The 57,009-nt window shown below is 72.7% G+C and carries 51 protein-coding genes and 1 tRNA gene (2 of these 52 running past the window's edge); 24 read left to right on the top strand and 28 right to left on the bottom strand.

Annotated features, from left to right (window positions below; all coding sequences use genetic code 11):
• Positions 1-56 carry the 5' end (the start) of a BTAD domain-containing putative transcriptional regulator gene (locus NMK34_RS07020; RefSeq protein WP_318332720.1) on the bottom strand. It extends 1,912 nt beyond the left edge of the window, so only the first 56 of its 1,968 coding nucleotides appear in the window; it begins with the start codon at positions 54-56; its stop codon lies beyond the left edge, outside the window.
• A 97-nt stretch (positions 57-153) separates the two neighbouring features.
• On the opposite strand from NMK34_RS07020, the gene NMK34_RS07025 reads away from it, so the two are divergent.
• The gene (locus tag NMK34_RS07025; RefSeq protein ID WP_318332721.1) at positions 154-1,035 is read left to right on the top strand and encodes an alpha/beta hydrolase; all 882 of its coding nucleotides are present in this window, start codon (positions 154-156) and stop codon (positions 1,033-1,035) included.
• A 51-nt stretch (positions 1,036-1,086) separates the two neighbouring features.
• Here the strand turns inward: NMK34_RS07025 and NMK34_RS07030 are convergent, their stop codons facing one another.
• Together NMK34_RS07030 and NMK34_RS07035 are read right to left on the bottom strand one after the other, a co-directional pair.
• Positions 1,087-2,058, bottom strand: a complete 972-nt coding sequence (locus tag NMK34_RS07030; RefSeq protein ID WP_318332722.1) for an ABC transporter permease subunit — start codon at positions 2,056-2,058, stop codon at positions 1,087-1,089.
• Entirely contained in the window at positions 2,055-2,888 is an 834-nt protein-coding gene (locus NMK34_RS07035; protein WP_318332723.1) for an ABC transporter ATP-binding protein, read from the bottom strand. The genes NMK34_RS07030 and NMK34_RS07035 overlap by 4 nt, the downstream gene beginning before the upstream one ends.
• A gap of 119 nt (positions 2,889-3,007) precedes the next feature.
• Here NMK34_RS07035 and NMK34_RS07040 point away from each other — a divergent pair, with 119 nt between their 5' ends.
• From NMK34_RS07040 to NMK34_RS07055, 4 genes are all read left to right on the top strand, one after another.
• Positions 3,008-4,126 (top strand): sensor histidine kinase, encoded by a 1,119-nt coding sequence (locus NMK34_RS07040; RefSeq protein WP_318332724.1) that lies wholly within the window; start codon positions 3,008-3,010, stop codon positions 4,124-4,126.
• Complete coding sequence (locus tag NMK34_RS07045; RefSeq protein WP_318332725.1) at positions 4,126-4,773, top strand: response regulator transcription factor; 648 nt, start codon at positions 4,126-4,128, stop codon at positions 4,771-4,773. Before NMK34_RS07040 ends, NMK34_RS07045 begins: the two co-directional genes overlap by 1 nt.
• Positions 4,774-4,838: 65 nt before the next feature.
• A complete protein-coding gene (locus NMK34_RS07050) occupies positions 4,839-5,807 on the top strand; it encodes an ATP-binding cassette domain-containing protein (protein WP_318332726.1) in 969 nt (322 codons plus the stop codon).
• On the top strand, positions 5,804-6,613 hold the full coding sequence (locus tag NMK34_RS07055; protein WP_318332727.1) for an ABC transporter permease: 810 nt from the start codon (positions 5,804-5,806) through the stop codon (positions 6,611-6,613). Before NMK34_RS07050 ends, NMK34_RS07055 begins: the two co-directional genes overlap by 4 nt.
• Positions 6,614-6,657: 44 nt before the next feature.
• Here NMK34_RS07055 and helR read toward each other — a convergent pair whose 3' ends face one another.
• Positions 6,658-8,829, bottom strand: a complete 2,172-nt coding sequence (gene helR, locus NMK34_RS07060) for an RNA polymerase recycling motor ATPase HelR (protein WP_318332728.1) — start codon at positions 8,827-8,829, stop codon at positions 6,658-6,660.
• 224 nt (positions 8,830-9,053) lie between these two features.
• Between helR and NMK34_RS07065 the strand changes: the two genes are divergently transcribed.
• Positions 9,054-9,845, top strand: a complete 792-nt coding sequence (locus tag NMK34_RS07065; RefSeq protein WP_318332729.1) for a TetR/AcrR family transcriptional regulator — start codon at positions 9,054-9,056, stop codon at positions 9,843-9,845.
• Between the two features lie 107 nt (positions 9,846-9,952).
• Complete coding sequence (locus NMK34_RS07070) at positions 9,953-10,486, top strand: flavin reductase family protein (protein ID WP_318332730.1); 534 nt, start codon at positions 9,953-9,955, stop codon at positions 10,484-10,486.
• A gap of 43 nt (positions 10,487-10,529) precedes the next feature.
• On the opposite strand, the gene NMK34_RS07075 is transcribed toward NMK34_RS07070, so the two are convergent.
• On the bottom strand, positions 10,530-11,534 hold the full coding sequence (locus tag NMK34_RS07075; protein WP_412098854.1) for a helix-turn-helix transcriptional regulator: 1,005 nt from the start codon (positions 11,532-11,534) through the stop codon (positions 10,530-10,532).
• An 87-nt stretch (positions 11,535-11,621) separates the two neighbouring features.
• On the opposite strand from NMK34_RS07075, the gene NMK34_RS07080 reads away from it, so the two are divergent.
• Both NMK34_RS07080 and NMK34_RS07085 read left to right on the top strand, forming a co-directional pair.
• The gene (locus tag NMK34_RS07080; protein WP_318332732.1) at positions 11,622-12,200 is read left to right on the top strand and encodes a DinB family protein; all 579 of its coding nucleotides are present in this window, start codon (positions 11,622-11,624) and stop codon (positions 12,198-12,200) included.
• 7 nt (positions 12,201-12,207) lie between these two features.
• On the top strand, positions 12,208-13,299 hold the full coding sequence (locus tag NMK34_RS07085; protein ID WP_318332733.1) for a winged helix DNA-binding domain-containing protein: 1,092 nt from the start codon (positions 12,208-12,210) through the stop codon (positions 13,297-13,299).
• 8 nt (positions 13,300-13,307) lie between these two features.
• On the opposite strand, the gene NMK34_RS07090 is transcribed toward NMK34_RS07085, so the two are convergent.
• Positions 13,308-14,519, bottom strand: coding sequence for a MalY/PatB family protein (locus NMK34_RS07090; RefSeq protein ID WP_318332734.1), 1,212 nt, complete (start codon positions 14,517-14,519; stop codon positions 13,308-13,310).
• 34 nt (positions 14,520-14,553) lie between these two features.
• Between NMK34_RS07090 and NMK34_RS07095 the strand changes: the two genes are divergently transcribed.
• Positions 14,554-15,108 (top strand): GNAT family protein, encoded by a 555-nt coding sequence (locus NMK34_RS07095; protein ID WP_318332735.1) that lies wholly within the window; start codon positions 14,554-14,556, stop codon positions 15,106-15,108.
• Positions 15,109-15,117: 9 nt separating this feature from the next.
• Here NMK34_RS07095 and NMK34_RS07100 read toward each other — a convergent pair whose 3' ends face one another.
• Entirely contained in the window at positions 15,118-15,945 is an 828-nt protein-coding gene (locus NMK34_RS07100; RefSeq protein ID WP_318332736.1) for an MOSC domain-containing protein, read from the bottom strand.
• Positions 15,946-15,949: 4 nt separating this feature from the next.
• A complete protein-coding gene (locus NMK34_RS07105) occupies positions 15,950-17,578 on the bottom strand; it encodes an isovaleryl-CoA dehydrogenase (RefSeq protein ID WP_318332737.1) in 1,629 nt (542 codons plus the stop codon).
• Positions 17,579-17,757: 179 nt separating this feature from the next.
• Between NMK34_RS07105 and NMK34_RS07110 the strand changes: the two genes are divergently transcribed.
• From NMK34_RS07110 to NMK34_RS07145, 8 genes are all read left to right on the top strand, one after another.
• Positions 17,758-19,296, top strand: coding sequence for an ABC transporter substrate-binding protein (locus tag NMK34_RS07110; RefSeq protein WP_318332738.1), 1,539 nt, complete (start codon positions 17,758-17,760; stop codon positions 19,294-19,296).
• Positions 19,296-20,240: an ABC transporter permease gene (locus NMK34_RS07115; protein WP_318332739.1), complete on the top strand. Its 945-nt coding sequence runs from the start codon at positions 19,296-19,298 to the stop codon at positions 20,238-20,240. The genes NMK34_RS07110 and NMK34_RS07115 overlap by 1 nt, the downstream gene beginning before the upstream one ends.
• Complete coding sequence (locus tag NMK34_RS07120) at positions 20,237-21,118, top strand: ABC transporter permease (protein ID WP_013476858.1); 882 nt, start codon at positions 20,237-20,239, stop codon at positions 21,116-21,118. The genes NMK34_RS07115 and NMK34_RS07120 overlap by 4 nt, the downstream gene beginning before the upstream one ends.
• Positions 21,115-22,092: an ABC transporter ATP-binding protein gene (locus tag NMK34_RS07125; RefSeq protein WP_318332740.1), complete on the top strand. Its 978-nt coding sequence runs from the start codon at positions 21,115-21,117 to the stop codon at positions 22,090-22,092. The genes NMK34_RS07120 and NMK34_RS07125 overlap by 4 nt, the downstream gene beginning before the upstream one ends.
• A complete protein-coding gene (locus tag NMK34_RS07130; RefSeq protein WP_318332741.1) occupies positions 22,089-23,126 on the top strand; it encodes an ABC transporter ATP-binding protein in 1,038 nt (345 codons plus the stop codon). Before NMK34_RS07125 ends, NMK34_RS07130 begins: the two co-directional genes overlap by 4 nt.
• Before the next feature lie 10 nt (positions 23,127-23,136).
• Positions 23,137-24,924, top strand: a complete 1,788-nt coding sequence (locus NMK34_RS07135; RefSeq protein ID WP_318332742.1) for a gamma-glutamyltransferase family protein — start codon at positions 23,137-23,139, stop codon at positions 24,922-24,924.
• Between the two features lie 110 nt (positions 24,925-25,034).
• A complete protein-coding gene (locus NMK34_RS07140) occupies positions 25,035-26,108 on the top strand; it encodes a carbohydrate kinase family protein (RefSeq protein ID WP_318332743.1) in 1,074 nt (357 codons plus the stop codon).
• Positions 26,108-29,605, top strand: coding sequence for an NB-ARC domain-containing protein (locus tag NMK34_RS07145; protein ID WP_318332744.1), 3,498 nt, complete (start codon positions 26,108-26,110; stop codon positions 29,603-29,605). The genes NMK34_RS07140 and NMK34_RS07145 overlap by 1 nt, the downstream gene beginning before the upstream one ends.
• 7 nt (positions 29,606-29,612) lie before the next feature.
• Here NMK34_RS07145 and NMK34_RS07150 read toward each other — a convergent pair whose 3' ends face one another.
• The 4 genes from NMK34_RS07150 to NMK34_RS07165 form a co-directional block, all read right to left on the bottom strand.
• A complete protein-coding gene (locus tag NMK34_RS07150; RefSeq protein ID WP_318332745.1) occupies positions 29,613-30,206 on the bottom strand; it encodes a GTP cyclohydrolase I in 594 nt (197 codons plus the stop codon).
• Positions 30,207-30,224: 18 nt separating this feature from the next.
• Entirely contained in the window at positions 30,225-30,659 is a 435-nt protein-coding gene (locus tag NMK34_RS07155) for an NUDIX hydrolase (RefSeq protein ID WP_318332746.1), read from the bottom strand.
• Positions 30,660-30,791: 132 nt separating this feature from the next.
• Positions 30,792-32,195 (bottom strand): Si-specific NAD(P)(+) transhydrogenase, encoded by a 1,404-nt coding sequence (sthA, locus tag NMK34_RS07160; RefSeq protein WP_318332747.1) that lies wholly within the window; start codon positions 32,193-32,195, stop codon positions 30,792-30,794.
• An 81-nt stretch (positions 32,196-32,276) separates the two neighbouring features.
• On the bottom strand, positions 32,277-33,656 hold the full coding sequence (locus NMK34_RS07165; RefSeq protein ID WP_318332748.1) for a carbohydrate-binding protein: 1,380 nt from the start codon (positions 33,654-33,656) through the stop codon (positions 32,277-32,279).
• A 144-nt stretch (positions 33,657-33,800) separates the two neighbouring features.
• On the opposite strand from NMK34_RS07165, the gene NMK34_RS07170 reads away from it, so the two are divergent.
• On the top strand, positions 33,801-35,045 hold the full coding sequence (locus NMK34_RS07170) for an ROK family transcriptional regulator (protein ID WP_318332749.1): 1,245 nt from the start codon (positions 33,801-33,803) through the stop codon (positions 35,043-35,045).
• A gap of 25 nt (positions 35,046-35,070) precedes the next feature.
• On the opposite strand, the gene NMK34_RS07175 is transcribed toward NMK34_RS07170, so the two are convergent.
• From NMK34_RS07175 to NMK34_RS07235, 13 genes are all read right to left on the bottom strand, one after another.
• Positions 35,071-36,483: a GH1 family beta-glucosidase gene (locus tag NMK34_RS07175; protein ID WP_318332750.1), complete on the bottom strand. Its 1,413-nt coding sequence runs from the start codon at positions 36,481-36,483 to the stop codon at positions 35,071-35,073.
• Between the two features lie 39 nt (positions 36,484-36,522).
• Entirely contained in the window at positions 36,523-37,530 is a 1,008-nt protein-coding gene (locus NMK34_RS07180; RefSeq protein WP_318332751.1) for an ABC transporter ATP-binding protein, read from the bottom strand.
• Positions 37,527-38,573 (bottom strand): ABC transporter permease, encoded by a 1,047-nt coding sequence (locus NMK34_RS07185; protein ID WP_318332752.1) that lies wholly within the window; start codon positions 38,571-38,573, stop codon positions 37,527-37,529. Before NMK34_RS07185 ends, NMK34_RS07180 begins: the two co-directional genes overlap by 4 nt.
• A gap of 3 nt (positions 38,574-38,576) precedes the next feature.
• Positions 38,577-39,554, bottom strand: a complete 978-nt coding sequence (locus NMK34_RS07190) for an ABC transporter permease (protein WP_128138332.1) — start codon at positions 39,552-39,554, stop codon at positions 38,577-38,579.
• Positions 39,551-40,648, bottom strand: coding sequence for an ABC transporter ATP-binding protein (locus NMK34_RS07195; RefSeq protein WP_318332753.1), 1,098 nt, complete (start codon positions 40,646-40,648; stop codon positions 39,551-39,553). Before NMK34_RS07195 ends, NMK34_RS07190 begins: the two co-directional genes overlap by 4 nt.
• Before the next feature lie 88 nt (positions 40,649-40,736).
• Positions 40,737-42,413 (bottom strand): ABC transporter substrate-binding protein, encoded by a 1,677-nt coding sequence (locus tag NMK34_RS07200; RefSeq protein ID WP_318332754.1) that lies wholly within the window; start codon positions 42,411-42,413, stop codon positions 40,737-40,739.
• 117 nt (positions 42,414-42,530) lie between these two features.
• Complete coding sequence (locus tag NMK34_RS07205) at positions 42,531-43,589, bottom strand: LacI family DNA-binding transcriptional regulator (RefSeq protein WP_318332755.1); 1,059 nt, start codon at positions 43,587-43,589, stop codon at positions 42,531-42,533.
• A gap of 227 nt (positions 43,590-43,816) precedes the next feature.
• On the bottom strand, positions 43,817-44,539 hold the full coding sequence (locus NMK34_RS07210; protein ID WP_318336285.1) for an FkbM family methyltransferase: 723 nt from the start codon (positions 44,537-44,539) through the stop codon (positions 43,817-43,819).
• A 208-nt stretch (positions 44,540-44,747) separates the two neighbouring features.
• The gene (locus tag NMK34_RS07215; RefSeq protein WP_318332756.1) at positions 44,748-45,923 is read right to left on the bottom strand and encodes a DDE-type integrase/transposase/recombinase; all 1,176 of its coding nucleotides are present in this window, start codon (positions 45,921-45,923) and stop codon (positions 44,748-44,750) included.
• Between the two features lie 174 nt (positions 45,924-46,097).
• Entirely contained in the window at positions 46,098-47,186 is a 1,089-nt protein-coding gene (locus NMK34_RS07220; RefSeq protein ID WP_318332757.1) for a hypothetical protein, read from the bottom strand.
• On the bottom strand, positions 47,183-47,899 hold the full coding sequence (locus NMK34_RS07225) for a thioredoxin domain-containing protein (RefSeq protein WP_318332758.1): 717 nt from the start codon (positions 47,897-47,899) through the stop codon (positions 47,183-47,185). The genes NMK34_RS07220 and NMK34_RS07225 overlap by 4 nt, the downstream gene beginning before the upstream one ends.
• On the bottom strand, positions 47,892-48,419 hold the full coding sequence (locus tag NMK34_RS07230) for a MauE/DoxX family redox-associated membrane protein (RefSeq protein ID WP_135243593.1): 528 nt from the start codon (positions 48,417-48,419) through the stop codon (positions 47,892-47,894). The genes NMK34_RS07225 and NMK34_RS07230 overlap by 8 nt, the downstream gene beginning before the upstream one ends.
• A 30-nt stretch (positions 48,420-48,449) precedes the next feature.
• A complete protein-coding gene (locus NMK34_RS07235) occupies positions 48,450-49,037 on the bottom strand; it encodes a sigma-70 family RNA polymerase sigma factor (RefSeq protein ID WP_318332759.1) in 588 nt (195 codons plus the stop codon).
• 222 nt (positions 49,038-49,259) lie between these two features.
• On the opposite strand from NMK34_RS07235, the gene NMK34_RS07240 reads away from it, so the two are divergent.
• From NMK34_RS07240 to NMK34_RS07250, 3 genes are all read left to right on the top strand, one after another.
• Positions 49,260-50,927, top strand: coding sequence for a copper resistance CopC/CopD family protein (locus NMK34_RS07240; protein WP_412098855.1), 1,668 nt, complete (start codon positions 49,260-49,262; stop codon positions 50,925-50,927).
• A 16-nt stretch (positions 50,928-50,943) separates the two neighbouring features.
• Complete coding sequence (locus NMK34_RS07245; protein ID WP_318332760.1) at positions 50,944-51,669, top strand: YcnI family protein; 726 nt, start codon at positions 50,944-50,946, stop codon at positions 51,667-51,669.
• Positions 51,670-51,809: 140 nt separating this feature from the next.
• Positions 51,810-52,661: a hypothetical protein gene (locus NMK34_RS07250; RefSeq protein ID WP_318332761.1), complete on the top strand. Its 852-nt coding sequence runs from the start codon at positions 51,810-51,812 to the stop codon at positions 52,659-52,661.
• A 101-nt stretch (positions 52,662-52,762) separates the two neighbouring features.
• Here the strand turns inward: NMK34_RS07250 and NMK34_RS07255 are convergent, their stop codons facing one another.
• Positions 52,763-54,058, bottom strand: coding sequence for a glycosyltransferase 87 family protein (locus tag NMK34_RS07255; RefSeq protein ID WP_318332762.1), 1,296 nt, complete (start codon positions 54,056-54,058; stop codon positions 52,763-52,765).
• A 74-nt stretch (positions 54,059-54,132) separates the two neighbouring features.
• On the opposite strand from NMK34_RS07255, the gene orn reads away from it, so the two are divergent.
• Together orn and NMK34_RS07265 are read left to right on the top strand one after the other, a co-directional pair.
• Positions 54,133-54,723, top strand: a complete 591-nt coding sequence (gene orn, locus NMK34_RS07260; protein ID WP_013474266.1) for an oligoribonuclease — start codon at positions 54,133-54,135, stop codon at positions 54,721-54,723.
• 90 nt (positions 54,724-54,813) lie between these two features.
• Positions 54,814-54,889: transfer RNA gene (locus NMK34_RS07265), tRNA-His, on the top strand.
• A 54-nt stretch (positions 54,890-54,943) separates the two neighbouring features.
• Here NMK34_RS07265 and NMK34_RS07270 read toward each other — a convergent pair.
• Together NMK34_RS07270 and NMK34_RS07275 are read right to left on the bottom strand one after the other, a co-directional pair.
• A complete protein-coding gene (locus NMK34_RS07270; protein ID WP_318332763.1) occupies positions 54,944-56,239 on the bottom strand; it encodes a L,D-transpeptidase in 1,296 nt (431 codons plus the stop codon).
• A 162-nt stretch (positions 56,240-56,401) separates the two neighbouring features.
• Positions 56,402-57,009: the 3' end of a L,D-transpeptidase gene (locus NMK34_RS07275; protein ID WP_318332764.1), read on the bottom strand. It continues 667 nt past the right edge of the window; only the last 608 of its 1,275 coding nucleotides appear in the window; its start codon lies beyond the right edge, outside the window; its stop codon occupies positions 56,402-56,404.

The following is a 57,009-nucleotide window of genomic DNA, read 5'->3' on the forward strand; positions in this document are numbered from 1 at the left end:
GCACCCGCGTCGTCCCAGGCCGTCACCGGACCCAGCACACCGAAACCGACAGGCACCGACCCCTCCTCGACCCGGTGGTCACCGTATCGCGCTCATCGGTTGCTCATCGGGCGCCGCCACGCTGGTCAGGTACGACGAGACGAAAGAGGGATCATGATGAGCACCACCATCACGGGATTCGACTACCAGCGCGTTCCGGTCGCCGAGGGTGTGGCGCTGAACGTGGCGGTGGGCGGCACCGGCAGCCCGGTCGTGCTGCTGCACGGCTTCCCGCAGACCCACCTGATGTGGCGGCACGTCGCCGCCGACCTGGCCGCCGAGCACACGGTGATCTGCCCCGACCTGCGCGGCTACGGCGCCAGCGACAAACCGGCCGCGCGCATCGAGGACACGTACAGCAAGCGGACCATGGCCGCCGACGTGGTCGCGGTGGCCCGCGGGCTCGGCCACGAGCGGTTCGCGCTCGCCGGGCACGACCGGGGCGCGCTGGTCGCGGTCCGGGCCGGCCTGGACCACCCGGACGCGGTCACCCACCTGGCGTCGCTGGACGTGCTGCCCACCCTCGACATGTGGGACGTGCTGCACGGCGTGAACGCCTCGGTGGCGTTCCACCTGTACCTGATGGCCCAGCCGCCCGGCCTGCCCGAGCAGATGATCGCGGGCAGCGCCGACGCGTTCTTCGGGCACTTCCTGGACGCCTGGGCCGGTGACCCGGCGGCCATGCCAGCCGACGTGCGCGCCGAGTACCTGCGGGCCTCCCGCGAGGCGGTCGACTCGATCGTCGCCGACTACCGGGCCTCGGCCGGGATCGACGTGACGCACGACCGGGCGGACCGGGACGCCGGGCGGCGGCTGACCATGCCTACCACCGTCATCCAGCAGGACTGGGGCACCGCGCTCGGCTACGACGCGGCGGCGGTGTGGCGGGCCTGGGCCCCGGACCTGGAGCACCGCACCACCACGGCCGGGCACTTCATGGCCGAGGAGGCGCCGGGCGAGATCACCGAGGCGCTGCGCGCGCTGCTGAAGCGCTAGGTACGGCGGTCCGGGCGCGGCTCGCGCCCGGACCGTCCGCCCCCGTAACGCTCAGCCGGCCCGTCTCCGGACGTGCCACAGGCCGAGCGCCGCCAGCAGACCCGCCGCGCCGAGGTGGAGCGCCAACTCGATCCACTGGAACGCCCAGAACCGGCGGTTCGGCTGGTACGCCAGGTCCACGTGCAGGTCGAGCCCGCCGAGGCAGACCGCCGTGTCGCCGAACGTGCCGGTGGCCCCGGTACGCGGCGGCTCCCGGAAACAGGTGTCGAACGCGGCGTCGGAGAGCTGCCGCCCGTCGGCGGTCCGCAGCGGGCCGATGTCGGTGACCCACGCGCCCGGCACGTCCAGCCCGCCGACGACCGGTGAGCCGGTGATGCTGCCCAGGTTCCGGGCCCGGTTCACCGTGTCGGCGGTCATCGGCACGGTGACGCGCTCCGGCGGCAGGTAGTGCGGGCGCAGCAGGTTCGGCACCGCGAGCTGCACCACCACCACGGCCAGGAACACCACCGCCATCGCCGGCAGGGTACGGCGCAGCAGCAGCCCGGCGACCACGCCGAGGACGAGGCCGAACACGGCGTACCCGACCGGCGCGATACCGCGCGCGCCGAACAGCACGGTGCTGAACCGGTCACCGGCTACCCGGTCGACGGGCGTGGCCGCCCAGGTCAGCAGCGCGCCGAGCACCCCGGCGACGAGCGCGGCGGCCACCGAGAGCACTGCGAGCTTGACCGCCAGCCAGCGGCGGCGCGGCACGCTCTGGTTCCACACCAGCCGGTGCGTGCCCTGCTCCAGTTCCCGGGCCACGAGCGGCGCGCCCCAGAACGCGCCGATCAGCGCGGGCACCAGCGCGAACCCGCCGGCGAGGAACAGCATCGTCTGCGCGTACCGGCCGGGCAGCCGGGCCGGATCCGGCACGGCCCGGATGTCCGCGCCGAGGCGCAGCAGGTAGGAGCCGGCCAGCACCAGCAGGACGGCGCCGACGAGCGCCGGGAGGCGGAACTGCCGCAGCGTCAGCCGGATCACCTGGTCACCGCCGGGCGGGCGGCGGCCCGGGACAGGTACGCCAGGACCAGCTCCTCCAGCGTGACCGGCGCGCCGTCGCGTACCGCCGGGCCCCGGACCACGGCGCGGCCGGGCTCGGCCCAGACCACCTCGACCCCGGCGGGCGCGGCGGCGGTCCGGTGGTGCGTGGCGAGCAGGTCCGGGACCGGACCGGCCACCTGCATCCGGGCGGCGCAGAGCACGACCAGGTGGTCGCAGACCTGCGCCACGTCGCCGAGCAGGTGCGAGGAGAGCACCGCGCCGGCGCCGAGTTCCCGCACGAAACCGGCCAGCCCGTGCATGAACTCGCGACGCGCCAGGGGGTCCAGCGCGGCGGCCGGCTCGTCGAGGATCAGCAGCTCGGGACGTTTCGCGGCGGCCAGCGCGAGGGCCAGTTGCGCGCGCTGGCCGCCGGAGAGCCGGCCCGCCTTCTGCGCCGGGTCCAGGCCGACCTCGTCGACGCGCCGCCGGGCCAGCGCCGCGTCCCAGGACGGGTTCAGCCAGGCGCCCATCCGCAGGTGCTCGGCGACGGTGAGGGACGCGTAGACCGGCGTGTCCTGGGCGACGAAACCGACCCGGGCCAGGTGCGCGGCGTCGGCGGCCGGCGGCGAGCCGAGCACCGTCAACGTGCCCGACGTCGGCGCGATCAGCCCGCAGGCCAGTTGCAGCAGCGTGGACTTTCCGGCGCCGTTGGGGCCGACCAGGCCGACCACGTGCCCGCGCGGAACGCTCAGGTCGCAGTCGGCAAGCGCGGTGCGGCGGCCGTACCGCTTGGTCAGCCGCTCGGCGTGCAGGGCGAGTGGTGGATGCATGCGACTCATCCTGGGCACGCCCGGACCGGCGGGCATCGGTCCGGAGCAGGGTCCGGCACTCGGCCGGCCCCTCCTTTCGGCCGGTTCGCGCCGGCCCGCGATCTCCTAGCGTGCTGGGCATGGCTACCGAACGGATCACCCGGGTGGCGGCGACGGCAGGGCTCGCCGTGGTGCTGCTCGCCGCGATCGGCGTCCAGGCGGTCGCGATCGCCGCCAGCTGGGGGCTGCGGTACTGGCTTCCCGGCGGCGCGGCCGCCGTCGTGGTCGGCGTGCTGGCTCTGGTACGCGACAGGCAGCGCGTCGTCGCGGTCACCGCCGGACTCGTCGTCGCCGGGTCTGCCGTCGTCGCGGCCCGGCTGTTCGACCTGCCCACCGAGCCGGGTCCGGCGCTGGCGCTGGCGTCGGCGGTCCTGGTCGGATCGGCGGTACGCGCGCTGCCGCCGCCGCCCGCCGGCCTGATCGCCGCCGGTGGTCTCGCGGTGGCGGCCGGGGCGTGGCCGGCGGCCCGGCCGGGGGCGGGCGGGTCCGGGGTGGTCGCGCTCAACGGGCTGTGCTGGCTCGGCGGGGTCGCCGCCGGGCTCACGCTGCGGCTGCTCGACGAGCGGGCGAAGGTCACCGCCGAGCGGGTACGCCGCGACGAGCGGCTGGAACTGGCCCGGGAACTGCACGACGTGGTGGCCCACCACGTCACCGGCATGGTGGTGCAGGCGCAGGCCGCCCACCTGGTCGGGCGCCGGGATCCGGCGCGCGCCACGGAGTCGCTGGCCGGCATCGAGGCGGCCGGCGGCGAGGCGATGCGGGCCATGCGCCGCCTGGTCGGGCTGCTGCGGGACACCGCTGACGCGCCGCCGGCCTCGGCCGGTACCGAGCAGATCGAGGAACTCGTCGAGCGGTTCCGCCGGCAGGGCCCGCCGGTGCGGCTGCGCCTACCGGGGGAGACGACCTGGCCGCCGGAGGTCACCAGCACCGTGCACCGGATCGTCCGGGAGGCGCTGACGAACGTGGCCCGCCACGCCCCGCACGCCGGCCAGGTCACAGTGGACGTGGCGCAGGAGCCGGACGCGGTGGTGGTCGAGGTGACCGACGACGCGTCCGGGATCCCCGCCGAGCAGCGGGGCGGATACGGCCTGCTCGGCCTGCGCGAGCGCGTCGAGGCCCTGGGCGGGACGCTGCACGCCGGTCCCCGCCCCGGCGCCGGGTGGTCGGTGCGGGCCTCCGTACCGTGCGGGCGGCCGTGATGACGATCCGGGTGCTGCTCGCCGACGACCAGGCGATGGTGCGCGGCGGGCTGCGGCTGATCCTGGAGGACCAGCCGGACATCACAGTGGTCGCCGAGGCGTCCGACGGCGTCGACGCGGTGGCCCAGGCCCGCCGCCTGCGCCCGGACGTGTGCCTGGTGGACATCCGGATGCCGCGCCTCGACGGGCTCCAGGTGACGCGGGCGCTCACCGGTCCCGAGGTGGCCGACCCGCTGCGGGTCGTCGTGGTCACCACGTTCGACCTGGACGAGTACGTCTACGGCGCGCTGCGCGGGGGAGCGGCCGGGTTCCTGCTCAAGGACGCCGGTCCGGCGCTGCTGGTGGAGGCTGTGCGGGCGGCGTACCAGGGTGACGCGCTCGTGTCCCCGTCGGTGACGGTCCGGCTGCTGCGGCACCTGACCCCGCCCGCGCCGCCCCGTGACGAGCGACGTCCGGCGTTGTCCGAGCGGGAGGTCGAGGTGGTACGGGAGATCGCCCGGGGCCGGACCAACCTGGAGATCGGCGCGGAGCTGTTCATCTCGCTGAGCACCGTGAAGAGCCACGTGTCGACGGTGCAGACGAAGCTCGGCCTGCGGAACCGCACCGAGATCGCGGTCTGGGCGTGGGAGCACCGGGTGGTCGACTGAATCATTGGCGGACGCTATACCGTACGTTGTACGTTAGTGCCCTCGTCGACGGAGGGGGCACAGACGTGGAACACGCGATCCTCGCGGAGGGCCTGCGTAAGCGATACTGCGACACGGCCGCGCTCGATGGATTCGACCTGCGGGTACCGCCGGGCACCGTGTGCGGACTGCTCGGGCCCAACGGCGCCGGCAAGACCACAGCCGTCCGCATCCTCGCCACGCTGCTGCGCTTCGACGCCGGGCGGGCAGAGGTCGCCGGCTACGACGTGGCCGGGCAGGCCGACCGGGTACGCCACCGCATCGGCCTGGTCGGCCAGCACCCCGCTGTGGACGAGGCGCTGAGCGGCCGGGAGAACCTGGTCATCTTCGGCCGCCTGTTCCACCTGGACCGGGCCGGAGCGCGACGGCGCGCCGCCGAACTGCTGGACCGGTTCGGGCTCGCCGACGCCGGTGATCGGCCGGTACGCACGTACTCCGGTGGTATGCGCCGCCGCCTCGACCTGGCCGCCGGCATGATCCTCGCGCCGTCGGTGCTGTTCCTCGACGAGCCGACCACGGCGCTGGACCCGCGCGGGCGCAGCGAGGTGTGGGAGGCGGTACGCGACCTGGTGCGCGCCGGAACCACGGTGCTGCTCACCACGCAGTATCTGGACGAGGCCGACCAGCTCGCCGACCGCGTCTGCGTGCTCGACGCCGGGCGGGTGATCGCCGAGGGTACCCCCGACGCGCTCAAGTCCCGCCTCGGCGGCGACCGGATCGACCTGGTCGTCCGCGACGCCGCCGACCTCGCCACCGCCGCCGGGCGGCTGCGCGCCGTCGCCCGCGCCGAACCGGCAGTCGACCCGGATCGCCGGGCGGTCAGCGCCCAGGTCGGCGACCGGGCCGGCGCGCTGACCGAGGTGCTGCGCGCGCTCGACGCCGACGGCGTCGACGTGGCCGACGTGGCGCTGCGGCGACCCACGCTGGACGAGGTGTTCCTCCAGCTCACCGGCGGGCCGTCCGCCGGCCGGACCGGTGTGGAGGTGACCGCGTGACAGCGATCGTGACCCCGGCCCGGCGGGCGTCGCTTACCGGTGACGGCCTGACGCTGACCGGTCGTGCGCTGGCGCACTGGCGGTGTGAGCCCGGCCCGCTGGTCGGTTCCCTGGGCTTCGACATCCTGATGGTGCTGATGTTCGCGTACCTGTTCGGCGGCGCGCTCCAGGTGCCGGGCGGCGGCAGCTACCGCGAGTTCCTGATGCCCGGCATGTTCGCCATGACGATGGTCTTCGGCATCAGCATGACCACCATGGCGGTCTCGGCGGACCTGGAGCGCGGCGTCACCGACCGGCTGCGGTCCATGCCGGTGTCCCGGCTGGCGCCGCTGCTCGGCCGTGCTGTGGCCGACCTGATGTTCGCGGTGGTGACGCTCGCCGTCATGCTGCTCGTCGGCCTGGCCGTCGGCTGGCGGGCGCGCGGCGACCTCGGTGACACGCTCGCCGCGCTCGGGCTGATCCTGCTGCTGCGGTTCGCGCTGGTCTGGGTGGGCGTCTTCCTCGGCCTGACCGTGAAGGGGCAGAGCGCGGTGACAGCGGTGCAGACACTGGAGTTCCCGCTGGGCTTCCTGTCCAGCGCGTTCGTGGCGCCGTCCACCATGCCGGCGTGGCTCGGCGCGGTCGCCGAGTGGAATCCGCTGTCCGCGACCGTCGGCGCCACCCGCGAGCTGTTCGGCAACCCCGGCTGGAGCGGCGACTCGTGGGTGGCCGCGCACCATCCGCTGCTGGCGGTGCTCTGGCCGCTGGTGCTGGTCGCGGTGTTCCTGCCGCTGTCGCTGCGCCGCTACCGGGCGCTGAGCCGCTGAACCGGTCCCCGGGGGCGGCCGCCGAGCCGCCCCCGGGGCGCCGGTCACGGCCCGGTCAGCACGACCAGTTCGCCGGTGGCCCGGGTCATCGCGACGTACCGGTCCACCGCCCCGGCGACCCCGTCACCGAAAGCCTCCGGGTCGACCAGCACCACCAGGTCGAACTCCAGCCCCTTCGCCAGCACCGGGCTCAGCGACCGGACCCGCTCCGAGGCCGGGAACGCCGGATCGCCGATGACGCACGCGACACCCTCGCGGTGGGCGGCGAGCCAGCCGTCCACCACCGCGCGCAGGTCCGCGCGGGCGCCGTACCGCACCGGAGCCCCGTCGCGGATGGACGTGGGCACGTTGGCGTCGGGCAGCACGGCCCGGATCACCGGTTCGGCCGCCGCCATCACCTGCGCCGGAGTGCGGTAGCTGACCGACAGCGTCGCCACCTCGACGCGGTCGAACCCGGCCCGCGCCAGCCGCTGCGGCCACGACTCGGTGAACCCGTGCTGCGCCTGCGCCCGGTCACCGACCACTGTGAAGCTGCGCGACGGGCAGCGCGCCAGCAGCATCTGCCACTGCGCGTCGGTCAGCTCCTGCGCCTCGTCCACCACGACATGTGCGAACGGCCCGGCCAGCAGGTCCGGATCGGCAGCGCTCAACACGCTGGAGTCGACCAGGCTGGTGCGCATGTCCTCGCCGTACAGCATGGTCATCAGGCCCTCGCCGTCGTCGTAGGCGTGCGACGCGATCAGCGCGTCGACCACCGTGTCCATCTCGGCGCGCTGCGCGGCCAGCACCCCCTCGTCGCGGCGCCGCCGCAGCGACGCCTCCGGGTCACCGACCCGCCGCCGGGCCGCGTCCAGCCACGGCAGGTCCGCCACCGTCCAGGCCCGAGGGTCGGCCCGCCGCAGCGTACGGATCTCCTCGACGCTCAGCCACGGGGCGCACCGGCGCAGGTAGGCCGGCACCGACCACAGGTCGGCCACCACGTCGAGCGGGTCGAGCAGCGGCCACGCCCGGCCGAACGCGGTGACCAGTTCCCGGTCGCGCCCCAACGCCCGGCGGACCGCCTCCTCCGGCTCGTCGCCGCGGTACTTCTCCACCAGGATCGTGAGCAGTTCCTCCCACACGTCGTCGCGGGCCTCGTTGTGCGGGACGCCCGGCCCGGCCGCCTCGAACGCCGTCGCCCAGTCACCGGCGGTCAGCCGCACCTCGGCGTCGCCGACACCGACAGTCGTCCCGGTGGCGGGCGGCTCCTCGTAGAAGCGGACCGCGGCGTCGACCACCCGCACCAGGTCCGCCGCGGCCTTCAGGCGGGCCACCTCCGGATCGGTCTCCGGCGCCGCCGCCGCGCCCTCCGGCACCAGGTCCGCCAGGGTGCAGATCTGCACGTCCTCCTCGCCCAGGCTGGGCAGCACGTCGGAGACGTAGTTCAGGTACGGCTGGTGCGGCCCGACCACCAGGACCCCGCCCCGGCGCTCGCCCAGCCGCGGGTCGGCGTGCAGCAGGTACGCGGTGCGGTGCAGCGCCACCACCGTCTTGCCGGTGCCGGGACCGCCGTCGACCACCAGCGCGCCCCGCGAGCCCGCCCGGATGATCGCGTCCTGGTCGGCCTGGATGGTGCCGAGCACGTCGCGCATCCGCGCCGACCGGGTCGCGCCCAGGCTGGCGATGAACGCCGACTGGTCGTCCAGCGCGGCGTGCCCGGCCAGCCCGTCGGCGGTGAACACCTCGTCCCAGTAGTCGGTGATCCGGCCCGCGGTCCAGCGGTACCGGCGGCGGCTGACCAGGCCCATCGGGTCGGCGTGAGTGGCGCCGAAGAACGGCTCGGCGGCGGGGGAGCGCCAGTCCAGCAGCAGCCGGCCGCCCGCGCCGTCGGTCAGGCCGAGCCGGCCCACGTACACCGGTTCGCCGCCGTCCGCGCCGACCATCCGGCCCAGGCACAGGTCCAGGCCGTAACGGCGCAGCGTACGCAGGCGCGCGCTCAACCGCCGGACCTCCTGGTCCCGGTCGACGGCCTGCCGGCCCCGGCCGCCCGCGGCCCGGCGCGTGGCGTCGAGCCGGTCGGTCAGGTCGGCGATCGAGCGGCGCAGGCTGTCCGCGATGGCGGCGAAGTGCCGCTCGTCGGCGGCGATCAGCTCGGGGTCGGCCTTCGCCGACAGTCGCTCGGGTAGATCGAAAACGCTCGTGGCAGGCAGATTCAACTCGTCTCCGATCACGGGCACGGCCGGGCCTCCGCTCTTCGCGGCTTTTCGAATGGCACGGCAATGGGTTACGGCCGGCAATTGTGCGCCCCGACCCCGGTCTTGCGGCAAGACCGGGGGTGCGCTATATGTTGGTAGTGGCGGGAGAACCCGCCATTCTTTTTGCGCGAACAATTCTCGGGCTCCCCTTTTCCTGCGTCCCGCCGACGGCTGGTGACCGGCGTGGCCGGTAGGATGACGGCACCATGTCGAAGGAGCGCCGGCGCAAGGCCGATCCCGCCCGCAGCCTGGCCCTTCTCTGGCGCACCCGGGAACCGGCCAGCCGCGGCGCCGGTCCCGGTCTCAGCGTCGACCGGATCGTGCGCACCGCGATCGAGATCGCCGACGCCGAGGGCATCGACGCGCTCACCATGCGCCGGGTCAGCGAGGCGCTCGGCGTGGGCACCATGTCCGTCTACACGTACGTGCCGGGTAAGGCCGAACTGCTCGACGTCATGGTGGACGCCGTCCTCGGTGACCTGCCACGTCCGGCCGACGTGCCGGGTGGCTGGCGGGGCCGGCTGGAGCGCATCGCGCGGGACAATCTCGCCCTCTACCGGGCCCACCCGTGGCTGCTGCGCGCCGAGACGACCCGGCCGGTGCTCGGCCCGAACGTGCTCGCCAAGTACGACTACGAGCTGCACGCCGTCGCGGACATCGGGCTCGACGACGTGGAGATGGACGCGGTGCTCACGCTCGTGCTGGGGCACGCCAAGAACGCGGCCCGGGTCGCGCTGGACGTGGCCGAGCTGGAACGTGAGACCGGGATGACCGACGACCAGTGGTGGCGGACGCACGGGCCCTGGCTGGAGAAGTTCATGACCGCCGGCAGCTTCCCGCTCGCCGCGCGGGTCGGCACCGCCGCCGGGATGGCGCACGGCGCGGCGTACGGGCCGGACCACGCCTTCGAGTTCGGTCTCCAGCGGGTGCTCGACGGTATCTCGGTGGTGGTGGCCGAGCGCGCCGATGGCGAGCCGAGGTCCGGGAAGACCTTGTAATCCTACTGCTCAAGTAGGAAACTCGCGGAGGGGACCGTGGGCGGCCGCCTCGTTCCACGACGTCACGCCCCGCCGCGCCGTACGTCCCGCTCGTCTGGAGGAACACCGTGACCGAGCCCGCCGACACCCCGGTCGACGCCGACGCCGACGCGCTGCGGACGCTGCTGCGGCACCAGGCCAGCACCGTCACGGTGGTCACCGCCGCCGGGCCACCGGCGGCCGGGTTCACCGCCACGTCGTTCACCGCGGTGTCGCTGCGGCCGCCGATCGTCTCGTTCTGCCTGGACCGGGGCTCGTCGAGCTGGCCGGTGGTGTCCCGGGCCCGGCACGTCGGGGTGCACCTGCTCGGGCACGGCCAGCACGAGGTGGCCCGGACGTTCGCCACCAGCGGCATCGACCGGTTCGCCGGGCCGACCCGCTGGCGGCCCGGCCCGGAAGGGGTGCCGGTCCTCGACGACACGCTGGCCTGGCTGCTGTGCCGGGTGGTGGACCGGGTGGTCGTCGGGGACCACGCCGTGGTGCTCGCCGAACCGGAACTGCTGCGGCACGCCGACGTCGGCTCGCCGCTGCTCTACCACAGGGGGCGGTACGCGGGCCTGGCCGGCACGACCGACCCCGGCGACCGCCGCTCCGCCGCCTGACCGGCCGCCGCTGTCGTGGCCGCGTGATCACCTGCGTCGTGCACTACCGAGGCGGGCGCGGGCCCTCTGCCGCTGCGGCGTAACGGCGGGCCAGGCGGGCGAACGCCTCGCGCAGTTCCGGCGGCCCGACCACCTCGATGTCGGCGTCGTAGCGGCCGAGCACGGCGGCCAGCCCGGGCCACGACCAGGCACCCAGCACCAGCCGGCAACGGTCCGGGCCCAGCGCCTCGACGATCCCGTCGCGGGTCCACAGGGACACCACCCGGGCGGGCAGGTCGAGGATCACCTCGCCCCGGCAGGGCCAGTCGCCCGGCCCGGTGGCGCCCTTGAACCGACCGGCGACGTACGCGGCCACGTCGCCGCCGGGCAGCTCGCGGGGCGTGAACCGGGGGCCGGTGGGCGTACGCGGGCTGATCCGGTCGACCCGGAACGTGCGCCAGTCGTCGCGGTCGAGGTCCCAGGCGACGAGGTACCAGCGCCCACCCCAGGTGACCAGGTGGTGCGGCTGCACCCGGCGCGGCGGCCGGTCCGGATCCGGTGGCGCGGTGGACACCGCCTCGTAGTCGAAGCGCAGCTCCTCGCGGGCGTGCACGGCGGCGCTCAACGTCATCAGCAGCGCCGGTTCCACCCGGTGCCGGGCGGGCGTGCCGGCGCGTTGCGCGTCGACCACCCGCAGCGCGTCCACCCGGTGCCGCAGCCGCGCGGGCATCACCTGCCGCACCGTGGTCAGCGCCCGTGCCGCCGCCTCCTCGATGCCGGTCACGCCGCCGGCGGCGGTCTGCAGCGCCACGGTGAGCGCGACGGCCTGCTCGTCGTCGAAGAGCAGCGGCGGCAGCGCGGAACCGGCGCCCAGCCGGTAGCCGCCGTCCGGCCCCTTGGCGCTCTCGATCGGATAGCCCAGCTCGCGCAGCCGGTCGACGTCGCGGCGCACGGTACGCGGGCTGACCCGAAGCCGTTCGGCGAGCAGCGATCCGGGCCAGTCCCGTCGCGCCTGCAACAGGGACAGCAGGGAGAGCAGTCGGGCGGAAGTCTTCGGCACGACACGCATTCTGCCGCGAGAAGAGGTCACTTCCTGACCGCTATGCCTGCGAGGGTGGACCCCGTACCCGATCAGGACCGGAAGGAACCGATGACGATGACCGGCACCACCACGACCCCCGCCACTCTGGACGCCGAGCGGACCGATCTGCTGGCCGAGCTCGCCGAGGCCCGGAACACGCTGACCAACACGGTGCGTGGCCTGACCGACGAGCAGGCCGGGCAGAAGCCGACCGTCAGCGCGCTCTGCCTGGGCGGACTGATCAAGCACGTCGCGTCCACCGAGGAGGCGTGGCTACGGTTCGTGGTCGAGGGCCCGTCGGCGATGTCCTTCGCCATGCCCGAGGGCGTCACCTGGGAGGACTTCATGTCCGGGCAGGCCCGCGAGCTGCCGCAGTGGGCGATCGAGCGGGGACGGGACTTCCAGATGCTGCCCGAGGACACGCTGCCGGCCATCCTGGACCGGTACGCCCGCATCGCCGCCCGTACCGAGGAGATTGTGGCCGGTGTCGAGGACCTGTCGGCGACCTGGCCGGTGCCGGACGCGCCGTGGAACGAGCCGGGCTCGATGCGCAGCATCCGGCGGGTGCTGATCCACGTCATCGCCGAGACCACCCAGCACGCCGGGCACGCGGACATCCTGCGCGAGAGCATCGACGGCCAGACCACCACCTGAGCCGGCCGTGACAGTGCTCGACCAGCGCGCGCTCAACCGGGCCACGCTCGCCCGGCAACTGCTGCTCGATCGCGCCGACCTGCCGGTGACCGACGCGGTGGCGCACCTGTGCGGGTTGCAGGCCCAGGAGCCGCAGGAGCCGTACGTCGGGCTCTGGTCGCGGCTGCGGGCCTTCGACCCGGCGGTCCTGTCGGACCTGCTGGTGCGCCGCCGCCTGGTGCGTACCCACCTGATGCGCCGCACCGTGCACCTGCTCGCCGCCGACGACGTGCTGGCCTGGCGGTCCCGGCACGACGTGATGCTGCGGCAGCGGGTGCTTGGTGTCTACCGCGGCGAGTTCGACGGCGTCGACCTCGACGAACTCGCCGCGGCCGCCCGGAAGGTCCTGGCCGACGGCGAACCCCGCACCAACGCCGAGATCGTGGGAGCGCTCGCCGCGCGCTGGCCGGAGACCGACCGGAGGGCGCTCGGCGAGATCGTGCTCGCGCTGGTCCCGGCCGTGCAGGCCCCGCCGCGCGGGCTGTGGCGGACCGCGGCCGGCGTCCGTACCGTCGCTCTGGACCGGTGGCTGGGCCGCGACGCCGACCCGCCCGGCTCCGACGGCGACGACCCGGCCGGGCGCGCGCTGGTGCGGCGCTACCTGGCCGCGTTCGGCCCGGCCGCGTCGGCGGACCTGCGCGCCTGGTGCGGCCTCACCGGGCTGCCCGCGGCGGTCGCCGCGGTCCGCGACGAGCTGGTGACCTTCCGGGACGCGCGCGGCCGCACGCTGCTCGACCTGCCGGAGGCGCCCCGGCCCGACCCGGACACCCCGGCGCCGGTACGGTTCCTGCCCGCCTTCGACAACGCCGTGCTCGGCTACCACGACCGCAGCCGGATCATCGACGACGCCCACCGCAACCTCTCCGTGGCCGGGGCCCGGTTCGTGCTCGTCGACGGCCGGGTCGCCGCCACCTGGACGGTCGACGCGGGCGTCGTGGTGGTCACGCCGCTGCGCGCGTTCACCCGCGCCGAGCGCACGGCCGCCGCCGAGGAGGGCGCCGCGCTGGCGTCGTTCCTGTCCGAGGGCGACAACCAGGGGGTACGCGTCGCCGCCCGGTGAGCCGCACGTCAGGCGGTCGCCGTCGCCCGGCCCATCCGGGTGACCGCCTCGGTGAGCACGGCGGGGGAGGTGGCGAAGTTGAGCCGCACGAACCCGGCGCCACCGGCGCCGAAGACGTGCCCGGAGCTGAGCGCCACCCGGGCCCGGTCGAGGAACATCCGCGCCGGCCCGGCCAGATCGCTGGCCACCCCCGGGCCGTCGCCAGCCTCGGTGGGCACGCCGAGGTCGCGGCAGTCCAGCCAGGCCAGGTACGTGCCCTCGGGCTGCCGCCACGACACGGTCGGCAGGTGGTCGCCCAGCAATGATCCGAGCAGTGCCCGGTTCGCGTCGAGGCCGTCGAGCAGCCGGTCCAGCCACGGCCCGCCGGCCCGGAACGCGGCGGTGTGCGCGAGCACCCCGAGGTGGCTGGGGCCGTGGCTGACCTCCTCCGGCATCCGGGCCAGGTCGTCCGCCGCGTCCGTCCCGGCGACCGCCAGCGCCGCCTTGAGCCCGGCCAGGTTCCACGCCTTCGACGCCGACAGCAGCGCGAACGCGTTCTCCGCACCAGGCACCGTCAGGTACGGCGTGAACCGCGCGCCGGACAGCGCCAGCGGCGAGTGGATCTCGTCGGCCACCACCCGTACGCCGTGCCGGGCGGCCAGCTCGGCGACGGTGGCCAGCTCGTCGGGCCGGTGCACCACACCCGTCGGGTTGTGCGGGTTGCAGAGCAGGAACGCCGGGCGGTCGCCGATCGCGCGGGCACGGCGGAACGCCTCCGCCAGCGCGGCCGGGTCGAGCCGCAGGTCCGCGCCGAGCGGCGCCTCGAGAACCTGCCGGCCGGCGTTCGTGACGAACGCATGGAACGGCGGGTAGACCGGGGGAGTGACCACCACCGCGTCACCCGGGCCGGTGACCAGGCGCAGCACCTCGACCGTACCCATCATCACGTCCGGCACCAGCGAGGTCCGGCCGACCGGGAAGTCGGCCCAGCCCCACCGCTGCGCGGCGAACCCGCCGACCGCCTCGGCGTACCCGGTGCCGAACGCGTAGCCGGTGTCGCCCAGCTCGACCGCCCGGCGCAGCGCCTCGGCCACCGGCGGCGCCAGCGGCACGTCCTGCTCGGCAACCCACAGCGGCAGCACGTCCGGCGGGTGGAGCCGCCACTTCACGCTGGTGCGCTGCCGGAGCTGGTCGAGCGTGAGCTGGGTGAGCGGGTTGCCGTCCTCGGCGGAAACGACCATGCGACCCACCCTAGGTTCCTCCTACGATCGCCCGATGACCCACCCGGCGTACCCGGTGCGCACGTCCCGGCTGCTGCTGCGCCCGGTCACGCTCGGCGACCTCGACGACGTGCACGCCTGGCAGCGCCGCCCGGACGTGGTCCGCTGGATGGCGGGCGCCGCGCCGCGTACCCGGGCGGAGTCCCTGGCGTCGGTGACCGCGATGGCCGGCGAGGACGCGCTGCGCGCGGAGGGCGACTGCCTGACGCTCGCCGTGGTGCGCGACGGGCGGGTGATCGGCGCGGTCGAGCTGGTGTGGCGCAGCGCCGCGGACCGCACCGCCGAACTGGGGTACGTCTTCCACCCCGGCCACGGCGGCCGGGGGCTGGCCACGGAGGCGGCCGGCGCGCTGCTGGACTGGGGCTTCGGCGCGTTCGGGCTGCACCGGGTGGTAGCCCGCTGTCACGCGGACAACGAGCCGTCGGCCCGCCTGATGGCCCGGCTCGGCATGCGGCGGGAGGCGCGGCACGTGCGCAGCTACCGGTTCCGGGACGGCTGGGCCGACCAGCTCGTCTACGCGATCCTGGCCGACGAGTGGCGTGGCCGCTGAGCCACTGGATCAGGAGACGGCGACCGGGTCGCCGACCCGGATCTCGCCGGTGGTCAGCGGGACCAGGCGGACGCCGAACCAGGTCTTGCCGTCGTAGCGCCGGTGCCGGGCCAGCGTGCGGATCGGCTCCTTCCCGCGCGCCAGGGTCGCCGGGTCGATGAGCGTCACCGAGCAGCGGTCGCAGCGTTCGGAGACCCGGAAGTCGACGGCGCCGATACGCACCCGTGTCCAGCCGTCCTCGGCGAACGGTTCGATCGGCCCGTCCAGCACCACAGTCGGCCGGAACCGGGCCATCGCCGTTGGCTCCGGCGCGGGCTCGCCGCGTTCGAGCGCGCCCTCGGCGATCCAGTCCCGCAGCCGCCGCAGCGACGGCGCCGTGGTGACCAGCAGCGGCCCGGCGTCGGACAGGTTCAGCGGGTCACCGGGCCAGCCGCCGCTCTCGGCCGACATCGGCCGGCGCCGCGGATCGTCCAGCCAGGCCAGCCGTACGGGCCGGCCCAGCCGCGCGGACAGCCAGTCGTGGGCCTCGTCGGCGGCGAGCCGGACCGTGTCCAGCCGGGACACGTCGGTCGGGACCGGCGGCCCGTCCACCGGCTCGGCGACTGTCAGCGACGACCCGTCGCGGGCGGTGAGCGTGACCGACCCGGAGCCGGGCGCGGCGGTCAGGCCGAGCAGCGCCGGCAGGACGCTCGAGCTCAGTTTGCGGCCGTCCGGGCGCAGCACCAGCCAGCGGCGGTCGTGACGCAACCCCCACGACTGGACGTCGGCCCGGTCGACGTCGACGCCGCCGAGGGACTTGACCGGATACAGGTGTACCGAGGCGAGCCGCACCGCCACGCCCTCAGCCGATCTTGGGAGTGGCACGGTCGATGATCGCTGCCAGGTCCAGTCCGCCCGGCAGAGTCCCGTACGCCTGCCCGTGGTCGCCGTCGAGCCGGGACGCGCAGAACGCGTCGGCGACCGCCGGGTGGCCGTGGCGCACCAGCAGCGCGCCCTGGAGCACCAGCGCCAGCCGCTCCACCACCCGCCGGGCGCGCAACTCCAGGTCGGTGTGGTCGGCCAGCTCGTCACGGACCCGGCGCACCGCGGCGTCCAGCCGGGCGTCCGCGCCGGCCGCGGCGGCCACCTCCGCCTCGTACGCGGCGAGCACCTGCGGTTCCCGGGTGAGCGCGCGCAGCACGTCGAGCGCGGCGACGTTGCCGGAGCCCTCCCAGATCGAGTTCAGCGGCGACTCGCGGAACAGCCGCGGCATGCCGGACTCCTCCACGTAGCCGTTGCCGCCCAGGCACTCCAGCGCCTCTGCGGCGTGCCCCGGCCAGCGCTTGCACACCCAGTACTTGCCGACTGCGAGGGCGAGACGCTTGAACGCGGTCTCGCCGTCGTCGCCGCGCGCCGACCGGTCGGTGGCGCCGGCCAGCCGGACCATCAGCACGGTGGCCGCCTCGGACTCCACCGCCAGGTCGGCCAGCACGTTGCGCATCAACGGCTGGTCGGCCAGGTAGTCGCCGAACGCCCGCCGGTGGGTGGCGTGGTGCACGGCGGTGGTCACGCCGTGGCGCATCCCGGCCGCCGCGCCGATCACACAGTCGAGCCGGGTCAGGTTGACCATGTCGATGATGGTGCGCACGCCCCGGCCCTCGTCGCCGACGCGCCACGCCACCGCGTGCTCGTACTCGACCTCGGCGGAGGCGTTGGAGCGGTTGCCGAGCTTGTCCTTGAGCCGCATCAGCCGCATCGGGTTGCGGGTGCCGTCGGGCAGCACCCGGGGGACCAGGAAGCAGGTGAGGCCGCCGGGCGCCTGGGCGAGGGTGAGGAACAGGTCGCACATGGGCGCCGAGGTGAACCACTTGTGCCCGACGAGCCGGTAGCTGCCGTCCGCCTCGGGCCGGGCCGTGGTGGTGTTGGCGCGCACGTCCGAGCCGCCCTGCTTCTCGGTCATCGACATGCCGGCGAGCAGGCCGCGCTTGGTCTGCGGCGGGCGCAGCCCGAAGTCGTACTCGCGGGTGGTGAGCAGCGGCTCGTAGCGGGCGGCCAGGTCCGGGCTGTGCCGCAGCGCGGGCACCGCCGCGTAGGTCATCGAGATCGGGCAGCCGTGCCCGGCGTCGGGCCGCCACAGGTAGAAGCCGGCCGCCCGGGCCACGTGCGCGCCCGGCCGGTCGTCGGCCCACGGCGCGGCGTGCAGGCCGTGACCGACGGCGGTACGCATCAGCTCGTGCCAGGACGGGTGGAACTCCACCTCGTCGACGCGGTTGCCGTACCGGTCGTGGGTGCGCAGCACCGGCGGGTGCTCGTTGGCGAGCCGGCCGTGCTCGGCGGCCTCCTCACCACCGGCGAGCCGGCCCAGCTCGTGCAGCCCGGGCAGCGCCCACCCGGCGCCCTCGCGGGCCACCCCGTCGCGCAGCGCCGGATCGTCGGCGGTGTCGTGGCCGACCATCGGCGGAACCTGGTTGACGACCTCGTGTGTGGTCACGGCGGCAACTCCCAGCGCAGGTGGCGGATCAGGTCGGGGCCCGGATTGAACCACCGTTCACTCCGCACCGGCAAGCGCCCGACGACAAGTCAATTTGGCTGGATTCGTTTGACATCATCCGGCTCGGAGAGAAGACTCGCCGAAACTTTCTTTTGTCCGGGAAGTGGCTAGGGGGGCCTGTGTCCAGGAAGAAGCTCGGCGTGCTCGGCGCCGCACTCACACTGACCGTCGGCGTCCTGTCCGGATGCACCGGAGGCGAGGCGGTCGACGTCGGCGGCGGGGGGAACGCCGGCGGCACCGGCGGAGTCCTCAACGCCGCGATCGGCGGCGAACCCGACCAGCTCGACCCGCACAAGACCTCGGCGTACTACAGCTTCCAGGTGCTGGAGAACGTCTACGACACGCTCGTCGAGCCGGACGCCGACCTCAAGATGGTGCCGTCGCTGGCGACGAAGTGGACCACCAGCGACGACCAGCTCACCTGGACGTTCACGCTGCGCGAGGGCGTCACGTTCTCCGACGGGTCGCCGCTGACCTCCGAGGACGTCGTCTACTCGTACGAGCGGATCATCAAGGAGAAGCTGAACAACGCGTACAAGTTCGCCACCGTCAAGTCGGTCACCGGGCCCGACCCGGCCACCGTGGTGGTGACGCTCAGCGCGCCCACGCCGAACCTGCTCGCCAACCTCGGCGGCTTCAAGGGCGTGGCGATCGTGGAGAAGTCCAACGTGGAGTCCGGCAAGGTCAAGACCGCGCCGGTCGGCAGCGGCCCGTTCAAGGTGGCCGGCTACACCTCCGGCGACAGCGTCAAGCTGGTCCGCAACGACGCGTACTGGGGGGAGAAGCCGAAGCTGGACGGCGTCACGTTCACCTTCGTCAAGGACCCGACGGTGGCGTTGCAGAACCTGCGCAGCGGCCAGGTCCAGTGGACCGACAACCTGCCGCCGCAGCAGGTGAAGTCGTTGCAGGACGGCGACGACCCGGTGGTGAAGTCGGCGGCCTCCACCGACTACTGGTACGTGGCGCTCAACGAGGCCCGCAAGCCGTTCGACAACCCCGAGGTGCGGCGCGCGATCGGGTACGCGCTCGACCGCGAGGCGATCACCAAGGCCGCGAAGTTCGGGCTGGCCACCGTCAACCAGACCGCCATCCCGAAGGCCAGCGCGTTCTACTACGACTACGCGCCCTACAGCCACGACCCGGGCAAGGCCAAGCAGATGCTCGGCCAGGCCGGCGTGAGCAACCTGACCATGGACCTGATGGTCACCAGCGAATACCCGGAGACGGTCACCGCCGCGCAGGTCATCGCCGCGCAGCTCAAGGACGTCGGCATCACCGTCAAGATCCGTACGCTGGACTTCGCCCAGTGGCTCGACGAGCAGGCCAAGGGCAACTTCGACGGGTTCATGCTCGGCTGGCTCGGCAACATCGACCCGGACGAGTTCTACTACGCCCAGCACCACAGCGGCGGCACGTTCAACTTCCACAAGTACAAGAACCCGGCGGTCGACAAGCTGCTGGACGACGCGCGCACCCAGACCGACCAGGGTGCCCGCAAGCAGGCGTACGAGCAGGCGGCGAAGCAGATCGTCGACGACGCCAGCTACCTCTACCTCTACAACCCGGACGTGGTGCAGGGCTGGTCGAAGAAGGTCTCCGGCTACGACGTGCGCACCGACCGGGCGATCCGGTTCCGGTCGGTCGCCCTGGCCAAGTGATGGCCCGCTTCGTCCTGCGGCGGGTCCTCCAGTCGGCGGTCGTGCTGGTCGGCGTGACACTTGTGGTGTTCCTGCTGCTGCAACTGGTGCCGGGCGACCCGGTCCGGGTGGCGCTCGGCACCCGGTTCGACCCGCAGACGTACGAGGCGCTGCGGGAACGCGCGGGCCTCGACCAGCCGCTGCCGGTGCAGTACGCCAGCTACCTGGGGCACGCGCTCACCGGCGACCTGGGGGTCAGCTTCCGCACCGGCCAGCCGGTGAGTCAGATCGTGCTGGAACGGCTGCCCGCCACGCTGTCGCTCGCCGTCACCGCCGTGGTGTTCGCGCTGCTGGTGGCGTTCCCGCTGGGCATCGTCGCGGCGGTCCGCAGCGGCTCGGCGGTCGACCACGCCGCCCGCGTGTTCAGCCAGTTCGGCGTCTCCGTGCCGGACTTCTGGATGGGCATCATGGGCATCCTGTTGTTCGCCGGGGTGCTCGGCTGGCTGCCACCCTCGGGCTACGTGGCGCTGACCGACGATCCCGGCCGGTGGGCCACCCACGTGGCGCTGCCGGCGGTCACCGTCGGCCTGGTCACCGCGTCGATCCTCACCCGGTTCATCCGCTCCTCCGTGCTGGAGGTGCTCTCCGCCGACTACGTGCGCACCGCCGAGGCGAAAGGGCTGCGTAACCGGGTGGTGATCATGCGGCACGTGCTGCGCAACGCGCTCATTCCGGTCGTCACGGTGGTCGCGGTGCAGCTCGCCAGCCTGCTCGGCGGCATCATCGTGATCGAGGTGCTGTTCGCCTGGCCCGGCATCGGCCGGCTCACCTTCGACGCCGTGCAGGCCCGCGACTATCCCGTCCTGCAGGGCGCGGTGCTTCTCGTCGCGGCGTTGTTCCTGCTGGTCAACCTGCTGGTGGACATCCTCTACGCCCGCCTCGACCCGAGGATCACGGTCAAGTGAGCGCCACGACCGAGAGCACCGGGCGTCGCGTCCTGGACGCGCTGCGCCGCGACCCGCTCGCCGTCGGCGGCACGATCGTGCTCGTCCTGCTGGTGGTGGTCGGCGTGGCCGGGCCGTGGCTCGCACCGGCCGGCGTCAACGACGTCGACGTGGACCAGATGCTGCGCCCACCCAGCGGCGCGCACCCGTTCGGCACCGACGAGCTGGGCCGTGACGTGCTCAGCCGGGTGCTCGTCGCCGCCCGCGTGTCACTGCAGGTCGGCGCCGTCAGCGTCGGCATCGCGCTGGTCGCCGGCGTGACGCTCGGACTGTTCGCCGGCTACTACCGGGGCTGGCTGGACAGCGTGCTCATGCGCTGCATGGACGTGCTGTTCGCGTTCCCGGTGCTGCTGCTGGCAGTCGCCATCGTGGCGGTGCTCGGCCCCGGCCTGCTCACCGCCATGGTCGCCATCGGCGTGGTCTACACGCCCATCTTCGCCCGGATCACCCGCGCCGGCGTGCTCTCCGTACGCGAGCAGGTGTTCGTCCGGGCCGCCGTGTCCATCGGCGCGTCCGACCTGCGCATCATGCGCCGGCACGTGCTGCCGAACATCGCCGCGCCGCTGATCGTGCAGACGTCGCTGTCGCTGGCGTTCGCGATCCTCTCCGAGGCCGCGCTGTCCTTCCTCGGCCTCGGCATCCAGCCGCCCGCGCCGGCCTGGGGCCGGATGCTGTTCGACGGGCGCGGCTTCGTCACCGACGCGTGGTGGCTGGGCGTGTTCCCGGGCGCGGCGATCTTCCTGACCGTGCTGGCGTTCAACCTGGTCGGCGACGCGCTGCGCGACGTGCTCGACCCGCGCCAGCTCACCCTGGGCGAGGCACGCAGGAGCACCCCATGAGCCATTCGGCAGTGCTGTCCGTGGACGACCTCACCGTGACCGTCGGCACCCGCCGCGGCCCGGTCCGTGCCGTCGCCGGGGTGTCCTGGCAGGTACGGCCGGGGGAGACGTTCGCCCTGGTCGGCGAGTCCGGCAGCGGCAAGAGCATGACTCTGCTCGCCGCCACCGGCCTCGCCCCACGGGCTGCCACAGTCACCGGCCGGGTGCGGCTGCTCGACACCGAGCTGACCGCGCTGCCCGACGACCGCCGCCGCAAGGTACGCGGCCGGCACGTCGGGTTCGTCTTCCAGGATCCGATGACCTCGCTCAACCCGGTGCTGCCGGTGGGCCGGCAGGTCACCGAGGCGGCCGAGGAACACCTCGGCCTGACCCGCCGTGCCGCCCGTGACCGGGCGGTGGAGCTGCTGGACCTGGTGGGCATCCCGTCGGCCGCGCGGCGCGTCGACGCGTACCCGCACCAGTTCTCCGGCGGCATGCGCCAGCGTGTCGCCATCGCCATGGCGCTGGCCTGCGAGCCGGATCTGCTGATCGCCGACGAGCCGACCACCGCGCTCGACGTCACCACCCAGGCGCAGATCATCGAACTGGTCGCCGACCTTCAGGCGCGGCTGGGCACCGCAGTCGTCTGGGTCACCCACGACCTGGGTGTGGTCGCGGGCATCGCGGACACCGTCGCGGTCATGTACGGGGGACGCATCGTCGAGCAGGGCCCGGTGGACGCGGTGTTCGGCACGCCCACGCACCCGTACACCCGGGCGCTGCTGGCGGCCCGGCCGGACCCGTCCCGGCGCGGCGAGGACCTCGTGGCCATCCCCGGGTCGCCACCGAGCCCGCTGGACCTGCCCCCGGGCTGCGCGTTCTGGCCACGCTGCCCGGTACGCGCCGATCCCCGCTGCGAGCACGAGCTGCCCCCGCTGACGCCGGTCGGCGACGGGCACACGGTCCGCACCTTCTACCGTGGAGAGGCCGGATGAGCGCCGACACCCCGGACGTGGTCGCCGAGCTGGACGACCTGAAGGTGCACTTCCCGACCCCGGCCGGCACGGTCCGCGCGGTGGACGGCGTCAGCCTCGCCGTACGCCGGGGCGAGACGCTGGGGCTCGTCGGCGAGTCGGGCAGCGGCAAGTCCACCGCCGGTCTGGCGCTGCTGCGGCTCGTCGACCCGACCGGCGGCCGGGTCCGGGTCGCGGGCGCAGACGTGACCCGCTGGTCGCGCCGCCGCCTGCGCGCGACCCGCCGCCACGTGGCGATGGTCTTCCAGGACCCGCAGGCGTCCCTCGACCCACGCCGCACGGTCGGCGACAGCATCGCCGAACCGCTCGTCGTGCACCGGCTCGCCACGTCCGCCGCCGCCCGGCGGGCCCGGGTCGCCGAGCTGCTGGACCTGGTCGGCCTGCGCGCCGACACCGCCGGCCGGTATCCGCACGAGCTGTCCGGCGGTCAGCGCCAGCGGGTCGGCGTGGCCCGGGCGCTGGCCGGCGAGCCGGACCTGATCGTCCTGGACGAGCCGATCGCCTCGCTCGACCTGAGCGTCCAGGCGCAGATCATGAACCTGCTCCGGCACCTGCAACGCGACCTCGGGCTCACCTACCTGTTCATCGCGCACGACCTGGCCGCCGTCGAGCACATGAGCGACCGGATCGCGGTGATGTATCTGGGCCGCATCGTCGAGACCGGCCCACCGGAGCGGATCTACCGGCGCCCCGCGCACCCCTACACGGCGGCGCTGCTGTCCGCGGTGCCGGTGGCCGACCCCCGCGTCGAGCGGGAGCGCCGCCGGATCGTGCTCACCGGCGACATCCCGAGCCCGGTGGACCCGCCGAGCGGGTGCCGCTTCCGTACCCGATGCCCCCAGGCCCGCCCCGCGTGTGCCGAGACCGACCCGGCGCTGGCCGAGGTCGGCCCGGGCCACGAGGCCGCGTGCCTGTTCCCGCTCGACGCCGAGCCCGACGGTGGTGCGGGTGCGGGCGGCGCGACGGAACGCGCCGACGTCGCCGGCACGCCGTAGGCTGCCGCCCATGGCGTTCACCACCCGGCCGACGCTGCGCGGGACGTTCGGCATGGTCTCCTCCACGCACTGGCTCGCCAGCCAGTCCGCGATGGGTGTGCTGGAACGCGGCGGCAACGCCTTCGACGCCGCGGTGGCCGCCGGGTTCGTGCTGCACGTGGTGGAGCCGCACCTCAACGGCCCGGCCGGTGAGGTGCCCGCGATCCTCGCCACCGCGGCCGATCCCACGCCGCGGGTGCTCTGCGGTCAGGGCCCGGCCCCGGCCGCCGCCACCGTCGCCCACTTCCGCTCGCTCGGCCTGGACCTGGTGCCCGGCGCCGGCCCGCTCGCCGCCGTCGTGCCGGGCGCCGTCGACGCCTGGCTGTTGCTGCTGCGCGACCACGGCACCCGCACGCTCGCCGAGGTGCTGGAACCGGCGATCGGCTACGCCGCCGCCGGCCACCCGCTGGTCGGCCCGGCCGGGCAGACCGTCGCGCGGGTCCGGTCGCTGTTCATCGACCACTGGCCGACCTCCGCACAGCTCTGGCTCCGCGACGGCCGTCCGCCCGCGCCGGGGGAGATGGTCACCAACCCGGCGTACGCGGACACGCTGCGCCGCCTCGTCGACGCGGGACGGGCCGCCGGTGCGGACCGGGAGGCGCAGATCGAGGCGGCCCGCCGCGCCTGGCGGGAGGGTTTCGTCGCCGAGGCGATCGACGCGTTCAGCCGGCTGCCGTTCCGTGACTCCAGCGGACGTGCGCACGCCGGGCTGGTCACCGGCGACGACCTGACCCGCTGGTCGGCCACCTGGGAGGAACCGGTCACGCTGGACTGGCACGGGCACACGATCGCCAAGACCGGCTTCTGGGGCCAGGGCCCGGTGCTGCTCCAGACGCTGGCCGTCCTGGACGCGCTCGACGACCCGCGTGTTTACGACCCGTCGAGCCTGGAGGGCATCCACGCGCAGGCCGAGGCGCTGAAGCTCGCGTTCGCCGACCGCGAGGCGTGGTACGGCGACACCGACGTGCCGGGCCCCGCGCTGCTGTCCGCCGAGTACGCCCGTGCGCGGGCCGCGCTGGTCGGCGACCGCGCCGATACGACGCTGCGCCCCGGCAGCCCGGCGGGTGAGCCACCCCGCCTCCCGTCCCACCTGCGCGCCGACGTGGGACGCGGGGCCGTCCCGCAGGATGCGAGCACCGGCGAACCCACGGTACGGGCGGACGGCGTGACCCGCGGCGACACCTGCCACGTCGACGTGGTGGACCGGTGGGGCAACATCATCTCCGCCACGCCCAGCGGCGGCTGGCTGCAGAGTTCACCTGTCATCCCGGAGCTGGGCTTCCCGCTCGGCAGCCGGTTGCAGATGTCCTGGCTGGAGGAGGGGCTCGCCTCGACGCTGCGGCCGGGGCGGCGTCCGCGTACCACGCTCAGCCCGACGCTCGTGCTCCGCGACGGCGAGCCGGTGATGGCCTGCGGCACGCCCGGCGGCGACCAGCAGGACCAGTGGCAGTTGTTGTTCCTGCTGCGGCACCTGGCCGGCGGGCAGGAGTTGCAGGAGGCGATCGACGCCCCCACGTGGCACACGACGAGCTTTCCGGCGTCGTTCTATCCCCGCGAGGCCGAGCCGGGCGTGCTGGTGCTGGAGGACCGGATCGACGGCGACGTGCTGGCGGGCCTGCGCGCCCGCGGCCACACCGTGCGCCTGTCCGACCCGTGGAGCCTGGGCCGCATGTGCGCGGTGACCCGCGACCCGCGCAGCGGAGTTTTGTCCGCGGCAGCAAACCCCCGAGGCGCCCAGGGCTACGCCACAGGCCGCTGACCCGTTCGACGGGCATCCAGGCATCTCGCCCGTCGGCGTGTGACAGCGACGAGCGTGATGTCGAGTAGCCGACCGTCGGTTCTGAGCGAATGAAAAGTGCATAGAGTGCAGTGAGCCGTGAGACCGGTGTGCCGGAACCGGCTCGTCGCGAAGGGGAGGCGCGGGTGTCGCCGCACATCGTGGGCTTGGCGCCCAGCATCATGGATGTCGTGGCCCGGCTGTCGAAGAACAGGCTCCGGCGCTGCCTCGACCTGGTGGGGGCGAGGCCCGGCGAATGGCGGCGCATCGACGCGGCTTCCTCTCGGCTGCTCATGCGCGAGGTGCTCGGCGTCGACCCCGGTCAGGTTCTCGTGGGAGGTGACACTCTTCTCCCGCCTGATGTGGCGATTCGCCCCGGGTCCACCGTCGCCAACGCCCTGACCGTCATGCCGTCGCGGGCGGATCTCCGCCGGTCCTTCGTGTCCACCGTCGGCATTCGCGACGGTCGACTCGACCCGTTGTCCGAAGCGTTCCGCTCGGCCATGGCGGCGGTGGGTATTGAACACCACGCGGTGCCGGTTACCGGCGACAACCCGGTGGTTTTCGTCCTGAGTGGTCACGACGACGCGGAACGCGCCCTGGCCATGTTCCCGGGAGTCGCCGACGATCTGGTCGAGTTCGACTTGGATGGGCTGGCACCGACGCTGCTTCTCGTCGACGTCTACAATCTCGGCCACCACCCGTTCGGCCAGTACCTCGACCGAGTCGTCACGGGTAGGCGCCACCAGGTGGTCCTGTCGTTGGGCAACCACACCGTCCTGACCGGGGATCGGGCCGATCAGGTGCGCCGATACCTCGATGAGGGCTTCCTGACCGGGCTGTGTGGCAACACCCTGGAATACGCTGCTCTGTACGGGGACGTGGGAGCCGCTGCCGACCGTGTACGTGCCGCGCTCGACCGGGTGGAGGACAAGGTGCCCTACGCGCTGGTGACGATGGGCGCCGATGGCATGGGGGTTGCCTGGAACGGCAGGCGCGAGCGGGTGGCCGCAGTGCCGTTGCTGGACGAGGAGATCGTCAACACCTCTGGTGCCGGGGACGCCGCGGCCGGCATCTTCGCCTTCGGAATTGCATCGGGGGACCCGCCGTCCGAGACGCTACGGCAGGCGGCCCTCGCCGCCGCGTCGGCGCTGCGCCGGTTCTGATGGAGCGCCGAACCGGGTTCGCCCGCACCAATGACCGGATGAGACGGGGCCCGCAGCGCACCGGTCGGTCGTGGCAGACCCTATTGGGGCTCGGCACGATCGCGATCGCGCTGACGGTCGTCGGCATCGCGCTGCCGCTCTGGGTGTTGACCGACGGTGACCTCACCGAGGCCGCCGGATGGGCGAACATCCTCGCCCTTCCGACCTCGCTCGTCGGCCTCGTTCTGACGCTCGTGGGCCAGCGCCACGAACGGTCGCTGAACTCGCCGACGCCCCCTGCTCGGCGCCGGCCGTGGATGGCGCCTCCACTGGAACGCATGATCGAGCGTCCCGACGTGGGGTCGGACCTGCTGCAGACCCTGATCCGACCGGAGCCGGCCGAGGTGGCCCTGACGACGGAGTTGCTCGGTGCCGGTGGATTCGGCAAGACCAGGCTCGCCACGTGGGTGTGTCACCGTCCGGAGATCGCCCACCGTTACCCCGGCGGCCTCTTGTGGACGACGATCGGACAGGATGCCCGGGACGCCGATCTTGCTGTCCGCATTAATGACATGATCTTCGCCTTGACGGGGGAACGGTCCTCGATAGCTCAGTCCGAAGCGGCAGGCGCCGAACTCGGCCGCGTGCTGGACGACCACGAACCGATACTGATGATCATTGACGACGTCTGGGACGTCGCGCAGCTTCGCCCCTTCCGCATCGGTGGGCGACGCACCACACGCCTCATCACCACCCGGGTACCCGACGTGCTTCCGATGGGTGGCGTGCGGATTCCGGTGGATGCGATGTCGCCGCACCAGGCGCGTGAGCTGGTGATCCACGGTGTGCCGGACGTGCCCGACGATGTCGCCCAGCGGCTCGCCGTACTCGCGGGACGCTGGCCGGTCCTGCTCAACCTCGTCAACGGTGTGCTGAAACGACGCGTCGAGCGCGGGCAGGTGGCGGTCGACGCGGCGCGCGAGGTCATCGACGAACTGGTTCGAAAGGGCCCGACCGCCCTCGACCCCACCCGTCCGTCAGATCGCGGCCAGGCGGTGAACGCCACTGTCGAAGCGAGCCTGCACATGTTGTCGTCCCAGGACCAACGGCGTTACGTCGATCTCGGGATGTTTGCCGAGGACGTCGAGATCCCGGTGTCCGTTCTGACGATGCTCTGGGACATCGGTCGGGTTCCGCAGCTGTGCGAGGATCTGGCCAGCCTGGGTCTGGTCGCTGACTACCGCCTGGACGAGCCGGGACCGCGCCTCGTGCTGCACGACGTCATGTGGGCATTTCTGCAGGGTCGACGGAGCGCCGCGGAGTGGCGGCTGACCCATGCTCGTCTGGTGGACGCGGTGACCGGGCGGTTGTTCCCGTCGACCGGGATCACACCGTGGTGGCTGTTGCCTGACGACATGCCCTACCTCTGGCGCTACCTGCCGTTCCATTTGCGACGGGCCGGTCGGCTCGACGAGCTCACGGGCCTGATCACGGACCTGCGGTGGGTGGAGGAGAAGACCCGCCGGTTCGGCTCGGTCGCCGCCGTCCTTACGGACCTGGAGCTGAGCGAGGCGAACACCGCCCGGACGCTGGCGCGTCACCTGGATCGGGCGGCGCCCCTGCTCGGTCCGATCGATCCATCACCCGCGCTGGGGGCCACGCTGGCCAGCAGGCTCCACGGGGTGGTAGAGCTCGAGAGCCTGTTGGAGTCCTATCGGAACGTGCTCGCGCGCCCTCGGCTGGAGCCGGCCTGGCCACTTCCTGACCGGATGGAGGACCGGACGACGCAGATCGGACACAGCGGCGGTGTCACCGGCTGCACCTTCTCGCCCGACCAGACGCTGTTGGCAACCGTGAGTGACGACGCCACGGTGCGCCTCTGGCAGGTCGCTGAGGGCCGCCAGTTGACCGTGCTCCTTGGTCACGTGGGCGGAATCTGGGACTGCGCGTTCTCGCCGGACGGCACGATGCTCGCGACCGCGAGCACCGACCGGACCGTGCGGATCTGGAACGTCGCCACCGGACAGGCGACGGCGGTTCTGTACGGCCACACGGACTGGGTGCGGAGTTGTGCCTTCTCACCCGACGGGACCATGGTGGCGAGCAGCAGCGCCGACGGGACGGTCCGCCTCTGGCGTGTCAGCGACTGGTACGCCGTAGCCACGCTTCGCGGTCATACGGCTGAGGTACGCAGTTGCGCCTTCAGCCCTGACGGACTCCTCCTCGCCTCGGCGAGCAACGATGAGACGGTACGCGTGTGGCGGATCAGTGCCGGCCGCACGGTCGCGGTCCTGGCGCACCGCGGCGGTCCGGTCTGGGACTGCGCGTTCGCGCCCGACGGAAAGCTACTAGCCGCGGCCACCTCCGGTCTGATCCGGCTGTGGCGTACCGCCGACTGGCGGCAGGCAGATGCGTTGCGCGGATGTGGCGACGAGATCGACAGCTGTGCGTTCTCGCCGGACGGGGACCATGTCGCGGGCACAAGCTACGGAATCGTCCAGCGGTGGCACCTCGACCAGGGCCCGAACCCGACGCTCTTCAGCGGGCACACCGGGGCGGTGTGGGCCTGCGCGTTCTCCCCGGACGGCGCGATCCTGGCGACCGCCAGCAACGACCAGACGGTGCGGCTGTGGCGTACGAGTGACGGCGAGACGCTGCGGGTGCTGGCGGGCGGGCCGAGCAAGGTGAACAGCTGCGCGTTCTCGCCGGACGGACGCCTGGTCGCGACGACGGACTACAGCGGTGAGGTCCTGCTTCGCGATGCGTCGACCGGGAGCCGTAGGCGGGTGCTGCGTGGTCATGACAGTCGGGTGATCAGTAGCGCCTTCTCCCCGGACGGGCGTCTGCTGGCGACCACGAGCAAGGGTGACGTCCGGCTGTGGAACGTCGAGGACGGCAGCGTACGCGCGATTCTCGAGGGCCACACCGACTGGGTGCGCAGTTGCATGTTCTCGCCCGACGGTGCGCTGCTGGCCACGGCGAGCGCCGACCGTTCGGTGCGGCTGTGGTCGGTCTCGGATGCCCGGCCGCACGCCCTGTTCGAGGACGCGGGGAGCGGCTTCCGCAGTTGTGCGCTTTCTCCGAACGGGGAGTGGCTGGTAGCGGGCACTGCCGCCGGGGCGGTGCGACTGTGGCGGCTGCCGGAAGGACGCGCGGAGACGATTCTCGGGCATAACGGCGGTGTGCACAGCTGTGCCTTCTCGCCGGACGGCAGCCTGCTCGCCACCGTCAGTGGCGATCGGACCGTGCGGCTGTGGCAGGTCGCGGACCACACCGCGCGCGCGTCCCTGAGTGGACACACCAGTTGGGCGGACCGGTGTGCGTTCTCGCCGGACGGCTCGCTGCTCGCCACCGTGAGCAACGACCAGACCATTCGGCTCTGGGAGGTGACGACCGGTGCCTGTGTGTGCGCGCTCAGGGTGGGCGGTCCCCTCGCCTGGGTGGCGTGGCACCCGGACGGAACGCGGCTCTGCGCGGTCGGCGGAGCCGGTACGTACCTGCTTCGCTACCTGAGCTAGGCGACCGTCAGGATCCGGTGTCCCAGGAGGCGAAGCAGTGCTGGTAGAACTCCCGACGGATCTGTTCGTCGTCCTTGACGGCTCCCCACATCGCCGACACGGTGGGAAAATCGGATTCGAGCCCGCCGCGTGAAATGACGCAAAAGTGCTTGCCCCGCAGGACGAGCCCCACTCCTCGTGGTGACACCCGAGCTATGAACTCATTGAGGAAGTCATTGCAGAGGCGTTCGTCCATGGTATAGCGGCAGGCGAAGCTTCGAAACATCTTCACAATCTTCGAATAGCCGACGAAATGCTCCCCGGGCACATATCCGATCGTCGCCTTCAGCCATGCCGGCGCGTAGTGGTGCTCACATGCCGAATAGGCGGTCGCCTTGATGGTGACGAGCCCAACGTGGTTCCTCTCGGGTGCGTCGAACAGGCGCACCTCGTCCGCCTCGTACGCGGCCCGCGGTGCGGACAGCGCCGCCTCCTGCCAACGCGCGAAGCGGTCCGCGGAGAACTCCAGGGCCTCCGGCGAGTCTTCGCCGAACGCCTCCGCGATCATTCTCTGTGCCTGTTCGAGTTTGGCCAGGTCCACGCCGGGGCGAGAGTTCTCCACGACACCTCCACTCGTCGTTTACAGGCGACCCCCCTTCACGAGGGCGGGAATCACCTGCTTCGCCATGATCGAGCTGACCGTGAGCCCTTCACGCTCGTGATCCTGGCCGATCCACCTGTACTCCTTGACCTCGTTGGCCGCCGAGGGCTCACCGACGACCGTGACGAGGTAGGCGTGAATGACGATCGGTGTCCCTTCGAACACCGCCCGATCTTCAAAAGACCCTACGTACTCATAATGATCGATGTCAACGCAGAGCTCCTCGCGGATCTCGCGAAACAGGGTCTCGCGTTGGGTCTCACCCTCCTCCATGCGCCCGCCCGGCATGTAGTACTCAGCCGAAGGCTGATCTTTCTTGCGGACCACCATCACCTTGCCGTCACGCACGATGGCCGCGCCTACCTTCTGGATGGCGTCGAGGTTCGGATCCCGCTGACGATCTTCCGGCCTCATGGCACTCCTTCGATTGAGATCTCTCCGTGTGGGTGTATTCCGTGAGGGTACTGCCGTGGAGTCGGTCGAAGAAGCATCGACGACGTCGTGGCGTGCGCCGTCCCGTGGGACCGGCCGTCGCGCCGTGCGTGCTCAGTCGTTGATCCGGGTTATGTTGCGGATCTTGTTCGCGGCGTCGAGGGCGGCCACTTTGTACGCCTCCGCCAGCGTCGGGTAGTTGAAGACGGCGTCGAGCAGGTAGTCGACGGTGCCGCCGCACCCCATCACGGCCTGCCCGATGTGGACGATCTCGGTCGCGCCGGTGCCGAACACGTGCACGCCGAGCAGCCGGCCGTCCCCGGGCGAGACGAGCAGTTTCAGCATCCCGTACGAGTCGCCGACGATCTGCCCCCGGGCCAGCTCCCGGTAGCGGGCGATGCCCACCTCGAACGGGACGGACGCCTCGGTCAGCTCCTCCTCGGTCCTCCCCACGAAGCTGATCTCCGGAATGGTGTAGATGCCGATCGGTTGCAGGTCCGACATGCCGCGCGCCGGTTCCCCGCAGGCGTGCTGGGCGGCCAGGCGGCCCTGTTCCATCGAGGTGGACGCCAGCGCGGGGAAGCCGATCACGTCGCCGACGGCGTAGATGTTCTCGACGGTGGTGCGGTAGTCCGCGTCGACGGTGATCCGGCCCCGGTGGTCGGCGGTGAGCCCGGCCGCCTCCAGCACGAGGTCGTCGGTCTGCCCCTGCCGCCCGGCCGAGTACATCACCGTGTCGGCGGCGATCTTCTTGCCGCTGCGCAGGACGCAGAGCGCGGCGCTGCGGTGCTTCTCCACGGCGGCCACCTCCTCGCCGAAGCGGAAGGTCACCGACAGGTCCCGCAGGTGGTACTTCAGGGATTCGACGATCTCCTCGTCGCAGAAGTCGAGCATCCGCGGGCGGCGCTCGACCACAGTCACCTTGGTGCCGAGCGCGGCGAACAGGGACGCGTACTCCATGCCGATCACGCCGGCGCCGACGACGACCATGCTGCGCGGGACGGCCTGGAGGTTGATGACGCCGTCGGAGTCGACGATCGTGCGGTCGTCGAAGTCGACGCTGTCCGGGCGGGCCGGGCGGGTGCCGGCGGCGATGACCGCCTTGTCGAAGCTGACCCGGGTCTCCCGGCCGGAGCCGGCGTCGACCCAGACGGAGTGGGCGTCGGCGAACCGGCCGGTGCCGGTGATCAGCGAGACCTTGTTGCGGGCCAGCTGGTTGCGGATGACGTCGGTCTGCCGGGTGATCACGTGCTGGGTGCGGGCGGCCAGGTCGGCGACGGTGATGTCCTCCTTGACCCGGTAGCTGCTGCCGTAGAGGTCGCGCTGGCTGAGCCCGGTCAGGTAGAGGACCGCCTCGCGCAGCGTCTTGGAGGGCACGGTGCCGGTGTTTATGCACACCCCGCCGAGCATGTCGCGGCGGTCCACGATCGCGACGCGGCGGCCCAGCTTCGCCGCGGCGATCGCCGCCTTCTGTCCACTCGGTCCGGAGCCCAGCACCAGCAGGTCGTAGTCATACACGAGCGCCAGCCTCGCAGGGTCTCGCAACCCGCGCCAGCGGCGGGGCTCCGCGCCGGGGGTGGAACGCGGAGCCCCGCCGGCTCAGCGGCCCTGCAGGGACCGGACGTTGTCGGCGAACGTCCAGCCCTTCGAGCCGTCCCAGTTGACCGACCAGGTCATCAGGCCCTTCAGGCGGCCCTGGTAGGTGTTCCACGCCTGGGCCACCAGCGCCGGGCTCATGTAGCCGCCGCCGGCGCCGACCTGCGCGGGCAGCCCGGGAACCTGCCGATCCAGCGGTACGCGGATGGTGGTGCCCTGGACGACCAGGCCGGCGTCGAGGCAGTTGGTCTGCGCGACGAAACCGGCCACCGTACCGGCCGGGTACGAGTCACCGGCGCAGCCGTACATCGAGCCGTTGTAGTACTGCATGTTCAGCCACCACAGCCGCCCGTTGTCGGCGTACTTCTTGACGATCGGCAGGTACGCGCCCCAGATCGAGCCGTAGGTGACGCTGCCGCCGGTGACGTACGCGGTCTCCGGCGCCATGGTGAGCCCGAAGCCGGCCGGCATCTGGGCCAGCACCCCGTCGATGATCCGGATCAGGTTGGCCTGCGAGGGGGAGAGCTGGTTGATGTTCCCGCTGCCGGTCAGGCCGGTCTCGATGTCGATGTCGATGCCGTCGAAGTTGTGCCGCTTGAGGATCGGTACGACGGTGGCGACGAACCGGTCGGCGACGGCGCTGGAGCTGAGGTCGATGCCGGCGGTGGCACCGCCGATGGACAGCAGCACGGTCAGCCCGGCGGCCTTGGCCTGGCACACCTGCGCCGGGGTGGGCACCTTGACGCCGGCGTCCATGCCGTCCTCCCAGAGCACCGTGCCGTCGGCGCGGATGACCGGGAACGCGGCGGTCACCACGTTGTAGCCGTGGCCGGTGATCCGGGAGTCGGTGATCGGGATCCAGCCGAGCCCGGGGTGCACGCCGTTCGCGGCGCCGTCCCAGTTCTCCCAGTAGCCCTGGAGCACCTTGCCCGACGGCCGCGACCGCAGCGCGCAGGTGTCCCCGCCGGGCGTGGTCGGGCTGGACGACACGGTGGGCGTGGGCGTCGGCGTCCGCGTGGGGGAAGCGGTCGGGGACGGGGAGGCGGTGGGGGAGGGCGACGGCGGCCGGGTGGTGGGGCTGGGCGACGGCGTGCCGCCGGTGCAGGCGCCGAGGTCGGTCCAGAGGGCCGGTACGGCGGCCGGGGTCCAGCCCGCGCCGGCCGGCGGGGTGTGCGTGACGAGCGCCTGGTAGAGCCGGCCGCCGTAGGTCACCCGGCTGCCGGCGGTCCAGGTGACGCCTTCGGCCCAGGCCGGCGCGTCACACGCGACGAGCGTGCCGACGGCGCCGGTCGGGGTGGCGGCGGTGGCGGGCAGGGCGGCGGCGGTGGCGGCGAGCAGCGCGACGCCACCGAGCAGAGCGGTCATCCCACGTCCGAGTCGCATGACATACCTCCTCATCGATGCGCCGGAGGTTATCAGTTAACTTTGTTAAGTGTAAATGCGCAGTACGCTGTCACCGCTTGGTTCACGGCGTGAACGCGATGAACGCAGGTCGCCGTGGGCGGCCGGGAAGGGACGGCGGCGGACGTGGACGCCAGACGCACCACGGTGCGCGACATGCGCCGGGCCAACCGGTCGGTCCTGCTGACCCGGATCTGGCTGGACGGCCCGCTCAGCCGGCACGAGCTGGGCCAGTCCACCGCGCTGAGCCTGGCCAGCGTCAGCAACCTGGTCGGCGAGATGATCAACGAGGGTCTGGTCGAGGAGGCCGGCTCGGTCGAGTCCGACGGCGGCCGTCCCCGCGTGCTGCTGCGCGTCGCGCCCGGCTACGGCTACCTGGTCGGCGCCGACGTCGGCGAGACCCGTGTCCAGGTGGAGCTGTTCGACCTGAGCATGACCGCACTGGCCAAGGCGGAGTACCCGATCACCGCGGCCGACCCCGACCCCGAGCGGGTCGCCGCGCACCTGCGGCACGGCCTCGCCGCGGTCATCGAGCAGGCGGGCGTCGACCCGGCCGCGGTGCTCGGCTTCGGCGTCGCTGTCGCCGGCACCGTCGAGCGCACCGCCGACGCCGTGGTGCACGCCCAGACGCTCGGCTGGGACGGCGTCCCGCTCGGCGCGATGCTGCGCGCCGGCACCGACGTACCGGTGCACGTGGACAACGGCGCGAAGACGCTCGGCCAGGCCGAGATGTGGTTCGGCGCCGGCCGCGGCGTCCGGCACGCGGTGGTCGCCCTGGTCGGATCCGGCGTCGGCGCGAGCGTGGTCGCCGACGGCGTCGGCTACCGCGGCGCGCACAGCAGCGCCGGGGAGTGGGGCCACACCACCATCGTGTACGGGGGCCGCCGCTGCCGCTGCGGCAACCTCGGCTGCCTCGAGGCGTACGTGGGGGCGGAGGCGGTGCTGGACCGGTTCCGCCAGGCCAACCGGGGCCGCCCGGCGCCCGGCGCGGACGAGGAGACCGCCTTCGGTGAGTTGCTGCGCTCCACCGGCAGCACGGCCGCGAAGGTGATCGACGAGACGGTCGGCTACCTGGGCGCCGGGGTGGCGAACCTGGTCAACCTGTTCAACCCGGAGCGGGTGGTGCTCGGCGGCTGGGCCGGGCTGGCCCTGGGCGAGCGGCACCTGCCCGCGATCCGCGAGGCCACCGCGCGGCACGCGCTGCGGCAGCCGTACGCGCAGACCTCGATCGAGCTGTGCCGGCTCGGACCGGACGCGGTCGCGATGGGCGCCGCCACCCTGCCGATGACCCGGCTGCTGCGCGACGGCGGCGTGGCCCGCGACCCGGCCGCCCGCCCGGGGCCGGCGTGGGGGCCGGGCCGGCGTCACTGACCGGCCCGGCCCCCACGCGGCGGCGTCAGCGCTGCCCGCGGACCCGCCGTACGGTGTCCCGGTACCACAGCGCGCTGCGCTTGGGGGTGCGGCGCTGCGTGTCGTAGTCGACCCGGACGATGCCGAACCGCTTGTTGTAGCCGTACGCCCACTCGAAGTTGTCCAGCAGCGACCAGGCGAAGTAGCCGCGCACGTCGGCGCCTGCGGCCCGGGCCCGGGCCACCGCCCGCAGGTGCTCGGTGAGGTAGCCGACCCGGTCGTCGTCGTTCACGAACCCGTCGGCGTCCGGCTCGTCGTCGAACGCGGCGCCGTTCTCGGTGATGACCATGGGCGTGCCCGGGTAGTCGCGGTGCAGCCGCACCAGCAGGTCGGTGAAGGACTCCGGCACGATCTCCCAGTCCATCGCGGTACGCGGCAGGTCACGGCGGACCACCCGGCGTACCGGCTTGCCGTCGTCGTCGCGGTCCCGGCCCTGCTCGTCCACCCCGGAGTGCAGCTGCCCGAAGTAGTAGTTGACCCCGAGCACGTCGATCGGGGTGGCGATGACGTCCAGGTCACCGTCCTGCACGGGGATGCTCACCCCCTCGGCGGCCAGGTCCGCGATCACGTCCTGCGGGTACTCCCCGCGCAGCACCGGGTCGAGGTACAGCCGGTTGGCCAGCCCGTCGGCGGCCCGCGCCGCGTCCCGGTCCGCCGCGCTGTCGGTGGCCGGGTCGGCGGTGGACAGGTTCAGCGTCAGGCCCAGCTCGATCGGGGACCGGGCCGCCTCGCGCAGCCGTCGCGTCGCCAGCCCGTGCCCGAGCAGCAGGTGGTGCGCCGCGGCGATGCCGTCACCAAGGTTCCGCCGGCCCGGGGCGTGGTCGCCGTAGGCGTACCCGAGCATCGCCGAGCACCACGGCTCGTTGAGCGTGGTCCAGGTGCGGACCCGGTCGCCGAGCGCGGCGAAGACCAGCTCCGCGTAGTCGGCGAACCGGTACGCGGTGTCCCGGTTCGGCCAGCCGCCCGCGTCCTCCAGCTCCTGCGGCAGGTCCCAGTGATAGAGCGTCACCCACGGCTCGACGCCCCGGCCGAGCAGCTCGTCCACCAGCCGGTCGTAGAAGGCCAGCCCGGCCACGTTCGCCGGACCGCGCCCGCCCGGCTGCACCCGCGGCCAGGCCACCGAGAACCGGTACGTGTCCAGCCCCAGGTCCGCGATGAGCGCGACGTCCTGCGGCATCCGGTGGTAGTGGTCGCACGCCACGTCGCCGTTGTCGCCGTTCGCCACCGCGCCCGGCACCCGGCAGAACGTGTCCCAGATGGACGGGGTGCGGCCGTCGGAGGCCACCGCGCCCTCGATCTGGTACGACGACGTCGCCACCCCCCACCGGAAGGTCGGCGGCAGCGTGTCGATCGGGTCCGCGCCGGCGACCGGCGACGGGCGGGTGAGATCGGTGTCCATGGTTCTCCTCGCGGGTAGCGGGTGGTGGTGTCGGGCGGGTCAGCGGGACAGGGGCGCGACGGCCGGGTGCAGCCGGCACGCGACGGCCCGCGCCGGGTCGTCGACGCGCGGGGCACCGAGCACCGGCACCTGCTCGTCGCACCCGTCGAACGCCTTCGGGCAGCGGGGATGGAACGCGCAGCCGGACGGCATGGCGCGCAGGTCCGGCGGGGAGCCGGGGATGCCGGTCAGCTCCCGGCGCGGTCCGTGCAGCGCCGGGAACGAGTGCAGCAACCCCTCGGTGTACGGGTGCAGCGGTTCGGCGTACAGCCGGGCGGCGGGCGCCTCCTCGACGATCCGCCCGCCGTACATGATCGCGATCCGGTCGGAGAACTCGACCAGCAGCGACAGGTCGTGGGTGATGAACAGCACCGCGAAGCCGAGGCGTTCGCGCAGCTCGGCGAGCTGGCCGAGGATCTGCCGCTGCATCACCACGTCCAGCGCGGTGGTCGGCTCGTCCATGATGACCACCTGCGGTTCCAGCGCCAGCGCCATCGCGATCATGACCCGTTGCCGCATGCCGCCGGAGAGCTGGTGCGGGTAGCTGTCCAGCCGGTCGGCGGAGATGCCGACCAGGCGCAGCAGTTCCCTGGCCCGGGCCGACCGGCTCGCCGCGGTGCTCTTCGGCTCGTGTGCCCGGATCACGTCGAGCAGCTGGGTGGAGACCCGGTGCACCGGGTTCAGCGAGTTCATCGCGCCCTGGAACACGATCGACGTCTCCGCCCAGCGGAACTCGCGCAGCTTCGCCGGGCTGAGCGTGAGCACGTCGACCGGCGGGCCGTCCGCCGGGTGGTAGATCACCTGGCCGCCGCTGACCACGCCGGGCGGGGGCAGCAGCCGGGTCAGCCCGTACGCCAGCGTGGACTTGCCGCTGCCGCTCTCCCCGGCCAGGCCGAGCACCTCGCCGCGGTGCAGCGTCAGGTCGACGTCGCGGACCGCGCGGACCGCGTCCGCGCCGACGCCGTAGTCGACGCACAGCCCGCGGATCTCCAGCACCTGGTCGCTCATGAGGTCGCGTCCTCTCGGGTGTGGTCCGCCGGCCGCCGCATCGGGACCGGCACCGGGTTCGGCGCGAGCACCGGGGTGAACCCGACGCGCATCGCGACGACGCGGCCGTCGGCGGTACGGATCCGGGTCCGGCCACCGGTCCGCAGCCGCGGGCTGACGAACTCGTCGATGCCGAAGTTGATCAGCGCGAGGGCGGTGCCGAGCAGCGCGATGGCCAGCCCGGCCGGCACGAACCACCACCAGGCGCCCTGCGCCAGGGCCTGCTGTCCCTGCGCCCAGAACAGGATCGTCCCCCAGTTCCACGACGTCATCGACGAGATGCCGATGAACGCCAGGGTGATCTCCGACATCACCGCGAAGATGACGGTGCCGACGAAGCCGGAGGCGATGATCGCGGTCAGGTTCGGCAGGATCTCGAAGCCGATGATCCGCCAGGTCCGCTCGCCGGTGGCGCGCGCGGCCTCGACGTAGTCGCGGCGGCGCAACGACAGCGTCTGGGCGCGCAGCACCCGCGCACCCCACGCCCACGAGGTGAGGCCGATGATGAGCGCCACGAGCATGTCGCCGGCCTGGTCGACCAGGGACGTGACGATGATGATCAGCGGCAGCGCCGGGATCACCAGGAACACGTTCGACACCGCCGACAGGCCCTCGTCGGCCGCGCCGCCCAGGTAGCCGGCGGTCACGCCGATCAGGATGGACAGGATCGTGGCGAGCACGCCGGCGATCAGGCCCACCACCATCACGCTGCGCGCGCCGACCAGGATCTGGCTGAAGATGTCCTGCCCGAGGTGGGTGGTGCCGAACCAGTGCCGGGCCGAGGGCGCCTGGAGCACGTCGGCGCTGCGCGCGTCCGGGTCGTACGGCGCGATCCACGGCCCGATCACCGCCAGGAGCACGTACACCCCGAGAACGGCGAGGCCGGTCGCGGCCTTGGCGTTGGCGACGAAGCGGAACCGGCGGCGGCGGGCCCGGGCCGACGGCTGCGCCATCGCCCCCTGGCCGGGGATGACCTGCTCGATGCTGGACGGGGAGAGTGTCATCGCTCAGCTCTTTCGGGTCCGCGGGTCGAGGAGCAGGTACGCCACGTCGGCGAGCAGGTTCGCCACCAGCACCGAGATCGTGATGATCAGGAAGATGCCCTGCATCAGCGGATAGTCCTTCGCGCCGACGGCCTGGAAGAGCTGGAACCCCAGGCCCGGGTACGAGAAGACGATCTCCACGAGCAGCGTGCCGCCGACGATGAAGCCGAGCGACAGCGCGAACCCGGACACGTTGGGCAGCAGCGCGTTGCGGGCGGCGTAGCTGAGCGCCACCCGGCGCTCGGAGAGCCCCTTGGCGTGCGCCACGGTGATGTAGTCCTCGCTGGCGACGGTGACCATCATGTTGCGCATGCTGAGGATCCAGCCGCTCATCGACGACACCAGGATGGTCGCCGCGGGCAGGATGCTGTGCTGGAGCGCGCTCGGGATGAAGTACGCGTCGAACGCCGGCACCAGGCCCGGCTCGTAGCCGCCGGAGGACGGGAAGAAGCTGCCCGGCCCGGCGAACAGCGCGATCGCGACCAGGCCCAGCCAGAAGTACGGGATCGAGGAGAGGAACGTGGTGGCCGGCAGCAGCCCGTCGATCCACGAGCCGCGCCGCCAGCCCGCGCCGACGCCGAGCGCGGTGCCGAGCAGGAAGCTGACGATCGTGGTGACGCCGACCAGGCCGACCGTCCACGGCAGGCTGTTCCCGATCACCTCCGACACCGGTGCGGGGAAGAACGTGAACGACAGTCCCAGGTCGCCGCGCAGGAGCTGCCCCCAGTAGGCGACGTACTGCTCCCACAGCGAGCGGTCGGAGTCGAGCCCGAACAGCACCCGCAGCGACGCGACCGCGTCGGCGCTGATCCGGCCCTGGTTGCGGGAGATCAGCGACTGCACCGGGTCGCCCGGCACCATCCGCGGGATGAAGAAGTTGAGCGTGATCGCCGCCCAGGCGGTGAACAGGTAGAAGGCCACGCGTTGCAGCAGGAACCTCATCGGGCCGCCTCCTCGCCGGTGGCGGGCCCGGCCTGCGCCGCGACGGTGTCCGCGTCGTACAGCCAGCAGGCGGCCCAGTGCCCGGGCGCGTCGTCGACCGGGATCGGCGGCGGCAGGTCGGTGGCGCAGCGCGGCATGGCCGCCGGGCAACGCGGGTGGAACCGGCAGCCGGCCGGCGGGCGGATCAGGCTGGGCGGCTCACCGTGACCCCGCTCGCCCGCCGCCGCGCCGTCGCCGCCCGCGCCGGTGATCCGCTCCGGGTCCGGCGCCGATTCGATCAGCAACCGGGTGTACGGGTGGGCCGGGCGCTGGGTGACCGTCTCGCTGTCGCCGCCCTCGACCATCCGCCCGGCGTACATGACGATCGTCTCGTCGGCGAAGTAGCGGGCCGAGGCGATGTCGTGGGTGATGTAGAGGATCGCCAGGTCGAGCCGGTCCTTGAGGTCCTGGAGCAGGTTGAGCACGCCCAGGCGGATCGACACGTCCAGCATCGACACCGGCTCGTCGGCGAGCAGCACCTCCGGGTCCGCGCCGAGCGCCCGCGCGATCGCGACGCGCTGGCGCTGCCCGCCGGACAGCTCGTGCGGGAACGCGTCGAGGTAGCGCTCCGGCGGGGTGAGCGCGACCCGGGTCAGCAGGCCGGCGAGCGCCTTCTCCAGCCCGTCCGGCCCGGTCCCGGCGTTGCCGTGGATGCGCAGCGACCGGGTCAGGTGGTAGCGGACCGTGTGCACCGGGTTCAGCGACGCGAACGGATCCTGCAGGATCAGCTGCACCCGGCGCACGTACGCCCGGAACCGCCGCCCGCCGCGTACCCGGGTCGAGCGGCCGTGCAGCCGGATGTCGCCGGCGGTGCGCGGGTAGAGCTGGGCCAGCAGCCGGGCGACTGTGGACTTGCCGGAGCCGGACTCGCCGACGAGGGCTGTCACCCGGCCACGGCGCAGCGCGATCGATACGTCGTCGACGGCGTGCACCACCGCCGGGGTGCGGGAGAGGAGGTCACGCAGCCGCCGGCGGACGGGGAAGTGCTTGGTCAGGCCGACGGCCTCCAGCACCACCTCGTCGGCCGGCGCCGGTGCGCTCTCGGTCAACGTCATGCCGCATTCCTGTCTCAGGGTTGCCGAAGAGAGGGGCGGGCGCCGCCGGCCCGGCCGGGGGGATCGTGGCCGGGCCGGCGGCGCCGGGTCAGCCGGCGGCCGGCTTGAGGTGCAGCACCACGTCCACCGCGTTGGGCTGGGTGGGCTGGAGCGCGCCGTACGGGTTCGCGTCGTCCGGCCAGCCGGTCCAGTTCTTCGTGCTGTACGCGCCGCCGATGTTGTCCGCGCCGACCGGGATCATCGGCACCTGCTCGACGAAGATCTTCTGCAGGGTGGCCATCGCCGTGGTGCGGGTGGCGTCGTCGGTGGCGTTGGCGTACGACACCAGCGCGTCGGTGGCCTCCTTGCTCTGGAACCGGCCGAAGTTGCCCGCCGGGGAGGCGGTGCCGATCGGCTTGAGCACGCGGCCGTCCATGATGGTCCGGTAGATGTCGTACGGCGTGGCGCCGGACTCGGTCCACCGGAACGTGGCCTCGAAGTTGCCCTGCTCGACGTTGCGGAACCAGGCGTCCTGGTTGGCCTTGTCGATGGTGGCCGCGATGCCGATCTTCGCCAGGTTGCCCTTCACGATCTCCAGGCTGGTCTGGTAGTCGGACCAGCCGGCCGGGTCGGTGAGCCGGATGGTGACCGGCTTGCCGCTCTTGTCCTTGAGCGTGGTGCCGTCGAGCTTGTAGCCGGCGCCGGTGAGCAGCGCCTTGGCGCCCTCGACGTCGACCTTGTGCTCCTGGCCCTTGTACTCGGGCGCGATGAACGAGTCACCGGCCGGGCTGGGCAGGCCGGTCACGCTCTTGACCTCGGGGTGGAAGTAGCCGGCCTCGGCGGTGGTGAAGATGTCCGCCCGGTCGATGACCATGTTCATCGCCTTGCGCAGCGTCGGGTCGTCGAACGGCTTCTTCGTGGTGTTCACGTAGAGGCCGTGGATGCCCAGCACCGGCGGCGCCCACATCTTGTGGTTCTTCTGGTCCTTCGCCACGAACACGGTCTGGTAGTTCGGGATGAAGACGAAGCTCCACTCCGACTCGCCGTTGGCGAGCGCGGTGGTCTGCGCGCTGTTGTCGGTGTACGACGTGTACCGCAGCTCCTTGACCTTCGGCGGGTCCTGCCAGTAGCCGCTGTCGCGTACGGAGAGCGTCGTGGTCGCCGGGGTGAACGACTTCAGCGTGTACGGGCCGCTGCCGACCGGCTGCTTCACCGGGTCGGTGGCCGGGTCGGCGATCTTCTCCCAGAGGTGCTTCGGCACGATCGGCACCCGCCACAGCACCTTTTGCTGGTTGACGAACTGCGGGCTGGCCATCGAGATGGTGACCTCGTTGCCGCTGGCCACGGCGTCGGTGTACGGCACGCCCTGGTCGTTGAGGGCCGGGAACTTCTTCACCAGGTTGTAGGTGAACGCGACGTCCTCGGCGGTGACCTTCTGCCCGTCGGACCAGGTGGCGTTCTCCCGGACGGTCACCTTGACCGTCTTGTAGTCCGACGACCACTCGGCCTTGGTGGCCAGCCACGGCTTGAACGGCTCGGCCGGCTTGACCGGGTTCCACATCATCAGCGGCTCGTAGATCTGCCACCGGTAGCCGAGCGACGCGGCGGCCGAGGTGGTGAGGAACGGGTTGTTGTTCTCCGCCTGCGGGCCGTTGGGCATGCCGACGTTCAACACGGTCGCGGCCTGGCCGCTCTTCTTGTTCGCGTTCGGGCTGTCGCCGCAGGCGGCGGCGCCGGTGACCATCGCGCCGGCCAGCGCGAGGGCGAGGAGTTGCCGTCTTCTCATGGAGGTCTCCCTCGGTGGTCCCGCATTTCTCGGGCGGGATGTGGTGGATGGAGGGTGTGCGGTGGTGCCACCGGCGGGGGGCCCGCCGGCGTGGTCGCCGGGTTCGGCGGTGAGGGGTCAGGTGACGCGGGCGCCCGTCGGCCCTCGCGTGTCTGTCGAGTCCGGTGCGGTCGGGTCGCTTGTGGTCGTCGAGTCGCGGGCGGTGAAGCCGGTGGGGATGACGGTCGGGGTGTCCGGCAGCGGCGTGCCGGCGAGGTGGCCGATGAGCAGGCGCGCGGCGGCCGTACCCATCTCCCGCAGGGGCTGGCGCACGGAGCTCAGCGGAGGGTGGGTGTGCCCGGCCAGCGGGAGGTCGTCGAAGCCGACCACCGCGACGTCCTGCGGGACGCGCCGCCCGGCGTCGCGCAGCGCCTGCAACGCCCCGGCCGCCGACAGGTCGTTGTGGGCGAAGACGGCGTCGAAGGGTACGCCGTCGGCGAGCAGCCGCCGCACCGCCGCGCGCCCGCACTCGAAGGTGAAGTCGCCCTCCACCACCCGGTCCGGCTCGACCGGTACGCCCGCGTCGGCGTAGGCGCCGGCGAACCCGGCGAGCCGTTCCCGGGTGCAGCCGAACCGGCGCAGGCCGGTGACGACGAGCGGCCGCCGCCGGCCGAGCGCCAGCAGGTGCGTGGCGGCGGCCCGCGCGCCCGCCTCGTTCGTGGTCCGCACCGACGGGAAGCCGGGCTGGTGACCCCGGTCGTCGATGAGGATGACCGGCAGGCCGCGCCGGTGCAGCTCGGTGATGTAGTCGAGCGTCCCCTCGGGCTCGACCACGAGCAGGCCGTCGAACGACTTGGCCGAGACCTGGGAGGCGAACCGGCGCATCGACTCGTCGCCGTGGGTGCAGGTGAACAGCAGCATGCCGTACCCGGCGGCTTCGACCACGTCGGCCGCGCCCTGGAGCACCTCGCCCATCCAGGGCCAGGTCAGTGCCGGTACCAGCATCCCGACCACCCGGGTACGGCCCCGGGCCAGCCCGACCGCGCGGGCGCTCGGCACGTACCCGAGGTCGCTGATCACGGCGCGGACCCGGTCGGCGGTACGGACGTGCACCTCGCCCTTGCCGTTCAGCACCCGGGAGACCGTCGTCTTGCTCACCCCGGCGCGGGTGGCGACGTCGGCGATGGTGATCGGCACGTGACGCTCCCGGGTCGCAGGGATGAGCGGGGTGTTTCGGAACCGGTTGCGGAAGCGGTTCCGTGGCAGTCAACCCAAGTGGCGTCAGTCACGTCAATCACAGACGGATAACGATGTACTACTAAGTTCGAGGCTTGAAAAAAGTGTCCGGGCTGCGACTCCGCCGATCACGGCGATGAGCAGGGTCGATGCCTCATGCCCCCGTCCGGGAGGTCCGAAATGGACGCTCAGGGGCGGGCGTACACGTCCCCGGAGTTGGCATCGTCCGGCAGCGTGCGCAGGTACGCGGCCACAGCGGCCGCCTGACGCCAACCGGGCAGCGCGAACTCCATCTCGTCACCGATCGCCACGGTGAACCGGGTGAAGCCGAGCGCGGTGAGCCGGTCCAGGCAGCGCGCCGCCGCCACCCGCGCGATGGTGGTGAACTCGAACGACAGCGCGGGGACCGGCCGGCTCAGCCCGGACAGCACGGCGTCCTCGAAGCCCTCCACGTCGATCTTCACGAACGCCGGTACGCCGTACGCCGCCACGAGCGCGTCGAGCGTGGTGCCGGGCACCTCGATCTGCGCGTCCCAGGTCTCGCCCGCCCAGCCGGGCGCGCCGCCGGCGGCGCGGACGAACCCGGGGGAGGCGGTGGAGACCGTCGGGTTGGCCGAGTTCACGTGCAGTCGCACCGGCCCGGCGGTACGCCCGCACGCCGCCTCCACCACCGTCACGCCGTCGTCGCCCGCGTACATCTCGCGCAGCACCCGCGCGCACAGCGGCTGCGGCTCGACCGCCACCACGCGCGCGCCGAGGCGGCGGAAGCTGCCCAGCCGGTCGCCCACGTGTGCGCCCACGTCGAAGACCAGGTCGCCGGCGCGGACCAGCGGGGCGTAGAACGCGTCGAGGGCGGCCTCGCGCGCCGGGTCACCGTGGTAGAAGTCCAGCGAGCGGCGCAGACCGGACATCGCCGGATCCGCCTTGAGCGCCTCGATCACCCCGTCCCGCACCCCTCCGACGCTAGCCAGCCGGGCGCGTCCCCGAGCCCCATTCGCGTCCCTTGAGCAATCACCCCATCCTCCTAGGACGCCATAGAGATGGTGCGCAGTCAACGACGACCAGCAGATCTTGGTACGAAGCGGCCCTCGCGGGGGCTGTCATGTCCCGGTAGGTGTGTCAAGGGTGTGTCCCGGGACGTGTGTCAGTGGTGGGTGTGAGGCGCGTGTAGGTGCTGTTGGTGATGGTGGCGTGGCCGATGGGGTGGCCTTCGGTGGTGTAGACGGTGATGTGTTGGTGGTCGCGGATGGCGGTGAGGGTGTGTCCGCGCCAGGTGCAGCCGACACCGATGCGGGTGCTGCCGGCGGTGATGGTGCCGGTGGTGGAGACGCGGGATCGGTGGATGGTCGCGTCGGTTTGGATGGGTAGGGCTTGGGGGCCGCCGTGGCGGGTGGCGGTGTGCCAGGCGTGGTGCGGGGTGGCGCGGGCGGTGAGGGCGCTGTGGCGGCGGTGGTTGTAGTGCTCGCGGTAGGTGTCGAGCAGATGTTGGAGCTGACGCAGGGTCCGGGGTTGGTGGGGTTGGGTGGCTAGCCATTTCTTCAGGGTCTGGTGGTGGCGTTCGACTTTGCCGCAGGTTTGTGGGTGGTAGGGGCTGGAGTGGATCAGGCGGGTGCCGTGCGGGTGCAGGGTTTGGGCGAAGCGTGAGGGGCCGGCGTTGTCGTGCAGGCGGTGGCTGGTGAAGGCAGCGCCGTTGTCGGACAGGACGATCGCGGGTGGGCCGTGGTCGGTGATCGCGTGGTTGATAGCGGTGATCGCGGCGGTGGCGGTTTCCGCGGGTGCGGCGTGGCAGGCCACGAGCATGCGGGTGCAGTCGTCGAGGACGTCGAAGACCGCTACGAGATGGCCGTTGGCCAGTGCCACCATGGTCGCGTCGATCTGGTAGCAGTCGCGGGGTTGGGCGAAGGCGAAGCGGCGCCACGAACTGCGGGGCCGTTTCGCCGGGTTGCGGTCGAGGAGGTCATGACGCGACAGCACCCGGTTGATCGTCGAGCGTGACGGCACCGACCAGTCAGGGGCCACCCGCGCGTGCAGGTCAACCAGCGCGTCATGGATGCGATCAGCGCCATTGTCCACGCCGAGTTCAGCGCGCAGCTTGCAGATCCAGGCGTCCAGCTCCGCAGGGGTCTGCCCCGGACTGCGATGAGGCCGGCTCGACCGAGGCTGCCACGCCCCTTCGAGCCGAACGCGCGCCTGATGCCGGTAGAACGTGCGCGGGTTGACCCCGTTGTCCCGACACCACCGCTGCACATTATCGATCTTCACCCCCGCCGTGAGCAGGGCATCCAACGCGCTCATGACCAGACGCCGATTCGCCACGCCCCGCAGTCAAACCCGGCCCCGCGACACCTCCCAGCCCGCTGATCATGTGACACATGTATTGGGACTTCACCTGCGACAGAGGTCATGGGACTGAACAGCCCTTACGGGGGCCGTTTGGTACCAAGATCTCGCCGCGGGGCGGGGCGAGGGTCAGGGCGTGGGGGTTGGGTGGAGGGTGGGGCGGGCTGCTCTTGCGGCGGTACGCAGGCGCAGCAGGCCCGCCGCCACCGCGCCGGCACCCGTCGCCAGGCCGACCACCACCAGCACCCGGACCAGCACGGCCGGGCCGGCGGCCGGGGGGATCGCGCGGGACAGCGCGGCCAGGTTCGTCGCCCCGGCGAACAACGTGAGGCAGGCACCGGCGAGCGCCAGCACGAAGTCGGCGGCCGGGCGGCGGGCCAGCGCGTACCCGCCGGCGGCGAGCGCGCCGAGCCCGGTGAGCAGCGTCCACACCTGCCCGGTGACCAGCTCGGCGAGCGTTCCGCCGACGCCGGGCGCGCCGGTGTCCAGCGCGCGGGCGACGGTGAGCACCACCGTGGCGGCGCCGCCCACTGCGAGCAGAGCGCCGGCCGCGCGCAGCGCACGGACCCCGGCGGCGGTGCCACCAGGCGCCAGCCCGGCCGCACCGACCAGCAGGAAGCCCAGCGTAGCGGCCACCCACCAGGGGTACGGGTCGGGCGGCGGCACCCAGTCCAGCGTGCCGCGTACGGCCCCGGTGGTGTCACCGGCACGCAGCGGCACCGCCCAGTCGCGTACCCGGTGTTCCCGGTCCGGGGCGGCGGCGACGGCGGCCGGCGGAGCCTCCTCCCGCCACAGCGTGCGCTGGTCGTGCCAGCGGGCGGTGGGGCCGTCGTCGATCCGCCGCCAGTCGGGCGCGGCGGCCGGGTTCGCCTCGGCCGGCAGCCGGGTCTCCCCGGCCAGCGTCCGGTTCAGGTAGGTGGCGGGGGAGTGAAGGTTCTCGTACACGCCGCCCGGGCCGATGCGCAGGTACGGCTCACCGGAGTAGCCGAGCACTGTGACCTCGGCACCGGTGTCGTTCGTCAGCTCCAGCCGCGCGCCGGCCTCCACCATGCGCGCGGTGAGGCCGGGGCGGTCCGGGTCGACGCCGCTGATCGTGGCGCGGTAGTCGGTGCCGTCGGGCGCGTCCGCGCCGTGCGCGGCGGCCGGCGTGGCGAGCGTGAGCAGTGTGGTGGCCGCGACGGCGAGCACCAGCGCGGCCCGGCGCAGGGGTGCGATCACTTGCCGGCCGCCTCCACCGCCGACTTGATCCCCTCGGGGCTGCGGTCCTGGAGCTCACTGCCGTTGACCTTGATGGTCGGGGTGCCGGTCACGCCGGACTTGCTCGCCTCGTCGGTGACGTGCTCGGTCCACGACCGGTACGTGCCGTCGGAGACGCAGGAGGCGAACTCGTCCCGGTTCAGCCCGACGCCCGCGCCGATGTCGACGAGTTCGTCGTTGCTGAGTCCGGCGCCGCCCTCCGGCGGCTGCTTGGCGAAGAGCTGGTCGGTGAACTCGCGGAACTTGCCGCCCTGGGCGGCGCAGCCGGAGGCGGCCGAGGAGCGGGTCGAGTATTCGGTGGTGGAGAAGCGGTTCAGGAACGCGACCGGGTGGAACACCAGCTTGGCCTTGCCCTCGCCGACGAGCTGGTTGAGGGTCTCGCCGTTGATCTGCTGGAACTGCTTGCAGGCCGGGCAGAGGTAGTCCTCGTACAGGTCGATGGTGACCGGCCCGGTGCCGAGCACGATGCCGGTGCCGGCGTCGTTGGCCCCGGGCGGGGCGGTGAACTCGTCGGACTTCTGGCTGGAGTAGACCGCCCAGCCGATGCCACCGGCGATGACGAGCACCAGCACCGCGGCGATCGAGGTCCAGAGCGTCCGCTTGCGCCGCTTCTCCCGGGCGATCTGCTCGCGTACGACGCGGGCCGCGTCCTTGCGCCCCTTGCGACTACTCATCGGTGTCCTCCACGGTGTCGTCGCCCGCCAGCCACCCGTCCACGGAGAACGGGGTGCGGGGCCAGATCAGCAGGAACCCGGCGAGTACCAGGAACCCGAGGTCCCGGAGGATCTCCGGGAGGTAGCTGGGCGTCTGGCCCGCGGCGAGCTGCCCGCCGCTGCCGAAACACCCGCAGTCGATGGCCAGGCCACGGGCCCAGGCCGAGGCGATGCCCGCGATGAAGACCACGAGCAGCGCCGCTGAGACGCCGGCGCTGATCCGGGTGGCGAGCCCGGCGAGCAGCAGGACGCCCAGGGCCAGCTCGACGAACGGGAGCGCCGCGCCGATCACCGTGGCCACGTCGTACGGCATCACCTGGTACGCGTTCACGGCCCGGCCCGAGGCGGCCAGGTCGCCGACCTTGGTGCCGCCGGCGATCAGCCACACGGCGGCGAGTCCGAGTCGGGCCGCGACGCCGAGCCAGGGCCGCAGGGCCTGCCAGCGGCCGGCCCGAGGTGAGGGGGAGGGGGTCACAGTCATTCGTCGTCCGAGCGCCACGAAAGGTTCCCGCTATCCGGCCAGCGTGTCGCCGACGGCGTCGACCAGTTCGTCGCGGGCGCGGGCGACCCGGGAGCGGATGGTGCCCACCGGCACCCCCTCCACGTCGGCGGCCTCGGCGTACGACAGGCCGAGCAGTTGGGTGAGCACGAACGCGGAGCGCCGCTCGGCGGGCAGCCGGCGGACCAGGTCGGTGGCGCCGAGCTGCCCGGCGGGGTCCGGGTAGGGGCGGTCGGTGGCGGCCTGGGCGGCGAGCCGCGCGTCGAGCCGGCGGCGGCGCACGACGGTGCGCAGGTGGTCGGCGCAGGCCCGCCGCGCGATGCCGAGCAGCCAGGTCCGCACGCTGGAGCGCCCCTCGAAGCCGGACAGCGCCCGGAACGCCCGCAGGTACGTCTCCTGGGTGAGGTCGTCCGCGGTGTCCGGGTCGACGAGCGCGGCGGCGAAGCGCCACACCTCGGCCTGGGTGGCCCGGACGAAGGCGGCCTGCGCGTCGCGGTTCCCGTCGCGGGCGGCCAGCGCCCAGCCGGTGGCCGCGTCCCGGGCAGCGTCGGACGCCGACTCGGGGCGGTCGGCGGCGGTGTCGCTCGGGCCGGGGATCACGTCACCCGAGGTTACGCGGCGTACCTGGAGGGGACAGGGTCCTTCGACCCATTCCGTGGTCCCGCACACGCCGGGAACTTTTTCCGTGCGCCGTCCGACTACCCTCCCATGACCTCCGAGCAGGCCCGGCGTGGCGCGCGCCGCCGCGCCGGGTGGGCGCTCGGTCACGCCCGCCGGAGACCGGCTCGCCGGATCCGCACCGGTTCGGGAACCATGGCGGTCATGACTGCTGCCGTACGCCGCCCGTCCCGGGCCGTCGCCGCCCGCTCCGGGGCCGTCGCCGGGCTGCTGCTCCTGCTGGTCGCCCTGCTGCTCGTGCCGGCCTCCCCTGCTGCCGCCCACGCGGTGCTGGTGAGCAGTAGCCCGGCCGCCTCCGCCGTGGTGCCCGAGGCGCCCGCGCAGGTGGTGATCACGTTCAGCGAGGGCGTCCGCAAGGTGCCCGGGAAGGTCCGGGTGATCGCCCCCGACGGCTCGCGGGCCGACCGGGGCGAGCCGACTTTCCAGGGCGCCGAGGTCACCATCCCGGTGGACCCGTCCGGCGGGCGCGGCACCTACCTGGTGAGCTACCGGGTCATCTCGGCCGACAGCCACCCGGTCTCCGGGGCCTTCACCTACTCCGTCGGCGCGCCGTCCGAGCCGCCCACCGACAGCGGTTCGGACAACCGGGCGAACCCGGTCACCGAGACCGCGGTGAAGGTGGCGAAGTACGCCGGCTACGTCGGGTTGCTGCTGCTCGTCGGCCCGGCGCTGGTGCTCGCCGCGCTCTGGCCGCGCCGGCTGTCCCGCCGGGGACCGGCGCGGCTGGCCTGGACCGGGCTGGGCCTGCTGGCGGCGGCCACGGTGGCCGAGGTGTGGCTTCAGGTGCCGTACGTCAACGGCGGCGGCCTGTTCGACGTGACCGGTTCCGGCCTGAGTGACGTGCTCGGCAGCGCCTACGGCACCACCCACCTGGTCCGGCTGGGTCTGCTCGCGGCGGCGGCGTTCCTGCTCCGGCCGCTGTTCGCCGGCCCGATCGGCCGTACCGACGGGATCATCCTGGCGGTCCTCGGCGGCGCGGCGCTGTTCACCTGGCCGCTGGCCGGGCACGCGGCGGCCTCGCCCGCGCCCGCGGTGTCGGTGGTGGTGGACGCGGTGCACCTGGGCGGCATGGCGGTGTGGCTGGGCGGCCTGGTCATGCTCGCGGTGTTCCTGCTGCGTCAGGCCGACGAGCGGGAGCTGGACGCGATCCTGCCGATCTGGTCCCGCTGGGCCGCGCTCGCGGTGGCCGCGCTGCTGCTGGCCGGCACGGTGCAGGGCCTGATCGAGGTGGCCGGTCTGCAGGCGCTGTTCGACACCACGTACGGCCGGCTCCTGCTCGCCAAGATCGCGTTGTTCGTGCTGGTGATCGGCGTGGCCGCGTACTCCCGGGCGCTGGTGCGGCGGCGGGTCGCCGCCGGCCGGCCGGGCTCGATGCGGCGGGCCGTGGTGGCCGAGCTGGTGATCACGGCGGTGGTGCTGGGCGTGTCGGCGACGCTCGTGCAGACCACCCCGGCGCGCACCGCCGCCGCGAACGTCGCGGGCGCCGAGCAGGGCTACTTCTCGGCCACGCTGAGCAGCCCGATCTACTCGCTGGAGGTCCAGGTGGACCCGGCCGAGACCGGCAACAACTCGATGCACCTGTACGCCTACACCAAGGACAGCCGCCCGCAGCCGGTGCAGGAGTGGAAGGTCACCGCCGCGCTGCCGTCGGCCGGGATCGAGCCGATCACGGTCCCGCTGCTGCCGTTGAGCGACAACCACGCCACCGGCGAGATCAACCTGCCGGCCCGGGGCGACTGGCAGGTGCGCATCACCGTCCGTACGACCGACATCGACCAGGCCACGGTGACCGCCACCGTGCCGATCAAGTAACGGAAGGTTCCATCTGATGATCCGTCTCCGGCGCTCCGCGACAGTCGCCGCGCTGACCCTCACCGCCGTCGCCACGGCGGTGCTCGGCGTGGCCGGTCCGGCCTCGGCGCACGTCACGATCAACCCGGCCGAGGCCAAGCAGGGCGGCTACGGCCGGTTCGCGTTCCGGGTGCCGAACGAGAGCGACACGGCGTCGACAGTCAAGGTCGAGGTGAACCTGCCGGAGAACGCCCCGGTCGGCTCGGTCTCCACCATGCCGGTGGCGGGCTGGACGGTGGCGGTGGAGAAGCGCAAGGTCGACCCGCCGATCGAGGTGCACGGCAGCCAGCTCACCGAGGCGGTCTCCAAGCTGACCTTCACGGCCGCGCCGAACGGCGGCGTGAAGCCGGGCGAGTTCCAGGAGTTCCCGGTGTCGATGGGCCCGCTGCCGCAGGCCGACACGATGGTGTTCAAGGTGCTCCAGACGTACTCCGACGGCAACGTCTCCCGGTGGATCGAGGAGCCCACGCCGGGCGCGGAGGAGCCGGAGAATCCGGCGCCGGTGCTCAAGCTGGCTGCGGCGGCGCCCGCCTCGCCTGGTGCGAGCGCGCCGGCCGCCGCGGCGGACGACGACGATGACGACGACGGCTCCGGCGCGGCCACCGCCCTCGGCGTGGCCGGCCTGGTCGCCGGCCTGGGTGGCCTGGCCCTCGGCGGTCTGGCGTTCGCGCGTACCCGGCGGGAGCCCGCCGCGAAGTCCTGACGCGAGCCACGCACCGGCCCGGCGGAACGATCCGCCGGGCCGGTCGCCGTTCCGGCCCCGGTGCCGCCGATATCCGGCGACCGGCCGACCCCCGTCGGTAAGGTCGGCCGGGTAATCGGCTACCGAGAGGGACGACGCGAATGCGTTTCGTACGCACGATCGCCGGCATGGTGCTGCTGGCGTTGGGGATTCCGGCGCTGCTGGCGGGCGGAGGTCTATGGCTCGCCGCCCGGCACGACGACCCCGATGGCGGCTTCGGCGCCCGGTTCGAGCCGGTCCGCACGCCGGCGAGCGCGGTGGTCGTGGCCGACGTGGACGCGTTGCTGCGCGCCGACCTGCCGCTGGCGCGTACCGGGCAGGCCCGGCTGCACCTGACCGCGCGGGACGACGACGGCCCCGTCTTCCTCGGCCTCGCCCCGGCCGACCAGGTGCGACGGTGGCTGGCCGACGTCCCGCACAGCACCGTGCGCCGCGTCGCGGTCACCCGGGGCCCGCTGCCTGTCGACCTCGACCCGGCCACCGCCGGCGCCGCCACCGCCGCGCCGATGACTCAGCCCTTCTGGGTACGCGAGGGCGTCGGCGCCCTGGAGTGGAGCCCGGCGGAGCTGTCCGGCCGGTCGCTGAGCCTGGTCGTGATGCGTGTGGACGGCGCGGACGGGCTCGACCTGCGGATGCGTGCCGAGCTGCGGGCCGGGTGGTTCCCCGGGCTGGCGTGGGCGCTGCTGGCCGGCGGGACGTTGCTGGTGGTCCTCGCCGTGGCGGTGCTGCTGCGCCCGCTGCGGCCGCGTGAGGTGGTCTTCGTGGTCGAGCCGGACCAGGTGCCGGTGCTGGCCGGGCGTCTCGGTGTCACCTCGCTGAGCGGCCTGGGCCGGCAGCCGGGCCCGGCGTCGCGACCCGAGCGGCACCTGGTGGCGGTGGGCTCAGCCTCGGGCGGGCGGACCCGTGCGGCGATCGCCGCGCCGCCCCGCCGGTGCCCCGACGACAAGGATTGACGACGGAACCCGAACGGCCCTCCGCGCTGCCGACGCGGAGGGCCGTTCTTCACCGGGGGATCGGTGCTACCTGGGAGAAAACTGAGGTAGTTGATACCAGATTAGCGCTGATCGCCATTTGTTGCGAGGTGTGTCCGTTCAGTCCGGGTCATCGGTTTCTCATCCGCGTGCCGACGGATCGGCAGCGCCGCGAGCACCAGCAGGCTCAGCAGGACGTACATGTTGCGGACCACGAAGTCGACCGGGTCGTCCGTGTGCACGATGGCGGTGCCCCAGTCCTGGAACGTCACCAGCCCGTACACGATCGGCAGGCCGACGACGGCGGCCAGCGCGAAGAGGCCGCCGCGACGGCGGGCCCCGGCGGGCGTCGCCGGATCGGCGTCCAGTGCCGCGTCGATGAGCACCACCACTGCGGGAATGAACCAGTACAGGTGGTGGATCCAGGTGATCGGGCTGACCAGCCCGCCCACCAGCCCGGTCAGGGTGAGACCCACCAGCGCGTCCCCCGCCCGGGCCGCGCGCGCCGCTCGCCACAGGCCGAACGCGGCCACCGCCAGCGCGAGCAGCAGCCACAGCAGCCGGTCCGGCTCGGCCGGCGCGGTCAGGCGGCTGAGCAGCCCGAACAGCGACTGGTTGCCGGTGTAGTCGGGGCGGCCCACCCGGTCGGTCACCCACAGCTCGTGGGTCCAGAAGCGCCACGAGTCGCCCGGCGCGACCGCCGCCGCCAGCAGTGTGGCCACCGCCGCCGTCACCGCCGCCACGGCCGCCGCCCGCCACTTCCGGGCGGCGAGCAGGTAGAGCACGAAGATGCCGGGAAAGAGCTTGAGCGCCGCCGCCAGTCCCACGCCCACGCCGGCCCAGCGCCGGCCCTGCGGTACGGCGAACAGCAGGTCGCCGAGGATCAGCACCACGAGCAGCATGTTGATCTGCCCGAGCGTGATCGTCTCCCGGGTGCTCTCCACCGCCAGCACCAGCAGCACGGCGACGGTGAGGCCGAACCCCCGCGGCAGGTCGTGCCGCCGCAGCACCGGCAGTACCAGCCAGCGCGTGGTCACCACCACCGCGGCCACTGTCAGCACCGCGAAGGCGGCGATCGCCACCCCGAGCCGCAGATACCCGAACGGCGCCAGCAGCAGCGCCGCGAACGGCGGATAGGTGAAGTAGAGCGCCCCCTGCACCCGGTCCGGCTGGACGTAGTCGTAGAGCGGGTGCCCGGCCGCCCACCAGTCCATCGCCGACATGTAGATCTTCTGGTCGTAGTAGTCGTGCCGCAGGTTGCGCAGGTAGGGCGCCGGCATGATCGCGATCAGCGCCAGCACCACGACCACCCAGCGGGCCGTACGCCCGCCCGCGTCGTCACGGGGGACGGCGGGTGGGGCGACGGGTTCGGCTGGCACGCAGGAAACCCTAGCGGTCCACCTCGGCCGCCGGGCCGAGGCGCGGGCGCGTCGGCGGCGCGTAGTCTGTTCCGGTGGCTGATCTTCTCGTCTGGATCGACTGTGAGATGACCGGGCTCGACCTGCGGCGGGACGCCCTGATCGAGGTCGCCGCGCTCGTCACCGATCCCGACCTCAACGTGCTCGGTGACGGCGTGGACGTGGTGATCCACGCCGACGACGAGGCGCTCGACGGCATGCCGGAGATCGTGCGGACCATGCACGCCAAGTCCGGCCTCACCGAGGAGGTACGCCGCTCCACGGTGACGCTGGCCGAGGCCGAGGACATGGTGCTCGACTACGTGACCAGCTACGTGAAGGATCCGCGCACGGCCCCGCTGTGCGGCAACTCGATCGCCACCGACAGGGGCTTCCTGGCCCGCGACATGACCCGGCTCGACGCGCACCTGCACTACCGGATGATCGACGTGTCCTCGATCAAGGAGCTGTGCCGGCGCTGGTACCCGCGGGTGTACTTCGGGCAGCCGCAGAAGGGCCTGGCCCACCGGGCCCTCGCGGACATCCGGGAGAGCATCCGCGAGCTGGAGTACTACCGGCGGACCGTGTTCGTGCCACTGCCCGGGCCTGACGTCGAGGCCGCGAAGGCGATCGCCGCCCAGCTCTGACGCCCGCGCCGAACCCGGTGGACGGGGTCGGTGGGAGTGTGGCTATGATGAGTCCGCGCACCGCCCCGGGCGACCGGAGCGGAGAGCATGGTGGCTGTAGCTCAGTTGGCAGAGCACCGGGTTGTGGTCCCGGTTGTCGTGGGTTCAATTCCCATCAGTCACCCCACATGACGAAGAAGCCCCCTCCTGCGGGAGGGGGCTTCTTCGTCATGTAGGTGGGTCAGGGGGTGGGCTCGACGCTCGGCGTACCGGCGTCCGGCGTGGTGTCGGCCGACGGCGGCTCGTACGGCAGGGCGCTGCCCTTGACGTACTCGTCCCAGCTCATGTTCCAGTCGGTCCAGCCGTTGCCGTTCTGGAGCTTGCGCTCGGTGCCCTTGACGGTGATCGGGTCACCGATGCGGGTGTTGGCGAACAGCCAGTTGCCTTCCTTCATCGAGACGTTGACGCAGCCGTGCGACACGTTCGTGCGGCCCTGCACGCCCTCGGACCACGGCGCGGCGTGGATGAACTCGCCGCCCCAGGTGAGCCGCTGGGCGTAGTCGATCTCGGTGCGGTAGCCCTCCTCCGGGCCCAGCTCCTCCATGGTGTCGAAGACCGTGTGCCGGAGCTTCTCGATCACCACCATGGTGCCGCTGGAGGAGGGGGTGCTCTTCTTGCCCAGGCTCACCGGGATGGTCTTGACCACCTTGCCGTCGCGGGTGACAGTCATCCGCTTGGTGCGGTTGTCGACAGTCATCACGAACGACGGGCCGATCTTGACGTCGACGCTGAGGTCGGCCCGGCCGTACCAGCCGCCGCCCAGCGGCAGCCCGCCCGCCTGCACCTTGTAGCTGACCGTGCTGTTGGCCTTCCAGAACGTCTTCGGCCGGTAGCGCACCTCGGTCGGGCTCACCCAGTGCCAGATGCCCTCCTGGGCCGGCTTCGAGGTGACTGTCATCCGGCGCTGGATGTCGTCGCGGTAGTCCTCCGGGATGGCCCGGCCGAACTTCACGATCAGCGGCATGCCCACACCCACGACCTGGTTGTCGCCCAGGAAGCTGGTGACCCGGATCTGCTTGGCCGGCTTCGCCATCGTGGTGAACGTGCTGGTGGCGGTGGCGGGCTTGCCGTCGTCGCCGGTGGCGGTGACGGTCGCCGTGTACGTCTGCCCGTACTCCAGGGCCGCTGACGGCAGCCAGCTCCCGCCGTCCGCCGCGAGCGTGCCGTCGACGACCTTGCCGGCGGCGTCCTTCAGCTCGACCGTGGTCTCCTGCGCCTCCTTCGTGGTGAAGGTGACGGCGGTGGACGCCGGTACGTCCTTGGCGTCGGCGGCGGGCTCGCTGATGGTGGCCGCCGCCTTCGGGGCCTTCTCGCCGCCGTCGCCGCCGCCCTGCCAGCTCGACGGCTCGTCGCCGCCGCCGCTGGTGCAGGCGGTCAGGGCCATCGCGGCGGCGAGCAGCCCGGCTGCCAGCGCACGGCGGCGGCTGACGCGTCGGGCGCTCGCGCCCCGGATCGGTTCGTCCTGGCCAGCTCGCATGACTCCCTCACAAGGTGATGCCGTTCCCCGTCGTCTCAGGTCAGACGCGCCGGAGCGGGTACGCGTTGCCGGACGTGAAACGCAACACCCCGCACGGGTGTAACGATTCCACTGGCGTCCGGCGCTTCGTCGGAGGTGGCGTGTCCGACCACGTTACGCCGGTCAGAACGGCGCCGGCTGCCCGCCCTGCGGAACCGGCAGCGCGCTGCCGGCGACGAACTGCGACCAGCTCATGCTCCACGCCGTCCAGCCGTTGCCGGGGGCCAGGCGGCGCTCGGTGCCCTTCACCGTGATCGGGTCGCCCACCATCGTCTTGCCGAACAGCCACCGGCCGTTCGCCATCGACACGTTCACGCAGCCGTGCGAGACGTTGCGGCGCCCCTGCACGCCCTCGGACCAGGGCGCGGCGTGGATGTACTCGCCGCCCCAGGTGATCCGCTGAGCGAAGTCGATCTCGGTGACGTAGCGGTTGGCCGGGTCCGGCTCGCTGCGGGTGTCGAAGACGGTGGACTCCTTCTTCTCCATCACCACCATCGTGCCGCTGGAGGAGGGGGTGCTCTTCTTGCCCAGGCTCACCGGCAGCGTACGGATCACCGTGCCGTTCTCGGAGACCGTCATCTGCTTGGTCGCGTTGTCCACGGTCATCTCGAACGCGCGGCCGATCTTGGCGGTGGCGCTGCGGTCGATGTTGCCGTACCGGCCGTTGCTCAGCGGGATCCCGGCCAGCGCCAGCCGGACCGTGATCGTGGTGCCGGTCTTCCAGTACTCCG

The sequence above is a fragment of the Micromonospora sp. BRA006-A genome (genome assembly GCF_033433935.1).
GTDB lineage: Bacteria > Actinomycetota > Actinomycetes > Mycobacteriales > Micromonosporaceae > Micromonospora > Micromonospora aurantiaca.

Bases quoted from the DNA above. Each gene is read 5' to 3' on its own strand.
- NMK34_RS07130 (WP_318332741.1), top strand. From the start codon at position 22,089: ATGAGCGCCGACACCCCGGACGTGGTCGCCGAGCTGGACGACCTGAAG.
- NMK34_RS07075 (WP_412098854.1), bottom strand. From the start codon at position 11,534: ATGCGTGTCGTGCCGAAGACTTCCGCCCGACTGCTCTCCCTGCTGTCC.
- NMK34_RS07245 (WP_318332760.1), top strand. From the start codon at position 50,944: ATGATCCGTCTCCGGCGCTCCGCGACAGTCGCCGCGCTGACCCTCACC.
- NMK34_RS07095 (WP_318332735.1), top strand. From the start codon at position 14,554: ATGACCCACCCGGCGTACCCGGTGCGCACGTCCCGGCTGCTGCTGCGC.
- NMK34_RS07195 (WP_318332753.1), bottom strand. From the start codon at position 40,648: ATGACGTTGACCGAGAGCGCACCGGCGCCGGCCGACGAGGTGGTGCTG.
- NMK34_RS07035 (WP_318332723.1), bottom strand. From the start codon at position 2,888: ATGCATCCACCACTCGCCCTGCACGCCGAGCGGCTGACCAAGCGGTAC.
- NMK34_RS07040 (WP_318332724.1), top strand. From the start codon at position 3,008: ATGGCTACCGAACGGATCACCCGGGTGGCGGCGACGGCAGGGCTCGCC.
- NMK34_RS07115 (WP_318332739.1), top strand. From the start codon at position 19,296: ATGGCCCGCTTCGTCCTGCGGCGGGTCCTCCAGTCGGCGGTCGTGCTG.
- NMK34_RS07175 (WP_318332750.1), bottom strand. From the start codon at position 36,483: ATGGACACCGATCTCACCCGCCCGTCGCCGGTCGCCGGCGCGGACCCG.
- NMK34_RS07270 (WP_318332763.1), bottom strand. From the start codon at position 56,239: ATGCGAGCTGGCCAGGACGAACCGATCCGGGGCGCGAGCGCCCGACGC.
- NMK34_RS07065 (WP_318332729.1), top strand. From the start codon at position 9,054: ATGTCGAAGGAGCGCCGGCGCAAGGCCGATCCCGCCCGCAGCCTGGCC.
- NMK34_RS07250 (WP_318332761.1), top strand. From the start codon at position 51,810: ATGCGTTTCGTACGCACGATCGCCGGCATGGTGCTGCTGGCGTTGGGG.
- NMK34_RS07230 (WP_135243593.1), bottom strand. From the start codon at position 48,419: ATGACTGTGACCCCCTCCCCCTCACCTCGGGCCGGCCGCTGGCAGGCC.
- NMK34_RS07215 (WP_318332756.1), bottom strand. From the start codon at position 45,923: ATGAGCGCGTTGGATGCCCTGCTCACGGCGGGGGTGAAGATCGATAAT.
- NMK34_RS07025 (WP_318332721.1), top strand. From the start codon at position 154: ATGATGAGCACCACCATCACGGGATTCGACTACCAGCGCGTTCCGGTC.
- NMK34_RS07185 (WP_318332752.1), bottom strand. From the start codon at position 38,573: ATGACACTCTCCCCGTCCAGCATCGAGCAGGTCATCCCCGGCCAGGGG.
- NMK34_RS07155 (WP_318332746.1), bottom strand. From the start codon at position 30,659: ATGAGGCCGGAAGATCGTCAGCGGGATCCGAACCTCGACGCCATCCAG.
- NMK34_RS07200 (WP_318332754.1), bottom strand. From the start codon at position 42,413: ATGAGAAGACGGCAACTCCTCGCCCTCGCGCTGGCCGGCGCGATGGTC.
- NMK34_RS07190 (WP_128138332.1), bottom strand. From the start codon at position 39,554: ATGAGGTTCCTGCTGCAACGCGTGGCCTTCTACCTGTTCACCGCCTGG.
- NMK34_RS07125 (WP_318332740.1), top strand. From the start codon at position 21,115: ATGAGCCATTCGGCAGTGCTGTCCGTGGACGACCTCACCGTGACCGTC.
- NMK34_RS07210 (WP_318336285.1), bottom strand. From the start codon at position 44,539: ATGTCCGGTCTGCGCCGCTCGCTGGACTTCTACCACGGTGACCCGGCG.
- NMK34_RS07145 (WP_318332744.1), top strand. From the start codon at position 26,108: ATGGAGCGCCGAACCGGGTTCGCCCGCACCAATGACCGGATGAGACGG.
- NMK34_RS07080 (WP_318332732.1), top strand. From the start codon at position 11,622: ATGACCGGCACCACCACGACCCCCGCCACTCTGGACGCCGAGCGGACC.
- NMK34_RS07090 (WP_318332734.1), bottom strand. From the start codon at position 14,519: ATGGTCGTTTCCGCCGAGGACGGCAACCCGCTCACCCAGCTCACGCTC.
- NMK34_RS07180 (WP_318332751.1), bottom strand. From the start codon at position 37,530: ATGAGCGACCAGGTGCTGGAGATCCGCGGGCTGTGCGTCGACTACGGC.
- NMK34_RS07135 (WP_318332742.1), top strand. From the start codon at position 23,137: ATGGCGTTCACCACCCGGCCGACGCTGCGCGGGACGTTCGGCATGGTC.
- NMK34_RS07045 (WP_318332725.1), top strand. From the start codon at position 4,126: ATGACGATCCGGGTGCTGCTCGCCGACGACCAGGCGATGGTGCGCGGC.
- NMK34_RS07240 (WP_412098855.1), top strand. From the start codon at position 49,260: ATGACTGCTGCCGTACGCCGCCCGTCCCGGGCCGTCGCCGCCCGCTCC.
- NMK34_RS07225 (WP_318332758.1), bottom strand. From the start codon at position 47,899: ATGAGTAGTCGCAAGGGGCGCAAGGACGCGGCCCGCGTCGTACGCGAG.
- NMK34_RS07165 (WP_318332748.1), bottom strand. From the start codon at position 33,656: ATGCGACTCGGACGTGGGATGACCGCTCTGCTCGGTGGCGTCGCGCTG.